The sequence below is a fragment of the Sagittula sp. genome, from assembly GCF_052825245.1.
On the sequence record NZ_JBRBWD010000032.1, the window covers coordinates 1 to 54,105 of the forward strand.

The window sequence follows — 54,105 nt, forward strand, 5'->3', positions numbered from 1 at the left end:
ACGCCCCCGTAGGGTGGGGCTTTGCGCCACCCTACCCCAGGGCCGTCTGGAACGCCGGGCGGTCGCGCAGGCGGTCGAGGTAGTCGGCGAAGGCCTGCGGCGGATCGGGAAAATTCGCCGACCGTGCCCAGCCGCCGCAATGGCCGAGGATGAAATCCGGCACCGTCATCTCCTCCCCCATCAGGAAGGGGCCCTCGACCTCGTCGAAGAGCCGCGCGATGGCGACGGCGTAATCGGCGCGGCAGGCCGGCTTGATCTCGGGCACCCTGGCCTCTTCCGGCAGAACGAAGCTGTGCCGGGCGGCGCACCACAGCGGCGCTTCGATCTCGTCGAGGATGCGGAAGGTGAAGGCGTCCTGCCGCGCTCGGTCGAGGCTGCCTGCGGGACAGGTGAAGCGGCGATGGCTGTCCGCGAGATAGGTCAGGATCGCCGAGCTGTCGCTCAGGCATGTGCCGTCGACGTCCAGCACCGGGATCTTGCCCGAGGGTGTCAGCGCCCGCACCTCGTCCGACTGCGGCTGCATGGGGATGTGCAGGTAGGTCACGTCGAGTTCCTCGAGCATCCACAGAACGCGGAACGTCCGGCTGCGCACCGCGCCGTAAACAGTGAATGTCATGGCTGCTCCCTCTGACGTCGCGGTCAGGATGCTTGTCCCGTTAACCAACCGCAAGGCACCAGAAAGTGCATGGGCAGCAAATCGCTCAACCCATGCGTGTCAGGAGCGTTGCAAGGAGCCGCTGCCAATCGCCTACCGGCGGGCGAGGTAAGCCAGACGGACGAACGCGCGTTCGACCAGCGCGAAGGCCGGGGCCTTCTGGCCCGCGCTGCGAAGGGTCAGGTCGGTGTCCAGGAGAAGCTCCAGCGCCGCTTCCAGCCGGTCGAGACGCCAGCCCTGCGCCTGGCGCAGGATGCGGTCGCGCCGAGGGCCGAAGACCGGCGGGCGCAGGCGTCCGATGCCCTGCACCGGGCCGCCCGGTGCCGACACCAGCGTGTAGAGCATGCGGAAATGGCGGGTGCCCATGATCAGCAGCGTGACCGGCGTGACCCCCTGCCCCGACAGGCGTTGCATGACCGGTGCGATCTCGTCGGTGCGGCCCTCGGCGAGGATGTTGAACACGTCGTCCACGTCGGACTCGAAGGAAGCGGGGGCATTCAGCTCCACCTCCGCAACCGACAGCGGCGAGCTGTCGTTCAGCTTGTAGAGCGCGATCTTCTCGAGCGTCATGCGGAAGTCGCCGGGCGTCAGGTCGCGGCCCAGCACCTCGAGCGCCCCCATGGCATCGCGGCCGACCTCGGCGATGCCGGCGCGTTTCAGCTCTGCCTCGATCTCCGAGCGGGTTAGCGGATTGTTGTAGAGCGCTGCGGCAAAGGCGCGTTTCGACCCTTCGAACAGCTTGCGCAGGGCAGATTTGGCGGCGAGCGATCCGCCGGTTGCGACGATGGTGGCGTCGCCTTCCCGCCAGTCGTCCAGCGCGGCCTTCAGCGCGTCGGTCGCGCCGTCACCGGCCTCTTCCACCACAACGGCACGGGCGCCGGGGAAGAAGCCCGTGGCCTTCACCGCGTCCAGCAGCGCCGCCGGATCGCGGCGCAGGTCGGCGCCGTTCAGGCGGGTGATGCGCATCTCCTCGTCGGCGGCCGGTCCGGTGAGATTGGCGACGACCTCCTGCCGCTTCATCGCGACGCGCATCGTGTCCTCGCCGTAGATCAGCAGGCCCGCCGCCTTGGGATCGGGCTTGCGGAAGAAGGCGTCTGCGTCGCGCGGCGTCAGCTTCATGCGGGCGACGCGGGGTCCGGGAAGTCGGCGGCGCGCAGCAACAGGTCGTCGATCATCTGGTCGGCAAGAATGACCATCAGGCGCTCTTCCGCGTCGCGTTCCGCAGCGCTGGTCGCCACGGTCGAGCCGGTGGTCGAATAGCCGGTGAAGGCGTTGGTCCGGCCGTCGTGCAGGACCGCGCCGGTGCCGGCATCGGTGAGGGTGTAGAACACCCGCCCGATCAGCCGGTAGCGCGTGATGTTGCCGGTCGAGGTCACGCCGATGTCCTGCTCCGTCACCTGGATCCGCACCGTCAGCGCGTAGGGCGCACCGCTTGCGGGACGGCCAAGGCGCTCTTCGAAGCGGCGGTTGAAGACGTAGCGGCGGTCGTCATCGGGGGCCTGGAGCGACACGGCGTTCAAAAGCCGCGACCCGCCGCCGCCCGGCGCATAGACCGGCGTGAAGCCGCAGGCCGCCAGCGACAGTGCACCGAGGCCCGCCAGCGCCGCGCGGCGGTTCAGGTTTCCCGTTTTCGTCTCAGACGACCACATTCACGATCCGCCCCGGCACCACGATCAGCTTCTTCGGCTGGCCCCCGTCGAGGGCCTTCACCACAGCTTCGTGTGCCAGGACCAGCTTTTCAACCTCTTCCTTCGCCAGGTCCTTCGGCACGTCGATCTCGCCCCGGCGCTTGCCGTTGACCTGGATCGGCAGCGTCACCGTATCCTCGACCAGCATCTTCGGGTCGGCCTTGGGCCATGCGGCATCGGCGATCAGCCCCTCGCCGCCCAGCGTCTGCCAGATCTCCTCCGCGAGGTGCGGGGTCATCGGCGACATGAGCTGCGCCAGCGTCTTCGCCGCGAAGCGCTTCGTCTCGGTCCCGGCGCGGGACTTCGACAGCGTGTTGGTGAAGGCGTAGAGCTTGGCGATGGCGGCGTTGAAGCCGAAGCTTTCGACACCCATCGTCACGTCGTGGATCGCCTTGTGCGTCTCCTTCAGGAGCGCGGCATCCTCCTGCGTCGGCGGCACCTCGGCGCCCGCGATCTCGGAGGCGATGCGGTAGACGCGCGCCAGGTGTTTCGAGGCGGCCTCTGCCCCGGCGGCGGTCCATTCCACGTCCCGTTCCGGGGGCGAGTCGGACAGCACGAACCAGCGCGCGGTGTCTGCACCGTAGGTGGCGATGATGTTCATCGGGTCCACCACGTTGTTCTTCGACTTCGACATTTTGGCCGACGGGATGATCTCGACCGCCGTGCCGTCCTTCAGGAAGCCGCCGCCATCGCGCAGTTCGACATCCTCGGGGTAGTGGTAGACGGGCCGTCCGTCCGCCCCCTTCGTCTGGTAGATCGCGTGCGTGACCATGCCCTGCGTGAAGAGCGCGTTGAACGGCTCGGCGGATTTTTCCGGCAGGTGGCCGGTGCGGATCATCGCACGGGCGAAGAAGCGGGAATAGAGCAGGTGCAGGATCGCGTGCTCGATGCCGCCGATGTACTGGTCGACGTTCATCCAGTAGGCAGCGTCCTCCAGGTCGGTCGGCGTCTCGGCGCGCGGCGCGGTGAAGCGGGCGAAGTACCACGAGGAGTCCACGAAGGTGTCCATTGTGTCGGTCTCGCGCTTCGCGGGCTTGCCACAGGTCGGACAGGCGCATTCGCGCCACGTCGGGTGCCGGTCGAGCGGGTTGCCCGGCACGTCGAAGGTCACGTCGTCGGGCAGCCTGACGGGCAGGTTTTCCTTCTTCTCCGGCACCACGCCGCAGTCGTCGCAATGCACGACCGGAATCGGGCAGCCCCAGTAGCGCTGGCGGGACAGGCCCCAGTCGCGCAGGCGGAATTTCTCGACGCCCTGGCCCAGACCCTTCGCCTCCATCCAGTCGATGGTGGTGTCGACGGCTTCCTGCCCGGTCGCCACGTCGAGACCGGCGAAGTGATTGACCCACTTCACCTTCTCCGTCTTCGGCGGGATGAAGGCGGTGTCGGTCACCGGCTCCGGGTTGTCGAGCGACAGGAAGGTGTCGATCACCGGCAGATCGTACTTGCGGCAGAAGTCGAGGTCGCGCTGGTCGTGCGCCGGAGAGCCGAAGATCGCGCCCGTGCCGTAGTCCATCAGGATGAAGTTGGCGATCCAGACCGGCACTTCCCACGAGGGGTCGAGCGGGTGCTTCACCTTCAGTCCGGTGTCGAAGCCCAGCTTCTCCGCCTTTTCCAGCGCCTCTTCGGTGGTGCCGCCCTTGCGCATCGCCGCAACGGCGCTGGCCAGCTCGGGGTTGTCCTGCTCAAGCGCCTTGGTCAGCGGATGATCCGGGGACAGCCCGAGGAAGGACGCGCCCAGAAGCGTGTCGGGGCGGGTGGTGTAGACGTCGATGGCCTCGAAGCCGTGCGACGGCTCCGTCAGCGACCAGGCGAACTGCAGCCCGCGCGACCGGCCGATCCAGTTGGCCTGCATCAGCTTCACCTTCGCGGGCCAGTCGTCCAGCCCGTCGATGGCATCGAGAAGCTCGCCCGCCATGTCGGAGATCTTGAAGAACCACTGCGTCAGTTCGCGGCGCTCGACTTCGGCGCCGGAGCGCCAGCCCTTGCCGTCGATCACCTGCTCGTTCGCCAGAACGGTCATGTCGACCGGGTCCCAGTTCACCACGGCATTCTTGCGGTAGACCAGCCCCTCGGACAGCATGTCGATGAACAGCGCCTGCTGCTGGCCGTAGTATTCGGGATCGCAGGTGGCGAACATCCGCGACCAGTCGAGGCCGAAGCCCAGCGGCTTCATCTGGCCGACCATCGTGTCGATGTTGCCGTAGGTCCAGTCCTTCGGGTGCCCGCCGGACGCCATGGCCGCGTTCTCGGCCGGCATCCCGAAGGCGTCGAAGCCCATCGGGTGCAGCACGTTGAAGCCGTTCTGTTTCTTGTACCGCGCGATCACGTCGCCCATCGTGTAGTTGCGGACGTGACCGATGTGGATGCGGCCCGACGGATAGGGGAACATCTCCAGCACGTAGTACTTGGGCTTGTCACCCTCGCGGGTGGCCTTGAAGGTCAGGGCGTCTTCCCAGGCCTTCTGCCACTTCGGCTCGATGCTGGCGGGGTCATAGCGCGACATGTATTCCTCCGGGGACGGATCGGCAGGCGGGTATCCGGTGGCGTGATAAGGTCCGGGAGGTCAAAGGTCCAGTGGCCGTTTGCCGGCGTCGGGGCGGGACGGTCCCTGAGCCTCGGTTCATCAGCCATGCATGAGCGCTGTGGCGGGTATGCTGCATCCGCACTGGAAGATCGCCGCACTGCGGCATAACTTGTTGTCACGGAGGGGCAACCCAACCGAAGAGGCAAGAAAATGGCACATATCACACACGAGAGCGCACCGCGCCGCAACGTCCTGGCGGACATGTTCAACGGCATGATGGAGGGCCTCGCCCGCATCGCCGAGAGCAGCCACCGCATGAAGGAAATCGAGCGTCTGCACGCAATGTCCGATGCGGACCTGGCAAAGCGCGGCCTGAAGCGCGATGAAATCGCACGTCACGTTTTCCGCGACGTGTTCTACGTCTGAATTCAGGGGCCACGCGTCCCTTTGATTTCAAACCGCCGCGCGCCATGAATGCCGCGGCGGTTTTGTTTTGTCCGGAGCCCATCGCAGGGTGACGGCGCCCCTGCGTCCGCCCTGCCCCGCGTGGCCCTTTGCCGGCGTGCCACGGTCAGGGCGCCGAACCTCACGCCACCCGACCGTCCGCAGGGCAGCACGGTGCTGGGCCCCGGAAACGCGAAAGGGCCGCCCCGAAGGACGGCCCCGAACACATGCCGGCAAAGCCGGGGTACGCTTAGTTCTGTGCGTAGTATTCGATGACCAGGTTCGGTTCCATGATCACCGGGTACGGCACGTCCGAGAGGCCCGGGGTGCGCACGAAGGTCGCGGTCAGCTTGTTGTGGTCGACTTCGACGTAGTCGGGAACGTCACGCTCCGGCAGCTGGGTCGCTTCGAGGATGGCGGCCATCTGCTTGGACTTCTCGCGGACCTCGATCACGTCGCCTTCCTTCACGCGGTAGGACGGGATGTTCACGCGCTGGCCGTTCACGGTCACGTGGCCGTGGTTCACGAACTGGCGGGCGGCGAAGACGGTCGGCACGAACTTGGCGCGGTAGACGACGGCGTCGAGGCGGCGCTCGAGCAGGCCGATCAGCAGCTCGCCGGTGTCACCCTTCGCACGTTCCGCGTCCGAGAAGATGCGGCGGAATTGCTTTTCGGTCAGGTCGCCGTAGTAGCCCTTCAGCTTCTGCTTGGCGCGCAGCTGAAGGCCGAAGTCGGACATCTTCTGCTTGCGGCGCTGGCCGTGCTGGCCGGGGCCGTACTCGCGGCGGTTGACCGGGGACTTCGGGCGGCCCCAGATGTTTTCGCCCATGCGGCGGTCAATCTTGTACTTGGCAGTCGTGCGTTTGGTCACGGCTGATCTCCTTCTTTGTGTTTCGAAGGGCGTTGTCCTCTCCCCGGACGGGTTGCCCCGCGCCCCGGAGTGACAGGCATCCCCTTGCGGGGGCCACCAACACCAATGGAGCGGCCCAAATACACTGCCCCGGTGGAGAGTCAAGCCTCTGCCCCGCCGGCGGGTCCAATTCGACGCAAAGGCGCGCTTTAAACCGGACTTAACCCCGCGCCTTTCAAATGCCGCCACACCTACTCCCCCGGCGAACACGGAGCGCCCCCCCCATGCCGAAGATCACCACCGGCCCGCGCAATGCCCTCGAACACGCGGTCGACGCGCGCGACGCGGGCGTCATGGACATGGTGCGCCGTGCGATCCAGCATCGTCAGGTCATCCTCGCCTTCCAGCCGGTCGTGCAGGCGGCGCAACCGGACCGGGCCGCCTTCCAGGAGGGGCTGATTCGCGTCCTCGACGACACCGGGCGGGTGATTCCCGCCGGAGAGTTCATCGATACCGTCGAAGACACCGAGTACGGGCGGCTTCTGGACTGCATCGCATTGGAAAAGGGCCTGAGCGAGCTGCGCCGCGTGCCGAGCTTGCGGCTGTCGGTCAACATGTCGGCGCGGTCCATCGGCTACAAGAAGTGGATGCGCACGCTGCATCGGGGCATCTCCGACGACCCCACCGTGGCCGAACGGCTGATTCTCGAGATCACGGAACACTCCGCCATGCTGGTGCCCGAACTGGTCACCACCTTCATGGACGACTTGCGCAAGAAGGGAATCACCTTCGCCATCGACGATTTCGGCTCCGGCTACACCGCTCTGCGGCATTTCAAGGACTTCAGCTTCGACATCCTGAAGATCGACGGGGAATTCTGTCGCGGCATTGCCAAGGATCCCGACAACCAGGTCCTTGTCGGCGCCATGGTCAGCATTTCCGAACACTTCGACATGTTCACTGTCGCCGAATGCGTCGAGACGCAGGCAGATGCCGACTGCCTCGCCCGCCTGGGCGTCGATTGCCTTCAGGGTTATCTCTACGCGGCACCCACGGTCACACCCGCATGGCGGGCAGAGAAGACCCGCCGACAGGCCTGACGCAACGTCGCTCTGAGACACCCTGCCTCTTTTGGAGGGTGGAAAAATCGTTTAGTCCATTCCCTCGACAGGCGAGACAGAAGCGGTCCGCGCCCCGCGGGCTCGCGTTTACATTTACGCTTGGCCAGGAGGACACCACATGACCAATGTCGTTATCGCAAGCGCTGCCCGCACCGGCGTCGGCAGCTTTGGCGGCTCGTTCGCCAACACCCCGGCGCACGATCTGGGTGCTGCCGTGCTGGAGGCGCTGGTCGCCCGTGCAGGCATCTCGAAGGACGAGGTTTCGGAAACCATTCTCGGCCAGGTTCTGACCGCCGCTCAGGGCCAGAACCCTGCCCGTCAGGCGCACATCAATGCGGGGCTGCCGAAGGAATCGGCCGCATGGGGCATCAACCAGGTCTGCGGCTCGGGCCTGCGCGCCGTGGCACTGGGTGCGCAGCACATCATGCTGGGCGACGCCGCCATCGTCTGCGCCGGCGGCCAGGAAAACATGTCCATGAGCCCCCACGCGCAGAACCTGCGTCAGGCGCACAAGATGGGCGACGTCAAATACATCGACACGATGATCAAGGACGGCCTCTGGGACGCGTTCAACGGCTACCACATGGGCCAGACCGCCGAGAACGTGGCCGACCAGTGGCAGATCACCCGCGAGATGCAGGACGAATTCGCCGTCGCATCCCAGAACAAGGCCGAGGCCGCGCAGAAGGCCGGCAAGTTCGACGACGAGGTGATCCCCTTCACCATCAAGACCCGCAAGGGCGACATCGTCATGGACAAGGATGAGTACATCCGCCACGGCGCCACGATGGACGCCATGCAGAAACTGCGTCCGGCCTTCACCAAGGACGGCTCCGTGACCGCGGCAAACGCCTCCGGCATCAACGACGGCGCCGCCGGTGTCCTGCTGATGTCCGCCGACGACGCCGAGAAGCGCGGGATCGAGCCGCTGGCCCGCATCGCGTCCTACGCGACCGCCGGTCTCGATCCGTCGATCATGGGCGTCGGCCCGATCCACGCATCGCGCAAGGCGCTGGAAAAGGCCGGCTGGTCGGTGAGCGACCTCGACCTCGTGGAAGCCAACGAGGCCTTCGCCGCACAGGCCTGTGCCGTGAACAAGGACATGGGCTGGGATCCGGCCATCGTGAACGTGAACGGCGGCGCCATCGCCATCGGCCACCCGATCGGTGCTTCGGGCTGCCGTGTCCTGAACACCCTGCTGTTCGAGATGAAGCGCCGCGACGCCAAGAAGGGCCTCGCCACGCTCTGCATCGGTGGCGGCATGGGCGTCGCGCTCTGCGTCGAGCGTCCGTAAGACGGAACAGAGGCGGGCCCTTCGGGGCCCGTTTCCCTTCATGACAAGACTTCCCGAAGACCCCGCCCAGATCGTCTTTTCCGGTGGTGGGCTGCGCTGCTTCTGGCAGGGCGGCTTCCTGACCCGGCTCGCGCAGGACATGTCCTTCGCGCCCGAACGTGTGACCGGCGTCAGCGGCGGTGCGCTGGCGGGGGCTGCGTGGATCGCGGGCATCGAACGCCGCCTGCTGGACACGATGTGCGACGCCTTCGAACGGCGCGACACGAACATCGACCTGTTCGAGGCGGACGAGAACGGCATCACCCCGCATCAGGAACTGTATTGCGACGTGGTCAACCGCGTGCTGGACGATGAGGCGACGCGCAAGGTGGCGGAGGGTCCCGCCTTCCAGATCCAGATCGCGCATCCGCCGGAGACGGGCCTGGCGACGCTGACAGGCACCGCGCTGGCGGCCACCTACGAGGCGGAACTGCACATCGTCGGATCGCCGCATTTCAACTGGGCGGAGAAGATGGGCCTGACGTCGAACCTGATCGACGCAAATGCCGCGGCGCGCGACGGGCGGCTCGCCGACCTCGTGAGCGCGGCCGCAGTCATCCCCCCGGTGTTCGAGCCTCCCCTGTGGGAAGGACGGCGGGTGGTCGACGGCGGCATGGCCGACCAGGCGCCGATGCCCGTGCCCGACAAGGGCGAGACGCTGGTGCTGCTGACCCGCGAGTACAAGAAGCTGCCCGATGTGGCGGGCCGAACCTACGTCTGGCCGGGCAGGGAGACGCCCGCCGACAAGATAGATTTCACCGACCCGCAGAAGCTGCGGGACACCTGGGCCCTGGGGGAACGCGATGCAGAGCGTTACCTTGGAGGGGTCTGAGGCCGGAAACTGTATAAAAACCGCAGAAGCGGAGAAAATTAAAGCAACTTTGTTGCGCAAGTTAAAACAGGAAGGTAACAAAGTTACCAACGATTAAGCCACTGACTGGAGGAGTTCCCATGGCAAGAGTTGCACTCGTCACCGGCGGCAGCCGCGGCATCGGTGAGGCCATCTCGAAGGCGCTGAAGGCGGAGGGCTACACTGTCGCCGCCACCTATGCAGGCAACGACGAGAAGGCCGCCGCGTTCACCCAAGAGACCGGCATCAAGACCTACAAGTGGAACGTCGCGGACTACGAATCGTCCAAGGCGGGTATCGCGCAGGTCGAAGCGGACCTGGGTCCCATCGACGTGGTCGTCGCCAACGCGGGCATCACCCGTGACGCGCCGTTCCACAAGATGACCCCCGAACAATGGAAAGAGGTGATCGACACCAACCTGACCGGCGTGTTCAACACCGTGCACCCGGTCTGGCCGGGCATGCGCGAGCGCAAGTTCGGGCGGGTCATCGTGATCTCGTCGATCAACGGCCAGAAGGGACAGTTCGCGCAGGTGAACTATGCCGCAACCAAGGCGGGCGACCTCGGCATCGTGAAGTCGCTGGCGCAGGAAGGCGCCCGCGCCGGCATCACCGCGAACGCGATCTGCCCGGGCTACATCGCGACCGAGATGGTCATGGCGGTGCCGGAAAAGGTACGCGAGTCGATCATCGCCCAGATCCCGGCGGGCCGCCTTGGCGAGCCGGAGGAAATCGCGCGCTGTGTCGTGTTCCTCGCCTCCGACGACGCGGGTTTCATCAACGGCTCCACGATCTCTGCGAACGGCGCACAGTTCTTCGTCTGAGCGGACGCTCCGCCGGATCGATCAAACCTGAGGGTCCCGACTGCACGGTCGGGGCCTTTTCTTTTTATATGTGTGCATTTTCGCACCGATCGGGCGCGGACGCTTGGACTACCTTGTTGGACCGCAGCCGCTATATCCTTGCCATGAAGGAGAACCCAGCCATGCTGACCCAGATCAACGGACTGCACCACGTGACCTCGCTCGCCTCAGGCGCGCAGGAGAACAACGATTTCTTCACCAAGGTTCTTGGCCTGCGACGGGTCAAGAAGACGGTGAACTTCGACGCCCCGGACGTCTATCACCTGTACTACGGCGACGAGATCGGCACGCCCGGCACGGTGATGACCTATTTCCCCTTCCCGAACGCCAGCCCTGGCCGTCCCGGCACCGGCGAGGTCGGCACGACCGTGTTCAGCGTGCCGAAGGACGCCCTGCCCTTCTGGGAAACCCGGCTGGCCGAGCACAAGGTCGACGGGCTGATCCGCACGGACCGGCTTGGCGAGCAGCGGCTGATGTTCAAGGGCCCGGACGGTGACGGCTTTGCGCTTGTCGCGACCGAGGATGACCGCGCCCCCTGGGTTGCCGATGTCCCTGCCGACGTGGCGATCCGCGGCTTCCACTCCGCCGATCTGCGGCTGTCGCAACGGGATGCGCAGGCCAGTGCGGAACTGCTGCGCTTCATGGGCTACGAGAAGGACGATGCGGAGAACAACGTCACCCGTTTCCGCGTGCCCAACGGCAACGAGGCGCAGGTGATGGACATCACTGAGGTCGATGCAGGCCGCGCCGACCAGGGTGCCGGCAGCGTGCACCACATCGCCTTCTCGGTGGACAACCGCGAGAAGCAGCTGGAGGTGCGCAAGGCGCTGATGGACACCGGCTACCAGGTGACGCCGGTGATCGACCGGGATTACTTCTGGGCGATCTATTTCCGGACTCCCGGCGGCGTGCTGTTCGAGGTCGCGACCAATGAACCCGGGTTCGACCGGGACGAGGACACCGCGCACTTGGGCGAGGCGCTGCGCCTGCCGACGCAGCACGAACACCTGCGCCCGCAACTGGAAAAGCGGCTCGAGCCGATCGATGACTGACCACGTCTTTTCGGAAACCGGGGGCGCGCCGGGCGCGCCCCTCGTCTTCACGTTCCACGGCACGGGTGGCGACGAACACCAGTTCCACGACTTCCCCCGGCAGGTGCTGGAGGGCGCGCATGTGATCTCGCCGCGCGGCGACGTCTCCGAACACGGGGCACTGAGGTATTTCCGGCGCAAGGCGGAGGGCGTCTACGACATGGACGACCTCTGGACACGCGCGGCCGCTATGGCGGAGTTCGTCGAGGCGGCGAAGGCGCGTGTCGGTGCAACGCGGGTCGTCGGGCTGGGCTATTCTAATGGCGCGAACATCCTTGCCGCCGTCGCGATGCGTGCGCCACACCTGTTCACCGACCTCGCGCTCCTGCATCCGCTGATCCCCTGGGACCCGGACACACAGCCGGGCCTCGACGGCGCCCGCGTGCTCGTCACCGCAGGGGAGCGCGACCCGATCTGCCCGGCCCCTCTGACACGGTCGTTCGTCGGCTGGCTTTCGGCGCAGGGCGCAAAGGTGGACACCCTCTGGCACCCCGGCGGTCACGAGATCGCGCAGCCAGAGGTGCAGGCGCTTGCAGGCTTCCTTGCGGACACGCCAAAACCCGCCTGACCACCCCCGGGCGGTGTGCTTTCAGCGATGTCCGGAAAACAAGGCGTTGCCCGGTGCGTCGGGCAAGGCGTTGGCTTCCACCAAGTCGGCGAACCTGTCCTGAGCGGTTGTCTCAGGACAGGCCGCTCCGCCGTGCGTCAGGCGACGGCGGACGAAAGGCGCGTAATCTCCTCCTTGATCCTCAATTTCTGCTTTTTCAGGTGCGCGATTTGCAGGTCGTCGGTACTGGGCGCGCGTTGCGCCTGCTCCACGGCCTCGGACAGGGCATGGTGCTTCTTCTTCAGTTCCTGCAGATGCGAACTCAAGCTCATGGGATCCTCCTTTCGCTGGTTGGTACGAACAGTGCACCACAGCTTCATCAATCTGTCACGCGGCGCGTGCAAAATGGGTTGTCGAAACCTTCAAAAATTGCGGAAATCAGCCGAAATCCGGTTCGAAAGTTAACGGCGCACCCTCCGTCATGACGGAAAAGAAGCATTCCGAGTAATTCTTTTGCCCGTTTCCCATGACACCCTCAGGGTGAATCACCTTCGGCGGATGGAACCTGAAGGGGGTGCGCGCCTCTTTCCGCCCGCGCAGCAGAACGAGTCGCGGCGGACGGCCCGGACGGGGCAGCAGCGGCAGCAGTTCCAGACCGCCCAGCACGGCCTGCATGGCGGCCATCAGCTCGGGCAGGCGTTCCACCCGCTGGATGAAGGTGGCGTGTCCCCTAGGCTTCAGGCGGCGCGCGGCGGTGTCGACCCAGACCGATAGCGGCACATCGCCCGTGCGGCCCTTGCCGCGTCCGCCGTCCTGCGCAGACAGCCCCTTGCCCGCTTCGAAGTAGGGCGGGTTGGCGATCACGTGGTCGAAACTGCGGGCCTTCAGCGCCGCCGGGGGCGCGGCCACGTCGCCCTCGTGGATCTCTCCGTTCAGCCCGTTGCCGTCGAGGTTCCGGCGGGCGAGATCGGCGTAGCCCGGCTGTATCTCCAGCCCCGACAGTGCGAGCCCCGGCACACGCCAGCCAAGGCAGCACAGCGCGGCCCCGCCGCCGCAGCCCAGTTCCAGCACGGCCTCTCCGGCCCGCGCCTGCACCGACGCGGCAAGGATCACCGGATCGGTGCCCGCCCGGTAGCCGTCGCGCGGCTGGAGCACCATGACACGCCCGCCCAGCATGGCGTCGCGCGTCAGGTCCGGGAGGTCGAACGGGTCAACGCGCAATGTCCACTCCGGCCTCCTGCATGAGGCGGCGGGCGCGGTCCAGATCGCTGGACAGGACCATCAGCCGGCGCGGCAAAATGCCGAGGGATCCTTCGAGGACGCTCATGTTTACGTCCAGCTCAAAGCTGGCTATACCCTCAGCGTCCAGAAGGGTCTTGGCCAACGGGATCACGGTGATGTCGGTGGTGCGTAGAAGCTCTTCCATGACAGGGATTTAAGGACAGGGCCCGGCAATTGTCGAGCCTTGGACAGGAGCGCGATGTTGGATCAGCCACGCATGAAACCGCACGAACGCCTCGCCGCTGATCTGGCGACCGAAATGGCGGCCGTGAACGACCTGATCCGGGAACGGATGGCCTCCCGGCATGCCCCCCGGATCCCGGAGGTGACGGCGCACCTCGTGGAGGCCGGCGGCAAACGGTTGCGGCCCATGCTGACCCTCGCCTCGGCCAAGCTCTGCGGTTACGACGGCCCCTATCACGTGCACCTCGCCGCGACGGTGGAGTTCATCCACACAGCGACACTGCTGCACGACGACGTGGTGGACGAAAGCGAACGGCGCCGGGGCCGGCCCACGGCGAACCTTTTGTGGGACAACAAGTCGTCGGTTCTGGTGGGCGACTACCTCTTTGCGCGCTCCTTCCAGTTGATGACGGAGACGGGCAACCTGCGTGTCCTGCGCATCCTGTCGGACGCGGCGGCGACCATCGCAGAGGGCGAGGTCCTGCAGCTGACCGCCGCGCAGGACCTGTCGACCACCGAACACATCTACCTGCAGGTGGTGCGCGGCAAGACGGCGGCGCTGTTCTCCGCCGCGACCGAGGTGGGCGGCGTGATCGCCGGACGGCCCGAAGAGGACGTGCGAGCGTTGTTCGACTACGGCGATGCGCTGGGGATCGCCTTCCAGATCGTCGACGACCTGCTGGACTACTGGGGCGGCGACGCGACCGGCAAGAACGTCGGCGACGACTTCCGCGAACGCAAGCTGACGCTGCCGCTGATCAAGGCCTTCGCCAGGGCGGACGACACGGAAAAGGCGTTCTGGAAGCGGGTCATCGAGAAGGGCGACCAGCGCGACGGCGATCTGGAGGAGGCCCTGCGCCTGCTCGACCGCCATGGCGCGCTCGAGGAGACCCGGCAGGAGGCCCTCGCCTGGGCCGAGCGGGCGAAGACCGCGATGCAGACCCTGCCCGCCAGCGACCTGCGCGACCTGCTGATCGACCTCAGCGACTACGTGGTGTCGCGGGTCAGCTGAGGTGTCCCTGCGCGTGACGCCGGGCCGGGTCCGGTGATGTTCGACCGAGTGATGATGGTCGACTGGTCCGGCGGCAACGACCGCGGCCCCCGCCCCACACGTGACGCGATCTGGATCGGCGAGACCGGCCGCGCGCCGGTCTATTGCCGCAACCGCCAGACCGCCGAGGACCTGCTGTCAAAGCGGATTACCGATGCGCTAGCCGCAGGCGCACGGCTCATGGTCGGGTTCGACTTCCCCTTCGGCTATCCGGTCGGCATGGCGCAGGCCATCTGCGGTGGCGGCGTTCTCGACCTCTGGGACTGGCTGGAAGCGCGGATCGAGGACACGCCACGCGCCAACAACCGCTTCGACCTGGCCGGAGGGATCAACCTGTCGCTTGGCACCCCCGGTCCGTTCTGGGGCAACGGGCTGAAGCGCGACGTGCCGGGACTGGCGCGGACCAAAGCCGGCTATGCAAATCCGTTCGACGACAGGCGGGTTTGCGAAACCCGGTCGCGCGGCACCTTCACCGTCTGGCAACTGGCTGGCGCGGGTTCGGTCGGATCGCAGGTGCTGATGGGCCTCCCGGTCCTCGCACGGCTGAGGCAGCGCTTTCCGGTCTCCGTCTGGCCGTTCGAGCCGGTGGACGCCCCCGTCGTCTTCACCGAAGTCTGGCCCGGGCTGATCGAGCCGGTGGTGCGGACGACAGAGGGCATCCGCGACGCGGTGCAGGTCGATCTGCTGGCGCACGGCATTGGCCGGTTGAACCCCGACAGGCTGGAGGCGATGCTGGCCGTAGAGGTGCCGGACGCCCGGACCGAGGAAGGCTGGATCCTCGGGCTTGGCTTCGAAGAGGAGTTGCAGGACATATGCCGCTGAAACCGCCCCCCTTGCGCAACGACTGCTTCGCCCTGCCCCCGGGCGTGGACTGGACCCCGGTGGACGCGGCGCTGAGCATGCTGCGGCAAAGGCTGTCGCCGGTCGTCGCGCGAGAGGACGTTCCGCTTGGGGATGGCGCGGGCCGGGTGCTGGCAGAGGACATCGTGGCGCGCCGGTCCAACCCGCCAGAGGCCAACACCGCCGTCGATGGTTACGGTTTTTCTGCTGGCGCGGTCGGCGAGGGCGACGTGGTCCTGCCGCTGGTGGAGGGACGCTCTGCCGCCGGGGCGCCTTTTACGGGCCGCGTGCCCGGAGGTGCCGCCGTGCGCGTCCTGACCGGCGCGGCACTGCCGGAGGGCGTGGACACCGTGGTGCTGGACGAGGATTGCGCTGTCGGAGAGGGTGAGATCGCCTTCCGCGGACCGGTGAAGCGCGGCGCAAACACCCGCAAGGCAGGCGAGGACGTGGCCGAAGGTGTCACCGCCCTGTCGGCAGGCCGCGTCCTGACGCCCGCCGATCTGGCACTGACTGCCGCCGTGGGCCACGGTGCGCTGCCGGTCTTCTCGCGCCTGCGGGTCGGCGTGCTGTCGACCGGCGACGAGGTCGTGGAGCCGGGCAGGACGGCCGCGCCGGGCCAGATTTTCGACGCCAACCGCCCGATGCTGCTGAGCATGGCGGCGCGCTTCGGGTACGAGGCCATCGACCTCGGCCACGTGCGCGACGACCGCAACGCCCTGCGCGCGCGGCTTGACGGGGCGGTGGGCGCGGTGGACGCCATCCTGACCTCCGGCGGTGCATCGGCGGGCGACGAGGATCATGTCTCTGCCCTCCTGCGCGAGACGGGCGCCCTGGCGGAGTGGCGCATCGCTCTGAAACCCGGGCGGCCGCTGGCGCTTGGCATGTGGCAGGGGGTGCCGGTGTTCGGCCTTCCGGGCAACCCTGTTGCGGCCTTCGTCTGCACGCTGGTCTTCGCACGTCCCGCCATGGGGCTCTTGGCCGGGGCGGGCTGGCAGGCGCCGGTGGGGTTCGACGTGCCCGCCGCCTTCACGAAACGCAAGAAACCGGGCCGCCGTGAATACCTGCGCGCCCGCGTCCGCGAGGGCCGGGCAGAGGTTTTCGCCTCGGAAGGATCGGGGCGTGTGTCGGGCCTGAGCTGGGCAGAGGGTCTGGTGGAGTTGGAGGACGGCGCCCGGGATATCGAACCGGGCGACCTCGTGCGGTTCATCCCTTTCGGCAGTTTCGGGCTGTAGCGCGGCCCGCCCCTTAGGATCAGTCGAAGGTCCCGGCGACCCGTCCCAGCAGCATGAAGGCGCGCGATGTCCGCGTCGAGGCGAAGGCCGAGATATCCTCGTCCGAGAAGCCCGGTTCGACATTGGCGAACATCTGGTCGTAGCGCCGCAGGAAGTGATGCGCCGCGTCGCGGAAGATCGTGTCCTCACGCATCCGCGCAGCCGTAAGTGCCAGCGAAGAGCGGTCGTGCACGCCGCCCAGCGGGGCGATGGTGCGGCCCCGGTCACCGCGGGCAAAGGCGCGCCAGACCTCGGGGCGCGCCATGTCCGGGCGCAGATCGTCCATGTAAATGCCGTCCTGGCTCATCAGGGTCAGCACGTCTTGAGCGGCCTGGATCAGCTTGGCCGCGGACCGGTCGCGCAGGGCACGGCGCAGCGCGGCAAAGCCCGCCTCGTCCTCGGCGGTCTCGGGAAAATGCAGCGCGCGGATCAGGTCCTCGTTCGACAGCGGCGGCTGCATCGCCTCGGCGGGCGTGCCCAGCGAGAGCGTCGGCTGGTTGTCCTCTGCCTGATCGGACGGCGACTGCAGCGCCATGGGATCGGCCTGCCGGATACCGCCCAGCATGGCCAGCGTGGTTTCCAGATTGCGCACGCCGCCACCCAATTCGTCGAGCCGCTTCAGCACCGCCGGGTGCGGCTGCTGGCCCTTCCCGGCCTGCGACTGCGCGACATAGGCCTGACGCAGCGCATCGATGGCCGCCTGAAGCCGGGCGCTTTCCGTGCGCATGACCTTGGCGGCGCGGATCGCCATCGCCGCCACCCAGATCATCGCCACGGGCAGCACGATCGCCATCAGGACCTGCAGGAACCGCAGGCCCTCGGCGCCGGTGTCGCCGCCGGTCAGGAAATAGGACGAGGCCACGATCAGCCAGATCACCGACAGCACAAGCGCCGTGATCTCGACCGCGGTGATGCCCGCCGCCTCGCCCCGGCTGTAGAGGCCGGGCAGCGTCGGACGGGCTTCCTTTGGTTCCGCCATCTGGCCCGCTTACTTGTAGGAGACCGAAAGGATCTCGTAAGACTTTTCGCCCCCGGGCGTGCGCACTTCGACGCTGTCGCCTTCTTCCTTGCCGATCAGGGCACGGGCGATGGGCGATTTGACGTTCAAAAGACCCTTCTCGATCGAGGCCTCGTGTTCGCCCACGATCTGCCATGTCTTCTCTTCGTCGGTGTCCTCATCGACCACGGTCACGGTGGCGCCGAACTTGATGGAGCCGGAAAGCGAGGCCGGGTCGATGACCTCGGCCAGACCGATCACGCTCTCGAGTTCCTTGATCCGGCCCTCGATGAATCCCTGCTTTTCGCGCGCGGAATGGTACTCGGCATTCTCCTTGAGGTCGCCGAGTTCGCGCGCCTCCGAGATAGCCTGAATGATGGCCGGGCGCTCCACGGACTTGAGCTGTTTCAATTCTGTTTCGAGCGCGGTGAAGCCCGCGCGGGTGATCAGGATCTTGTCCATTTAAGATCTTCTTTGCTGAGAGAAGCGTCGGGTGCGAGTGTTGTCGCCGTCGGCCACGATGTAAAGTGTCCGGGCCGCGGTTGCCAGCATGTTTTCGCGGAACGGCGGGGCTGCGCGTGCTGTCCAGCCCTGACGGGCACCGCTGTGGCGGTATCGATTCGGCAGGCGCACGCCCCGAGGTTGGGCGGGTTTCTGCTTCGATTATCAGGATTGACGAAACAAACTTCTGGACTCGGGCAGTTTGTTGGCCCTCTTGTGGCCAGCGCAAAAATCCTGAACGTAAATCCACCATAGAGGGTAAATTCCAACGGTGATACCCGGCTTGGCGGTCCGGACGTTCAACAGGAACCAGGACGCTTTTTCAATACTGCGAGGGACTACGGATGCCGACAAACGGCGACGACAATCTGAATGGGACAATTCTGGGCGATGTCATCGCTCTTCTCGAGGGCAACGACACCTTTCACGGTCTAGACGGCAACGACACGATCGACGGCGAAGCCGGTGACGACGTGCTGTGGGGCGACCTCGGCGACGACTGGCTCAAGGGCGAAGAGGGCCGCGACCTGCTGCTTGGCGGTGAAGGCAACGACACGCTCGAAGGCGGCCTCGACAACGACACCATGGACGGCGAATCCGGCGACGACCTCATGCTTGGCGGCGAGGGCGACGACTGGATGACAGGCGAGGACGGCAACGACACCATGGACGGAGAGTCCGGGAACGATACCGTCGAGGGCGGTCTCGGCAACGACTGGATCAAGGGCGAAGAAGGCCGCGACCTGCTGCTCGGCGGTGAGGGCAACGACACGCTCGAAGGCGGTCTCGACAACGACACCATGGATGGAGAATCCGGCGACGACCTGATGCTTGGCGGCGAGGGCGACGACTGGATGAAGGGCGAGGACGGCAACGACACCATGGACGGGGAGACCGGGAACGACACCGTGGAAGGCGGTCTCGGCGATGACTGGATGAAGGGTGAACAGGGCAGCGACCTGCTGCTGGGTGGTGAAGGTAGCGACACGCTCGAAGGCGGTCTCGACAACGACACCATGGACGGCGAATCCGGCAACGACCTCATCCTTGGCGGCGAGGGCGACGACTGGATGAAGGGCGAGGACGGCAACGACACGATGGATGGCGAAGCCGGGCACGATCTGATCGAAGGCGGGGCCGGGGGTGACTGGATCAAGGGCGAAGGCGGCAACGACACCCTGTTCGGCGGCTACGGCGATGATACGCTGGTCGGTGGAGAGGGCGCGGATGTCTTTGTCTTTGCTCAGGAAAGCGGCTTCGACATCGTCGAGGACTTCCAGGATGGCGTCGACAAGATCAACCTGACCGACCTCTGGGGCAGTGCGATCTATATCACCGACACGGCGGACGGGGCATTGGTCAATGTCGAGGGCTACGACATGGCGCTGTTCAAGGGCGTTTCGGCGTCCGAGCTCGGCTTCGACGACCTCGTCTTCTGATCTTCCGGGGGCCACTGGCCAGGGTCGTGGCCCCCTGCACTCTCATTCCCTTGGATATCGCTTGTCGCGGGCCAGCCGGCCCGCTGCCTGCATCGCAGGAACGACATGGCTGCGGCCTCGTGACGCTGCGCGCGCATTGACGGATGCCGCAACGCCGCGCTAGGAATTTTGGAATTTTATTACCCGGCCGCCTCGTGCGTGTCGTCGGGACGTCTCTGGAGGGAGCGACATGAGCGAGATCGAGCGCGAAGCGATGGAATACGACGTGGTGATTGTTGGAGGTGGCCCCGCGGGCCTGTCCGCCGCGATCCGCCTCAAGCAGCTCGACCCGGAGCTGTCGGTCGTCCTGCTGGAGAAGGGCTCAGAGGTTGGCGCACACATCCTGTCGGGTGCGGTTCTGGACACCTGCGGGCTCGATGCGCTGATCCCCGACTGGAAGGACAAGGGCGCGCCGATCACCGTGCCGGTGAAGAAGGACAACTTCTACATCCTGGGCGAAGAGGGCAAGGTCCGCATCCCCAACTGGCCGATGCCCTCGCTGATGGACAACCACGGCAAGTACATCGTGTCGATGGGCAACGTTTGCCGCTGGATGGCGGAGCAGGCCGAGGAACTGGGCGTCGAGATATTCCCGGGCATGGCGTGCTCGGAACTCGTCTACGGGGACAACGGCGAGGTGAAGGGTGTCGTCGCCGGGGTCTTCGGGCTGGAGGCGGACGGCTCCTACGGGCCGAACACCGAACCGGGGATGGAGCTGCACGGCAAGTACGTCTTTTTGGCCGAGGGCGTGCGCGGCTCGCTCTCGAAAGAGGTGATTGCGAAGTACGACCTCTCGAAGGGCAAGGAGCCGCAGAAGTTCGGCCTTGGCATGAAGGAAATCTGGGAGATCGACCCGGCCAAGCACCGCGAGGGCACCGTCACCCACACGATGGGCTGGCCGCTCGGGTCGAACGCCGGGGGCGGTTCGTTCATCTACCACCTCGACAACAACCAAGTCTATGTCGGCTTCGTGGTGCACCTGAACTACAAGAACCCGCACCTGTATCCCTACATGGAATTCCAGCGGTTCAAGCATCACCCGATGGTGGCCGAGCTGCTGGCAGGCGGCAAGCGCGTGGCCTACGGCGCGCGGGCGATCTCCGAAGGCGGCTACCAGTCGATGCCCAAGATGGTCGCGCCCGGCGTGGCGCTGCTGGGCTGCTCTGTCGGCATGGTCAACGTGCCGCGCATCAAGGGCAACCACAACGCCATGCTTTCGGGCAAGGCCGCGGCCGAGGCAGCCTATGCCGCGATCAAGGCCGACCGCGCGGGCGACGAGCTGACCGACTACGAGACGGAGGTCCGCGACGGCGCCATCGGCAAGGATCTGAAGCCGGTGCGCAACGTAAAGCCGATGTGGTCGAAGTGGGGCCTGACCCCGTCGCTGGCGCTTGGCGGGCTCGACATGTGGACCAACAGCCTGTTCGGCTTCTCGTTCTTCGGCACGCTGGGCCACGGCAAGTCCGACGCGGAAGCGACCGGCAAGGCTGCCGACTACACGCCGATCGAGTATCCCAAGCCCGACGGAAAGCTGTCCTTCGACCGGCTGACCAACGTCTCCTTCTCGTTCACCAACCACGAGGAGAGCCAGCCCGCGCACCTGAAGCTGAAGGACCCGTCCGTGCCGCTGAAAAACCTCGAGACCTACGCGGGGCCGTCGCAGCGGTATTGCCCGGCGGGCGTCTACGAGTTCGTCGAGAAGGACGGCGAGAAGCAGTTCGTCATCAACTTCCAGAACTGCGTGCACTGCAAGACCTGCGACATCAAGGACCCCGCCCAGAACATCAACTGGACGGTGCCGCAGGGTGGCGACGGGCCGAATTACCCGAACATGTGAGCCTTGGGCCGTCGCGGCTTAACCTCGTGTAAATCCCGATTTGCCACTGTCCCCGAAATGCCAATCGGGGACAGTGCGATGATAAGGAAACGTGCAGACCGCTGGCCGAGTGCCTGGGGCTTCGAGTTGTGTACCGATGACGGCGACTTTGCCGCCACCATCGTCAACGTGTCCGAAACCGGCGCCTTCGCGGAGGGGCGGCTGCCCCTTGCCGTGGGCTCCCGGGTCCGGCTGATGGCGATGCGCCAGCCGGTGCCGGCCCGCGTCGTGCGCGTGGGACCACGGGGTGTCGCCCTTTCCTTCGACCACCCGCTGGATGCCGCCCAGCTGCAGAACTTGCGCCAGTACCGCGATCTGAGCCTGCTTTAGGCGAAGCCCCACGGCAGCAGGGCCTCTCGCCGCTTCGTGAGCGGTGTTCTCATTGCCTTGCCCGCCCCGTCGCTCTAGGCTCTCGGGAACGAAAATGAAGGGGAGACCGGCACCTTGGACCTTTGGGCAAAGCGCATCCGTGCAGGCATTATGGCACTGGCCGCAACGGCAACGGCGGCCAGCGCAAACGGCATCGCCGGGGATTACCTCGCCGCACGTCAGGCCAGCTTCCTCGGCGACTTCGCCTCGGCCGCACACTACTACGAACGCGCGCTGGCCTTCGATCCCGGGCGCGCGGAACTGATGGAACGCGCCATCCTGGCGGAGATGTCGCTGGGCAACTTCGGCAAGGCGGCGCTGCTGGCGGAACGCATGGCGGAGGGCGGGCACGAAAGCCAGATCGCCCAGATGGCCGCCCTGACCACCGCCGTGGACAGCGAAACCTTCGCCAACGTCATCCAGTCCATCGACGACAAGCGCGGCATCGGCCCCTTGGCAGACGGTCTCGTGAAGGCCTGGGCACAGCTTGGCGCCGGCGACATGAGCGCGGCCCTCGTCGAATTCGACAACGTCGCCAAGATGCCCGGCCTCGGCCCCTTCGCGTCCTATCACAAGGCGCTGGCCCTCGCCTCGGTGGGCGATTTCGAAAGCGCCGCCGCGATCTTCGACGAGGAAGAGGCGAACGGCATGGCTTCGACCCGCCGCGGCGTCATGGCCCGGGCAGAGGTGATGTCCCAGCTTGGCCGCTCGGAAGCCGCGGTTGCCATGCTGGACGAGAACTTCGGCGCCGACCTGGACCCCGCGCTGCAGCAGATGCGCGACGCGCTGGCGACCGGCGAAAAGCTTCCCTTCACGCATGTCCTCACCCCGAAGGAGGGGATCGCGGAGGTGTTCTATACCCTAGCCGGCGCCCTCTCCAACGAAGGCAGCGACGAGCTGACGCTGCTTTATGTGCGCATGGCCGAATACCTGCGCCCCGATCATGTCGACGCAATCCTGCTTGCCGGCGAACTGCTGTCCGGCATGGGCCAATACGAACTGGCGGAGCAGGTGTTCGAGGAGGTCCCGACGGACGATCCCTCGCGCCACGCCGCCGTGCTGGGCGAGGCAGAGGCGCTGCGCGATCAGGACAAGACCGATCAGGCGATTTCCGTCCTTGAGACACTGGCCGAACAGAAGCCGGACCTGCCCGTGGTGCACACCACGCTCGGCGACATCTTCCGGCAGGAACAGCGCTACGAAGATGCCGTCGCCGCCTACACGAAAGCGCTGTCGCTGTACGAGGAGGAATCCGAACGGCTGTGGTTCCTCTACTACGCCCGCGCGATCAGCTACGAGCGTCAGGAAAAGTGGGAGGAGGCAGAGGCCGATTTCCGCAAGGCGCTGGACCTGAACCCGGAGCAGCCGCAGGTGCTCAACTACCTCGGCTATTCGCTGGTGGAACAGCAACGCAAGCTGGACGAGGCGCTGAACATGATCGAGCGCGCCGTCGCGGCCCGCCCGAACTCCGGTTACATCGTCGACAGCCTCGGCTGGGTGCTCTACCGCCTTGGCCGCTACGACGAAGCCGTGCCGCACATGGAACGCGCCGCCGAACTGATGCCCATCGACCCGGTGGTCAACGATCACCTGGGCGACGTCTACTGGGCCGTCGGGCGCGAACGTGAGGCCGAATTCATGTGGAAGCGCGCCCTGTCCTTCGTCGACTGGGAAGACGCCGCCGCAGAGGCCGATCCGGAGCGCATCAAGCGCAAGCTGGCAGTCGGTCTGGATCAGGTCCTTGCCGAAGAAGGCGCGCCGCCGCTGGAGCGCGCCGAGGTGTCGGACTGAACCTTCCGTAGCGCAGCGGGCTATTCCGATGAACGGACGTCAGGTCGCCGCCTTCGCTCCGGCGAAGATCAACCTCGCGCTGCACGTGACAGGGCAGCGGGATGACGGCTACCACCTGCTCGACAGCCTCGTGATGTTCGCCGATGTGGGCGACACGCTGCGCCTGTCCGACGCGCCCGAGATGTCGCTGGAGGTCACCGGGCCGCGCGCGCCAGGGGTGCCCACCGACCCGCGGAACCTGTGCTGGAAGGCGGCGGAAGCCTTTGGTTGCGCCGTCGCGATCACGCTCGACAAGCACCTGCCGGCGGCAGCAGGGATCGGCGGCGGATCGTCGGACGCGGCGGCGGTGCTGCGGGCGATGGAGGAGCTTTACGGCCGCCCTGCCCCGGTCGATCCGGTGGCGCTCGGCGCGGATGTGCCGGTCTGCATGGTGGGACATGCCGCCCGGATGAACGGGATCGGCGACCACGTGCTGCCGCTCTTCATGGCGCCGATGTATGCCGTCCTCGTCAATCCGGGGGTGGAGGTCCCAACTCCGGCCGTTTTCAAGGCCCTGTCGCGCAAAGACAACCCACCCATGTCGGAGATGCCGGAGGGCGGCGGCCAAGCCGCCGCGCTCGACTGGCTCCGCGCACAGCGCAACGACCTGCAGGATCCCGCCATCGCGCTGCAGCCGGTGATCGGCGACGTGCTGGCGGCGCTGGCCGCGCTAGCCGGCGCTCGGCTGGCGCGCATGTCCGGCTCCGGCGCGACCTGCTTTGCGTTGTTCGACGACCGGCCCGCAGCAGATGCCGCGGCGGCGCAGATGCTACAGGCACACCCGCACTGGTGGACCGCCGCCTGCACCCTGCGCTGAAAGACTAGTCCAGCCCGACTTCACCCAGAATGAAATCCGCGATGCGGATTGTGTCGTCGAGGTTGAAGACAGGAACGTGCAGCGACATGGAGGTGTCCGAGGCAACGGCGCGGATGGTGTCGTCCTCCGACACGATCAGGCCCTTGCCCGTCTCGACCCGGTGGCATTCCAGCTTTGGATGCCGCGCGCGCTTGTAACCCTCCACCAGAACCAGGTCGACGGGCCTCAGCCGCGCCAGCAGATCGTCCAGGTCTGGCTCGGGCGCGCCGCGCAGTTCCGTCATCTGGGCCACGCGCTTGCGCGACGCGAGGATGACTTCGGAGGCGCCCGCCTCCCGGTGGCGATAGGAATCGCGACCGGGATGGTCCACGTCGAAACTGTGGTGCGCGTGCTTGATCGTGCTGACCGAATAGCCGCGCCCGGCGATCTCGGCCACGAGGCGTTCGACCAGTCCTGTCTTGCCGGAATTCTTCCAGCCCGTGATCCCGTACAGCTTCACAGCATCGCCTCCGCCTGCGCCAGGTCTTCCGGCGTGTTCACATTGAAGAAGGCGCGTTCGTCCGGGAAGACAGCTTCGCGCCCGCCGTGCCTTTCGGTCCAGAGCACGACCTTCTTCAGCCCGCCCTCAAGGGCGGCACGCAGGTCGTCGCGCAGCGCCACGGGCCAGAGGCCGAAGGTCGGGTGACGGATCAGCCGCCCCTTGGCCGAACGCGTTTCCGTATCGCCCTCGGTCGCGGCCAGTACCAGCGGGCGGTCCTGCCCCTCGGCGGTCAGCAACAGGCGCGGGACAAGGTCGCAGGGCAGGAACGGCGTGTCGGCCGCGACGCTGACAAGCGTGTCGGACCCCTGCGCGGCGGCCCAATCGAGCCCGGCCAGCACACCGGCGAGCGGCCCCGGGAAACCCGGCAGGCTGTCGGCGACGACCGGCAGGCCGTAGGCACCGAAACGGGCGGCATCGCCATTGGCGTTGAGGCACAGGTCCGCCACCTGCGGCGCGATCCGTTCGACCACATGGGCCAGAAGCGTCCGGTCGCCAAGCGTCAGCAAACCCTTGTCGCCGCCGCCCATCCGCGTCGCCTGACCGCCCGCCAGGATCACCCCTACAGGTGCCTTCATGCCCAATCCTTCCAAGATGCCTGTTCCCGTGGTGCCTGCGACCAAGCCGGGTCGCAAGGCCCTTCGTCCTGACCGTTCAGGCCTCCGCGCTCTTGCGGCGGTGCTTGCGATCCTCATCGTCGATACTGTCCGGGTCTGCGTCCCGTGTCAGCCGCTCTTCGCCGGACAGGCACAGGAACCGCCGCCCGCGCAGCCGTCCGATGCAGGTGAGGCCGGTCTCCCGCGCGATCTCCACGCCCCACGCGGTGAAGCCCGAGCGCGAGGCCAGCACGGGTATGCCCATCAACGCGCACTTGATGACCATTTCCGAGGTCAGCCGCCCCGTGGTGTAAAGGATCTTGTCCGCGCCGGAGACGCGCTCGGACAGCATCCAGCCCGCGATCTTGTCGACCGCGTTGTGGCGCCCGACGTCTTCCATGTAGACCAGCGGGCGGTCCTGCTGGCACAGCACCGTGCCATGGATCGCGCCGGATTCGAGGTAAAGCGACGGCGTGGTGTTGATCTTCTTGGACAACGCGTAGAGCCACGAGGTCCTGACCTCGGCCGCGGGCAGGGTCAGCCCCTGCAGTCCCTCCATCATGTCGCCGAAGACGGTGCCCACGGCGCAGCCGGAGGTCCGGGTCTTCTTCTTCACCTTCTCCTCGTAGGTCGTCTGGGAGGCGGTGCGCACCACCACGACCTCAAGCTCCTCGTCGTAATCGACACGTGTGACCGTCTCTTCGGTCCCCAGCATGCCCTGATTGCGCAGGAACCCCAGCGCCAGGTATTCCGGGTAGTCGCCGATGGTCATGGCGGTGACGATCTCCTGCCCGTTGAGGTAGATCGTCAGGGGCCGCTCCTCGACCACGCGCGCTTCGACCGGCTGGCCGGTGTGATCGACGCCCGTGACGGCGCGTGTCAGCCGCGCGTCGCCCGGGTTCGGGGCAATCAGGTATTCGCCGTCATCGGATTGCATCTGCCCTGTCTCCCCGCTACCGCTGTGCCTGTTTCGAGAGGTTCAGACCATGGCTGACGCCCCCCCGATGTCAAGCTTCTGGCGCGGATTCCGCGACGGACTGCCGTTCCTGTTCGTGGTCGGCCCCTTCGGCATGCTGTTCGGCGTTCTGGCGACGGAGGCCGGGCTGAACGTGTTCGAAACGCTCAGCTTTTCGGTCGTGGTCATCGCTGGGGCCGCACAGTTCACCGCGCTGCAACTGATGACGGAGAACGCACCGACGGTGGTGGTGCTGGCCTCTGCGCTGGCGGTGAACCTGCGGATGGCGATGTACTCCGCCTCCATCACGCCGCACCTCGGCGCGCTGCCGCTGGGCAAGCGGATCGTGGCGGCCTATTTCCTCGTGGACCAGACCTACACCGCGGCGGCGATCGAATACGAGAAGCGCCCCGATCAGACGCTGGCCCAGAAGTTCGCGTATTTCATGGGTGTGGCCATGCCGATCTGCCCGCCCTGGTACGCATTCACCCTTCTGGGCGCATGGATCGGCGCGGCGGTGCCGCCGGAACTGGGGCTGGATTTCGCGCTGCCCATCGCCTTCATCGCCATGCTTGGCCCCGCCATGCGCACCGGGGCGCACCGCATCGCGGCGCTGGTCGGCGGAACCGGGGCGCTGCTCTTTGCCTTCATGCCCTGGAACCTGGGCCTGATCTGCGGGGCTGTGCTGGGCATGATGGCCGGGGCGGAGGTCGAACGCCGCCAGTCCCTGCGCGCGCGGGAGGAAACGACCGAAGACGCGATGACCACGGGAGAGACGCGATGACCGCCGGAGAGATCGACCGCACCACGCTCTGGATCGTGATCGTGCTGCTTGGCCTCGGGTCGTTCGGGCTGCGATTCGTGTTCCTGGGACTGATCGGGGATCGCGAGCTGCCGGAATGGCTGCTGCGGCACCTGCGCTATACCGCCGTGGCGGTGATCCCCGCGCTTGTCGCCCCGCTGGTCGTCTGGCCCGCCGCGACGGGAGGCCAGACAGATCCTCTCAGGCTGACCGCCGCCGTGCTGGCGCTGCTGGTCGGGGGATGGACGCGCAACCTGTATGCTGCGCTGTTCACCGGGGCCGCCGTGATGGTCGGCGGCTCCTACCTGCCCGGGCTGGTCTGACGACCTTACGGGTTCTTAGTCTGCTGCCAGTCCAGCTCGATCCGCTTCACGGCAAGGTCCTTGTCGTCCTCGTCGTCCTCGCGAAGCTCGCGCGTGGTGACGCCCGGCAGTTCCGCGAAGGCTTCCATCAGCTTGGTCGGGAACAGGACGGAGGGAAGCGTCTCGAACCCCGGCAACTGGCGCAGGATGCCCGAAGTGGCCGACGTGCAGGCCGCGGCCGAAACCGGCCCGTTCGCCTGCACCAGCCGCAGGGCGCGCTCCGCCACTTCAGGCGGAACCTGCTTCTGCTGGATCTTAACGCGGTAGGTCGACCGTGCGTGCGCGCTTTCATAGGCCTGTTCGACGTCGGGCGTGATACCGTACAACACGTCGTCGATTTCCGGCACGGACTGGAAGCGGACAGAGCCCGCGGGGTCGAAGACGACGCGCTGGCTGGGCGCATTGATCATGATCGAGGTGTGCGCCCCGCCGTTCGTCCGGTTGTTGATCATCGTATAAAGCGTAATCGACGGCGGCAGCGGCGAGCGGTAGGCGGCTGCTGCCGCCTCTTCCGGCGTTGCGTTCGGGCCGGACATCTGCCCGGCGCCGCAGGCCGCCACGGTCAGGAGCGCCACCAGCGCGAGGCAGGCGCGGAATCCCCGCCCGGTCAGTTCCGTCATCTTCATCAGCATACCACCCGATCTGTTCGCGCACGTTCTGACGCACGAATGCACGAGGCCCAACTCACATTCAAGTGACGTCAAGCGCTTGAAATACCGACGTTGCGTGGAGGTATCAGGTCCGGAAGATCGCGAGGAAGATCACGATCGCGAGGATCACGTACAGCGTGCGGACGGTGAACTTCACGAAGCCGTTGAAGGTTTCTTCCTGCGTGGTGATGTCCATGCTGCCGTGCTTGTGCTCTGCCATTTGTCCTGTCCTTGGGGTGTTCACGTTTCGAAGCAGGGGAATAGCGGATATTTTCGCCCCTGTCACCGCGCCAATAAGGCGCAAATGTCGCGCCCTCGCTCAGGTGTCGAGATCGCGCACGAGGCGGAAACCGATCCGTCGCGGCGCCGCGCGTTTCTCGGCCTTGGGAAGCGCCCTGAGCGCCACGTTCAGCTGCGTGACGTGCTGGATAAGCTGCATGCGCCCGCCTGCCGGGTCGCTGCCGTAGAAGGTCACCACATCCGGGTCGAAGTATCCCATGCCCTCGATCCGCAGCACGCCCGCATCGCCGCCGGTGAAGCCCATGGCCACTTCCTGCTCCGAATCGAGCCGCTCCTCGAAGGCCTTGATGTAGAGGATCAGCCGCTCATAGGCCCAGCGGGCCGGGCTTTTCTGTTCGACCGGCGTGTTGCGCACCGCCTCCGGCAGTTCGTTGGCATTCTCAGGGGTCTCTTCCTCGGTGTGCACCTCGCGCCGCTGCGGCATGGCCGCGTTTTCGTGCGCTTCGGCCGCGGTCGCGATCCGGTCGTCCATGGGTCCTCCTCGGGGCCGCATCGCGGCCCGCACTCCTTCAGTCGTCCGGTTGAGGATAGCTTGGGGGGTCCGGGGGGCAAAGCCCCCTGCCACGGCCGAAAGCGGGTCGTCGCGCGTCAGTTCGGCGAAACCCTCCGGAACAGCCAGCGCCCGTCCTCTGTCACCTCGCGCGTGGCGCGCCCGGTGTGCCAGAGGTGCAGGCAATGCGCCATCGCCTCCACCAGCGCCAGCCCGTATTCGCCCGCACCGATCCGGCGCATGAAGAGCGGCTGGAAACAGCCCGCGGCGGTGGCGGGCTCCGACAGGAAATCCTCCAGCCTTTCCAGCGCCCCGTGGTGGTTCGAGATCAGTTGCCCCATCCGCGCCGGCAGACCGTGAAACGGCAGCTTGTGCCCGCCGAGGACAAGGTGATCCTCGCGCGCCAGCACCGACAGGCGTTCGCAGGCGTCGAGCCAGTCGGCCACCGGATCCGCCTCGGGCTCTGTGGCGTAGACCCCGAGGTTGGGCGAGATCGACGGCAGGATCTGGTCCCCGGCGATGACCAGAGATCCGCCCGTTTCCCAGAGCGTGACATGCTCCGGCGCATGACCGCCGCCGGTATGGACTGCCCAGTCCCGTCCGCCCGCGCGCAGCGTGTCGCCCTGTTTCAGCCGCTGGACCCCGAAGGGCAACGGCCAGACGGTGCGGCGGAACATGTAGGGCGGCTCGTCCATTCGGGACGCGATGATCTCGTCGCCCATCCCCGCGGCGCGCCAGTAGGCCACCACCTCGGGCGGCGGCGTGTCGTTAGGGTCGAGTTGCAGCATCCGGGCCAGCAGCCATGCGGTGCGCGAGGTCAGAAGCTCTGCCCCCTGCTCCTGGAACCATCCGGCCAGCCCGATGTGGTCGGGGTGGTGGTGGGTGACCAGCACCCGGCCCACAGGCTTTCCCGCCAGGGGCCCGGCCAGCAGGCTCTCCCAGATGCCGCGCGTCTTCGAGGAGTTCATGCCGGTGTCGACGATCGTCCACGACGCGTCGTCGTCCAGCGCGTAGACGTTGACGTGGTCCAGCTTCATCGGCAGCGGCAGACGCATCCACAGCACGCCCTCGGCCACCTCGATGGCCTCGCCCGCGGCGGGCGGGGTGTCGAAGGGAAAACGGATGTGTCCCGGGCTGCCGTCCATCATGCCGCGAAGTCCTCTGCCGGGACCAGGGCACCCGCCCGCGCCTGCGCGCAGAGCGACGCGTGCTCGGGCAGCATGCGCAGGATGTAGAACCGGGCCAGCCGTTCGGTGGCGCTGTCGCGCTCCGCACAGGCGGCGCGCAGGTGGGCGGTGGCGCCCAGCACCCGCGCAAACGCCCTGAGGTAGGGCACGGCACCGGCGAATCGGTCCGTCATGTCCATTGCCAGCAGCGCCTCCGTCGCGTCGCGCAGATTCTCCGACGCCTGCCACGCGGCTTCGGCCAGTTCGGGGATGTCGCTCTTCACGCCCTCGATGTAGCTCTGCATGGAATCGATAAGGGCAAAGACCGCCTCTCCGCCGTCCATCAGCTTGCGGCCCACGAGGTCCATCGCCTGGATGCCGTTGGTGCCTTCGTAGATTGCCGTCACGCGCACGTCGCGCAGGTACTGGGCGGCGCCGGTTTCCTCGATGTAACCCATGCCGCCGTGCACCTGCACACCCTTCGACGCGACCTCAATCCCGACGTCAGTGCCGAAGGCCTTGGCGATGGGCGTCAGCACGCCCGCGCGCGCGGCCCAGCCCTTGTCCCCGGTGGCCCGCGCCATGTCGAGCGCCACGGCCAGCATCAGCCCGATGGACCGGGCGGCGAAGATGTCGGCCTTCATCTCGGCCAGCATGCGGCGCACGTCGGCGTGGCCGAGGATGGTCCCGGTCTCCGACCGGCCCTGCTTGCGCTCTTCGGCATAGGCCACCGCGTGCTGGTAGGCGCCTTCGGCCACACCGATGCCCTGCACGCCCACGCCGAGCCGCGCGTTGTTCATCATGGTGAACATGGCGCGCATGCCGTCGTTTTCCTCACCGACAAGCCAGCCGGTTGCCCCCTCGTAGGACATCACGCAGGTCGGAGAGCCGTGCAGCCCCATCTTGTGCTCCAGCGAAACCACCCGCAGGTCGTTGCGCGCGCCCGGTTCGCCGTTCTCGTCCGGCAGGAACTTCGGAACGAGGAACAGCGAAATGCCCTTGGTCCCCGGCACCGCGTCCGGCAACCGCCCCAACACGAGGTGGCAGACGTTTCCGGTGAAGTCGTTGTCGCCCCACGAGATATAGATCTTCTGGCCGGTGATGGCGTAGGTCCCGTCGCCGTTCGGCACAGCCTTCGTCGACAGCGCCCCCACGTCGGACCCGGCCTGCGGCTCCGTCAGGTTCATGGTGCCCGCCCACTCGCCGGTGACCAGCTTCGGCAGGTAGAGCGCCTTCAGCTCGTCCGAGGCGTGGTTCTCAAGCGCCTCGATCTGGCCCTGGGTCATCAGCGGGTTCAGTTGCAGCGCAAGGCAGGCGCCCGACATCATGTCGTTGACGCAGGTGGTGACCGTCAGCGGCAGCCCCATCCCGCCCGACGCTTCTTCGGCCGAGGCCGCGATCCAGCCGCCTTCGGCTATGGCCCGGTACCCTTCGGCAAAGCCCTCCGACGTACGCACCACGCCGTTCTCCAGCCGCGCCGGATCGAGGTCGCCGTTGCGTTGCAGCGGCGCCATGACCTCTTCGCACATCTTCGCCGCTTCCGAGAGCACCGCTTCGACGGTTTCAAGCGAGGCGTCGGCGAACCGTTCCGTGGCCGAGACCCGTTCATAGCCGACCACATGTTTCAGAATGCGAGAAAAATCGCCCAATGGCGCGCGATACGTCATCTAATTGCCCCTCCGGCTTGGCAAGCCCACATCTCTCTAGTAGCAAGCGGACCCGTATAACAAGCGTATGACCGCTGAGAGTGGCGGCAACAGAAACGCCACGTCAAAACCGGGCCGCATGACAGAGCGACTTCTCCCCGACCCCACCGGCCTCGCCCGCGCAGCCTCCCTGCTGCGTGACGGACGGCTCGTGGCCTTCCCGACCGAGACCGTCTACGGGCTCGGTGCGGACGCCCGCGACGATCATGCCGTGGCCGCGATCTATGCTGCCAAGGGACGTCCCAGCTTCAACCCGCTGATCGTCCATTTCGCCGACCTCGACGCGCTGAAGGCGATGGTGGAGTGGTCCGAAGAGGCGGAGGCCATTGCCCAGAGCTTCTGGCCCGGCCCGCTGACGCTCGTCCTGCCGCTCCGCGAAGGCGCACGGGTGTCGAAGCTGGTGACCGCCGGGCTCGACACCATCGCGGTGCGCATGCCTGCGGCGCCCGTGGCACGCGACCTCTTGCGCGCGGCGGGGGTGCCGGTGGCGGCGCCGTCGGCCAACGTCTCCGGCCAGATCAGTCCCACGCGGGCCGAGCATGTCGCGGCCAGCCTCGGCGACCGGGTGGATGCGATCCTCGACGGCGGGCCGTGCAAGGTCGGGCTGGAATCGACGATCCTCGGGCTGGCGGGCCGTCCGACGCTGCTCCGGCCCGGCGGAATCACACGCGAGGCGCTTGGCCATGTTCTGGGACGCCGGATCGCGGAACGGCACGGCTCGGACACAATATCCGCTCCCGGCCAGACCAAGTCGCATTACGCGCCACGCGCCGCCGTGCGGCTGAACGCCATCGAATTCGAACCGGGCGAGGCCAGCCTCGGGTTCGGAGATGTGGAGGCGGACCTGAACCTTTCGCCGTCCGGCGACCTGACGGAGGCGGCGGCAAACCTCTTCGAATACCTGCACCAGCTCGACGCCAAGGCGCCGAAGGTCATCGCCATCTCGCCGATCCCGCATCTGGGTCTGGGCGTGGCGATCAACGACCGCCTCAGCCGAGCCGCCGCCGACCGCTGATCCGGCGCGGCGCGAAGCAACTGTCGGCTGCGCTGGGTAGGGCGGGGTTTCACGCCGCCCCTGCCAGTATTCAGTAAATCCTTGGCCTGAGGTCGGCCTCCGGCACCCCCGGCACCTCCCAGAACGCCGCGGCGCCCTCTGGCAGGCGTTGCAACACCCTTGCGAAGTCCGCCGGATTCACGTGTGGACGGATGGCGCGCGCGACGGCCTCGATGGCATTGTCGGGGGTCAGGTTGTGATGGCGCCGCACCGCCTGTGCCTCACGGACAAGCCCGGCCCGGGGTCCAAAGGGCGGAGGCGTCTCCTCCACCTGCCAGCCCGCCACGAACACCGCCCGCACCACGCAGGGCAGGACAGAGGCGAAATCCAGCCCCTGCTGGGCTGTCAGGCGGCGGCGGAACACCTGCAGCACACCATCCAGCGCGGTGTAGGCCATGTTGTCGGACTCAAGGCCCATGTGCTCTTTCAGATCGTCGAGGATGGCCCGCCATTCCTTTTCGGCGTGGCGATAGGTCCATGGCATCGGCATCGCCGCCTCCCGGTCCTTCAGGCCCGCCCGCCCTCGCTCGACAGCAGGAGCGGCGAGACGCCGATGCTTTCCAGCGCCGCCTCCCACTTCTGCCCGTCGGTCAGGTCGAAGATCAGATCGGCGGACGACGGGCCGACCAGCCAGGCGTTCTCGGCGATCTCGTTCTCCAGCTGGCCCGGCCCCCAGCCGGCATAGCCCAGCATCATAAGCCACCGCTCCGGCCCCTGGCCCTGGCCCAGGTCCTCGAGCACGTCGAGCGTCGCGGTCATCTTCAGATCCGGCGTCACGTCCAGCGTCGTCACCACCGAGGTGTAGTCGGGCGAATGCAGCACGAAGCCGCGGCCCATCTCCACCGGCCCGCCATAGCGCACCTTGGTGCCGTCCAGCCCCGCCGGATTCTCGATCGACAGCTGGGACAACAGGGCCGACATGTCGATGTCCGGCGTAGGCTTGTTGACGATCAGGCCCATCGCGCCCTCGTCGGAATGGTCGCAAATGAAGACCACGCTCAGATCGAACCTCGGATCGGCCATGCCCGGCATCGCGATCAGCAGATGCCCCGTCAGGTTCGTCGTCGCAATGTCACTGTTTTCCGCCATGCCCACCTTCAAGTCCTGCAGCCGACGTTCTGGCGCGGTCGGCTTTCTCCCCACCATGCGACAGGCCCGGGCCATGCGCAAGAACGTGGCCTCGCCGCCACCCCTCTCGGGGCTCTCACTTCAAGGTGACTTCCCTTTTGGCGACGTCCATAGCATCCCTGTCCGCATGAAGAAAATTCTGCGCGCCTTTCTGGCCCCGGTTCTGGCCGCTTCGCTGATCCTGCCCGCGCCTGCCCGGGCAGAGCGCTACGACGGCATGCTCGACGCCACGATCCTTCCCGGCTGGCGCCTGCCCAATGGCGACCATATCGCGGCGCTGCACCTGCGGCTGGCCCCCGGGTGGAAGACCTACTGGCGCAGCCCCGGCGATGCGGGCATCCCGCCCAGCTTCGACTGGCAGGGCGCTCAGAACACCCGTGCCGTGACCGTATCGTGGCCCAGCCCGCAGGTGTTCTGGCAGTCTGGGATGCGCTCCGTCGGCTATCATGACGAGGTCGTGTTGCCGCTGCGCGTCTCGCTCCGCAATGCCGGCAAGGACGCGCAGCTCAACGGCACCATCGAGATCGGCATCTGCAAGGACGTCTGCCTGCCCCAGCGGCTGAAGGTTTCGGCCACTCTGCCCGCCGGTTCCCGCAAGCCCGATCCGCGGATCGCCGCTGCGATGGCCGACGTGCCCTTCGGTCGCGGCGATGCGGGCGTGACCTCCGTCACCTGCACGGTCTCGGCCACGCCCAAGGGCATCGGGCTGAACGTCGCCCTCACCCTGCCCGGCGCCACCGGCAACGAGGAAACGGTGATCGAATTCGCCGATCCGGAACTGTGGGTGGCAGAGCCGCAGACATCGCTGCGCGGCGGCCAACTGGTGGCAGAGACGCGCGTGACCCACCTGTCCCGCGCCGCCTTTGCGCTGGACCGCTCCGAGATGGTGCTGACCGTGCTGGGCGGCCGGATGCCGGTCGAAGTCCGCGGCTGCGACTGACGCGGCCGTTCAGTCCACACCCAAGACGCAAGGCCAGCCCGGCGGCATTCCATGATGCCGCCGTTGTTGCTTGTAGCGACCCGATGTAGGGCGGGGCTATGCGCCGCCTGCCTTCACCGGCCCGCGCCGCATCAGGACCGCCAGCGCCGCCGCCAGCCAGAGGGCCAGCACCAGCACCGCCGCTCCGATCAGGAAGACCGCGAGCGCCGTCCCCTTCGACGCCGGGTCGCCGAACGGTGCCAGTGCCGCGGGCATGCCGCCGGCAAAGGCCACCATGCCCAGCGTCAGCCCCAGCCAGGCCACCACCGCCAGCGTCCCGCCGACCAGCAGTCCGCGTACCGGCCCGCTGCGGAAGCGCCAGCCGCGCTTCAGCGCCGACCAGGCGACCGACACGTCGTGCTGTACGGCCACCAGCGAGGGTACGACCAGCAGCACCAGCACCATGCCGAAGCCCAGCCCGTAGACCAGCGTGATCACCGTGGGCTTCAGGAACTGCGCATCGGCCGAGCGTTCGTAGAGCAGCGGCGCCAGGCCCAGCACCGTCGTGGCCGAAGTCAGGAAGACTGCGCGCAGACGGTCCGCTGCGCCGTCGATGATCGCCGGGATCAGGCCACGGTCGCGGGCGTATTCGTCGATCTGCGTCACCAGCACGATGGAATCGTTGATGATGATCCCGGTCATGCCCAAGAGGCCCACCACCGTGAACATGCTCAGCGGCACGTCCCACAGCCAGTGGCCATAGACCGCCCCAACCAGTCCGAAGGGGATGATCGCCATGACCACCAAGGGACGCGTCCAGCTGGCAAAGACCCAGGACAGCACGAGGTAGATGCCCAGCAACACCATCGCCAGCCCCAGCTCCGCATCGGCGAGGAACTCGTCCTCCTGCTCTGACAGCCCGGAGATGTCGTAATCCACCTGCCGGGTGTTGGCGATGCGCGGCAGGATGACCTCTTCCAGCGCGGTCATGATCTCCGTCGCGCGGGCTGGATCGTCCTCGGAAATGTCGCCGTTGACGGAAATCTGCCGGATGCCGTTCTCGCGCCGCACGGTCGAAAAGCCCGTCCGCCGCTCCACCCGCACGATGTCGGCCAGCGGCACGTAGGCACCTTCGGGCGTGCGCAGCATCATCCGTTCGAGGAAGTCCGCCGTCAGCTCGCCCTCCGGCAGTTCCACGCGGATTTCGGCAGAGCGCGGTCCCACCGGGTAGCTTGCCGCCTCTATCCCGCCCAGCCGGTTGCGCAGCACGCGGCCCAGCCCGTCGATGTCGAAGCCAAGCGCCTGGCCCTGCGGCGTCAGGTCGAGGATCAGCTCCTCCTTGTCGTAGGCGAGGTTGTCCTCCACCGCCGACACTTCGGGGAAGGCGGCGACGGCGGCCTTCAGATCCTCGGCGGCGGCTTTCAGCGTCTCGGAATCGGAGCCGATGAACTTCACGTCGAGCGCATCGCCGCCGGGGCCGGAGCGCCAGCCGCGGAACGAGATTTCCTCGACCAGCGGATGCTTCTCGACCCGTTCCTGCAACTCTCCGACAAAGGCGAAGGAGGAATAGGGCCGCGCGTCCGCCTCGATCAGCTCGATGGAAATGCCGCCAAGCTGGTCGGCGTCCTTGGTGTCCGCGCTCGACAACCCGCGTCCGGAGCCGCCGCCGATCTCTGCCATGACATAGTCCAGCGGGTTGCGGCCGTAGCGTTCCTCGTATTCGCGGCCAAGCTCCTCCGTCGTCTTCTGCAACAGCCGCATTTGCGCCAGCGTATCCTCGCGCGTGGCGCCCGGCGCCATGGCGAAGTTGCCGCTGATCGATCCGCGTTCCGGCGAGTTGAAGAAGCGCCACTGCACGTCGCCGCTGATGAACAGCACCGCCTGCGTTGCCAGCACCAGCGTCGCGGTTGCAAGCACCACGTAGCGCGCCCGGATGACCACCGCCATCAAGGGGCGGAAGCCGCGTTCCCGGACCTGCCGGAAGCCCCGGTTGACCACACGGCTGGCGCTGTCGATGCCCATGTCCGACAGATCGTTCAGTGCTGCCCGGCGCCGTGCCCCGTCCATCCGGATCAGCCGGAGCCCCAGCGCCGCGGCGACCAGCGCAACCAGAAGCGCGCCGATCCACAGCGGCCGGCCAAGGATCGTGCCGCGCAACGCGACGGCGCTTTCATGCAGGCCGGCGATCCAACCCGGCGTCTCGCCCATGGTGCCCCAAACACCGTTGGCGGCGCCCGGCAGCGACAGGATCGCCAGCAGGATCAGCCCGACCGCCAGCGTGCCGACGATCACCTCTCCGACGAAACCCGCCGCCGCGCGCCACGCGCGGAACCCGGTCGCGACGCGGGGCTTCAACGCGTGGGCCATGTGGTTCGGCAGGATCAGGAAACACTCCACCAACGAGGCCAGCAACACCGTGATGACGGTAAAGGGGATGTCGGCGATCATCTCTCCGAACGTGCCGCCGATGGCCGTCAGCCCGAAGAAGGCGATGACCGTGGTCAGCGTCGCGGAGAACACCGGCAGCGCCATGCGGGAGGCCGACCGTTCCGCCGCCTCGTAGGGGCCGAAGCCCTGCCGGGACAAATGATCGGCGTGTTCCCCCACCACGATGGCATCGTCGACCACGATGCCCAGGGTGATGATCAGCGCGAAGAGCGAGATCATGTTGATCGTCAGCCCGCCCACGTACATCAGCGCAATTGCCGCCAGCAGCGACGTGGGGATCCCCGCCGCTACCCAGAAGGCCGTGCGCGTGTTCAGGAACAGGAACAGCAGCGCCACCACCAGCAGGAGCCCCATGGAGGCGTTGTCCATCAGGATGTTGAGCCGCCCGGTGATCGCCTCTGACCGGGTGCGGATCAGTTCGATGGTCACGCCTTCGGGCAGCGTGGACTGGTAGGCCGCGGCGACCTCCTCGACCTGCTCCTGGATGCCGATGGCGTCGCCCCGGTCGGACCGGTCGACCCGCACCGTGATCGCCGGGTTGGGGCCGACGAAATAGCTGCGCTGACGGTCTACGCCTTCCTCGCGCAGCTGCGCCACGTCGCCGATGGTCAGCTTGGACCCGTTCGGGTTGGAGCGCAGGGCAATGGCGGCGATGTCGTCGGCAGAGCGTTTCTCGATCCCGGTGCGGACACGTGCGCCCGCCCCCGCCACGTCGCCTGCCGGATCGGCGTCCACCTCCGCCGCGATAGCCTCGGCGATCTCCTGCATGGTGACGTCATGCGCGATGAGGCTGGTCGAGGGCACTTCCACCAGGATCTGCGGCGCGGCGACGCCCTGGATCGTCGTGCGCGTCACGCCTTCGGCGAACAGGCGCACGGTGAATTCGTCCGCGAACCGGGCAAGCTGGTCGACACCCACCGGCCCGGTGATCACCACGTCGGTCACGCGGTCGCGCCAGCCGCCACGGCTGACGCTCGGTTCGTCGGCGTCGTCGGGCAGTCCTGTGATCCCGTCCACCGCCTGCTGCACATCGTCCGCGGCCCGGGCGATGTCCCAGCCCGGCTCGAACTCCAGCTCGATGCTGGCGCGGCCCTCGCGCGAGTTGGAGCGGGAGGATTCGACCCCCTCGACCGCCAGCAGCGCCGGTTCCAGAAGCTGCACGATGGCGGCGTCGATGTCCTCGGCGCCGGCGCCGTCCCAGGACACCGACACGTCGATCTCGTCCACGATCACGTCCGGAAAGAACTGCGCCCGCATGTTCGGCACGGCCAGAAGGCCCGAGGCCAGCAGGATCACCAGCAGCAGGTTCGCCAGCGTGGGATGCCGGGTGAAATAGCCGAAGATACCCCCGGCGGATTTTGGCAGTTCACGTACCATGCGCCCCCTCCGGAACGGGTGTTTGCAACGTCATCGCGGCGCGTCAGCCGCCCATGCGCTCTTCGATCCTCTGTACCATGTCGGCGGGGACCTGGTTTTCCTGCAGCTGCGCAAGGATCCGGGTCTTGGCCTCTTCCGGCATCCGGTTGTTGCCCTCGACGAAGGCCACCAGCCGCGCGCGCCTCTCTGCCGTCAGTTCCAGCATCTCGGGCATCTGCGCCTCTTCCGTGGCACCGGGCCTGAGCGGCTGGACCTTGATCCCGGCGCCAAGAAGCGGTGTGCGCTGCGCCACGACCTCGCGCCCTTCAAGGGCGTCCGCGCGGATCAGGATGTCGTCGCCCTGGCGGCGCATCAGGGTGACGGGCACCACCTCCAGCCGCCCCTCCGGGTCGAGCGCCAGCACCGCACCATCCGCGCCAAGCGCCGTTGCGGGCAGGCGGGCGACGTTCGGCAGTTCCGGCTCCTCGACCTCGACCGTCACGAAGTCCCCGGGCTTGAAGCCGCGGGCCCCGTCGAGCGTCGCGAACAGAAGCCGCCCGGTCTGACCTTCGCCGACGGAGGCACCGGCACGGGACAGGCGGCCCGTCGTGGCGATCTCTGTCCCCAGGACATCGAGCCGCACGGAGACAGCGGATTTCTTCAACCGGCCCGTATCGTCCAGCAAGCGCACGTATTGCGGCGTCGAAACGCGAAACGCCACTTCCAGCGCTTCCGGGTCGACAAGCTGCGCCAGCTGTTCGTTGGCCGAGACCAAGCGCCCCGCGACAACCGTCACCTCGGTCAGCGTGCCCGCGAACTGCGCCCGGATTTCCGTGTCCTGAAGCCCGCGTTCGGCCTCTGCCGCTGCGATCTCCGCCCGCCGCTGCGCCGTCTTCGCCTGGTCGATGCGGGCCTCTGCGGTGGCCACGGCCTGCCGCTGGTTCAACACCGACTGGCGTGCAGATGACAGGGCCAGTTCCGCCGTCTCCACCGCCGCCTCGGTGCCCACCCGTCGCTCCAGCAGATCGCGGGACCGTTGCAGCGCCTGCTCGCGCAGCCGTACCTGTTCGCTCGCCGCGACCAATTCGTCGCGGGCGATGCCGATGGCGCGCTCCGCCTCGCGCAGCTCCGCCTGCGCATCCAGAAGATCGCTTTCCGCCCGTTCCACCGCCGCCTCGGCATTGGCCGGGTCGATCCGCGCCAGAAGCTGCCCGGCATCCACCTGCCCGCCTTCGACAAATTCGGGGTCGAGGTCGACCAAGGTTCCTGAGGCTGCCGCGCGCAGTTCCAGCGTCCGCACGCTCTGCACCTCGCCGAAGGCCGACAGGACGGGGCGTTCCGTGCCGAAGGACACGTCAACCACGTTCACAGCGAATACCCGTTCCTGCGCCGGCCGGCGGCCCGGCTCCTCGTTCATCCGGGCGACGACCGCATCGCGCACCATCAGTCCCGCCCAGGCCAAAAGGCCCAGCGTCAGCGCAAACAGGAAGAGCCCCGTCAGGCTCTTGCGTAGAAATCGCATCCGGACCGTCTCCCGTTGAGGTGCAGCATCGCGTCACGTCGCACGTATAGAATGACCTCCCGAAAACAAGCGCCGCGAAAGGACTTACGTCATTATACGCACGGTCGGATCACTTTCGTCGCCTGTGTTCGTCGAGGCGCGGAAAAATTTCGACGAAGTTGCAGGGGCGGTGACGGTAATCGAGCTGCCACTTCAGGATCTCGTCCCAGGCGTCCTTGCAGGCGCCCGTGCTGCCCGGCAACGCGAATAGATACGTGCCCCCGGCAACCCCGCCAGTGGCCCTGCTCTGCACCGCGCTTGTCCCGATTTTCTGCATGGAAACAATGGTGAAGACCGTTCCGAAGGCGTCGATTTCCTTCTCGTAGACGTCGCGGTGCGCCTCCACCGTGACATCGCGCCCGGTCAGCCCCGTGCCACCGGTCGAGATCACCACATCCACCTCCGGGTCCGCGATCCAGGTGCGCAGCCGGTCGGCGATGACCGCGCGCTCGTCCTTCACGATGTCGCGATCCGCAAGGACATGCCCCGCTTCGGTCAGCCGCGCAACCAGCGTGTCGCCCGAGCGGTCCTCAGACAGCGACCGGGTGTCGCTGACCGTCAGCACCGCGATGCGCACCGGGATGAATTCCTTGGACTCGTCGATACGGGACATGGGGCAGGCCTTTTCACAGACAGGGAAGCGTGACCGGCAATCTCGGCACGGAGAGCGCCATGTCAAGCACCGGGTCCATCGCTTCGGAGGCCAGCGCCGCGGCAAATCCCTGCATCCCCTCGCCCGGCTCCGGGCATCCCAGCCGCGCCACTTCCCGCCCGTAGGCCTCCCGCGCGGCGTCCAGCATGGCGGGCACCTCCTCGGGCGGCAGGCGGGGCTCGCCATTTTCCGCCACGAAGGTCGCGATCCGGTTCAGCCGCTGCTCGAAGGTCTGCGCGGCCTCTGGCGGCGGCGCCCAGGGGCAGAAACGCCCGGCGGCATCGAGTTCGAAATAGATGCGGTAGAGGCAGCCGACCGCGCCCAGCCCGCTGCGGTCTATGCCTTCGTAGGTGACGGTCCCGTCTTCCGCCGTCAGGCGCCGAAGCTCGATCCCGTTCTCCATCTGCAGCGTCTCGACAGCAGCGCCGTTTTCCGTCCCGGCCTCCGTCACGCGGGCCGCCTCGCGCGCGAAGATCGCCGCGTAGTCGATGCCCTGGGCCTGCGCAGCGCCGGCAAGGCTCATCGCCAGCATGAGAAGACACCGTCCGATCACGGTCAGAGCGCCAGCCGTACCGCAAGCCCGCCGAAAAGCGTCGCGCAGGCGTAGCGCAAACCGCGCTCCGTTCCCGTGCCGCCCTGCAGATGGCGGCGCAGGCGCCCGGCGAACTGCCCGACAAGCCCGTTCACCAGGAGGCCGCCCGCCCCCATCATCGTGCCGAAGATCAGGAACTGCGGCAGGACCGGGCGCGCGGGATCGACGAACTGCGGCACGAAGGCCAGCACGAACAGGATGAACTTCGGGTTGGTCATGTTCACGACAAAGCCCTGCCGCGCCGCACGCGCCGGTGCCAGCGGCGGCGCGTCCACACCAGCCAGAGGCGTCCGCCAGGTCTTCCACGCGATGTAGACGAGGTAGGCCGCACCCGCCCAGCGGATCGCGTCGAAGGCGCCCGGCACCGCGGCGACCAGCGCACCCAGCCCCAGCCCCGCCAGCAGCACGTGCACCATGCCGCCCGCGGCAACACCTGCGGAAGCTGCCCAGCCGCACCGCGGACCGCCGCGCAGGCCCTGCGCCATGCAGAACAGCATGTCCGGCCCCGGCGTGACGTTCAGCGCCAGCCCCGCAGGCAAAAAAGCCAGCAACATCACCGGATCGACGATCGTCCACGCCATCACCCGAGGCTCCTCAACTTGACCTTCAACTCCAGCATGTCGTTCCACGCCTCGCGTTTGAAACCCGGATTGCGCAGCAGGTAGGCGGGATGCACCATGGGCAGCGCCGGGCGGCCCTCCGCCTCCTGCCAGGTGCCGCGCAGCCGGGTGATACCCCGCCGACCCAGAAGCGCCTGCGCGGAAATATTGCCCACGATCACCAGCAAATCGGGATCTACCAGCGCGATGTGCTTTTTCAGGAAAGGCAGCATCATCGCGATCTCGTCCGGCTTCGGGTCGCGGTTCTGCGGCGGGCGCCAGGGCAGCACGTTGGTGATATAGACCGACTCCGCGCGCGACAGTCCCACCGCCGCCAGCATCCGGTCCAGCAACTGCCCCGCCCGGCCGACAAACGGCTTGCCCTGCAGGTCCTCGTCCCGGCCCGGCGCCTCGCCCACGAACATCACCCGCGCCGCCGCCACCCCGTCCGAGAACACCAGCGACCGCGCGCCGCGCTTCAGCTCGCAGTGGTCGTAGCCAGCCAGCGCCGCCTCCAGCGAAGGCAGGTCGACAGCCGTCGCCGCCGCCGCTTCGGCCTCGGCCACGGGATCGGCCTCTGGTTCCGCCACCGGCGCGGCCACGGCGCCGCCGCGGCGGGGCGCAAGACGCTCCGCCTTCGCCGCATCCTCCAGGGCAAAACGGTCCACGGGCGCTTCGCAAAGCGCCTCGGAGACACCCATCTCCAGTTGCCAGTCGAGGGCGGCACGCGCGGCGTGCCAGTCCAGTGCCGATTCCATGGAGGCCACATTACGCCCAAGCCGGGCAAAGGAAAATCCGCCCGGCTTCTCTGCTTCACAAATACTCGAATCCGCCGCCCGCCACCTGCCCCTTGCCCCCGGGGGACGCGCTTCGTAAGACAGGTGCGACTTCGACAGGGGTGACCATGCGCTTCGACCACCGCCATCTTCTGGGGATCGAACCCCTGCGTCCGGACGAGATCACGACCCTGCTCGACCTCGCCGATCAGTACGCCGCCCTCAACCGCCGCCGCGACAAGCACGCGCAGGCGCTGGCGGGTCTCACCCAGATCAACATGTTCTTCGAGAATTCGACCCGCACGCAGGCCAGTTTCGAACTGGCGGGCAAGCGTCTGGGCGCGGACGTGATGAACATGTCGATGCAGGCGTCCTCCATCAAGAAGGGCGAGACGCTGATCGACACGGCCCTGACGCTGAACGCGATGCACCCGGACCTGCTGGTGGTCCGCCACCCGCATTCCGGCGCGGTCGACCTTCTGGCGCAGAAGGTGAACTGCGCCGTGCTGAACGCCGGCGACGGGCGGCACGAACATCCCACGCAGGCGCTGCTCGACGCGCTGACGATCCGCCGGGCCAAGGGCCGCCTGCACCGCCTGACCATCGCGATCTGCGGCGATGTCGCCCACAGCCGCGTCGCGCGGTCCAACCTGCTGCTGCTGCACAAGATGGAGAACCGCATCCGCCTTGTCGGCCCCGCCACGCTGATGCCCGCCGGGATCGAAGACTTCGGCGCAGAGGTCTACCAGGACATGCGCGAGGGGCTGAAGGACGCCGACGTGGTGATGATGCTCCGCCTGCAGAAGGAACGCATGGACGGCGGCTTCATCCCGTCCGAGCGCGAGTATTACCACCGCTACGGCCTCGACGCCGAAAAACTGTCCTACGCTAAGGACGACGCCATCGTGATGCACCCCGGCCCGATGAACCGCGGGGTGGAGATCGACGGCACAATCGCCGACGACATCAACCGTTCGGTCATTCAGGACCAGGTGGAGATGGGTGTCGCCGTGCGCATGGCGGCGATGGACCTCTTGGCGCGCAATCTCCGCGCCCGTCCGACCGAAGTCATGGTATGAATTATTTCGGCAACGAAACACCACCCCTGCTGCGTTGATAAGTATCCCCTCCGCGCTTCCATGAGGCCCAATGTGACACAGATCGAGATCAACGGCTCCGACGCTTCGACCGTCCACCTGTTCCGGCTCGATCTGCCGCCGGAGGCCGTCGAACGCTTCACCGCCATGGCCGGCACCGGGGAATGGCCCCTGAAGTACGGGCTGGGTGCAACCAAACTGCGCCCCGGCTTCGTCGAGACGGTCGACCTGCGCGATCTGGGTCCCATGCCGCTTTCGCAATACCTGTCGGAGGCCTACGACCTGCCCACAAAGGCGCTGGGGACGGACAGGGCGCGCATCGACGCGCTGACGGGGCATGTGGTGATCCTGCCGCCACAGGCCTTCGATTCGACATCCCAGACGCTGAACGTCAACACGCCGCTCAGCCACGTCGGAAGCTGGTCGGCAGCCCCGGCGAAGGCGCGTTCGGCCAGCCTGCGCAGCACCTCTGCCGAGGGCAGCCTTTCCGGCGGCGGAGAGTCTTCGATGGTCGGGCTGTCCCGCGCCATCCTGATCACCGCTCTGGCCCTCGCCGCGCTTGTGGTCTTGGTTCTCGTCCTCGTTCTGTAAGGCGCGACGACAGTCCTCTGTACAGGCTTTTGCGCCGGTCGCACCCCCTCGACATGCGGGTTCCGCAGGGCCGTCACAGGCGGGTTCCCCCGCCCCGGGATTTGCCGTAGAGGGAAGGAAACCGACCAAGTGATGCCCGCATGTCCCAGACCCTCTTCACCAACGCCCGCCTGATCGACCCCGACGCAGGCACCGACACCATGGGCGCCTTGCTCGTCGAAGATGGGCGCATCAAGGAAATTTCGACCCAGGCTTCTGAAAATGCAGGGTTTTCGTTCACATCTGTGATCCCTGACACGGTGGTCCGGGTGGACTGCAAGGGCAAGTGCCTTGCGCCGGGGATCGTGGACATCGGCGTGAAGGTCGGCGAGCCGGGCGAACGGCACAAGGAATCCTACGGCACTGCCGGTCAGGCGGCAGCGGCGGGCGGCGTGACGACCATCGTCACCCGGCCCGACACGCATCCGCCGATCGACACGCCGGAACAGCTCGACTTCATCCGCCGCCGCGCGGCCGAGGAATGCCGGGTGAACGTCCTGCCCATGGCCGCCCTGACCAAGGGCCGCGTAGGTCGGGAAATGACCGAGATCGGCTTTCTCATGGACGCGGGCGCCGTGGCCTTCACCGACTGCGACCACGTCGTGACGGACACCAAGGTTTTGTCGCGGGCCATGACCTATGCCCGGTCTCTGGGCGCGCTCATCATCGGCCATCCGCAGGACCCCGGCCTGTCGAAGGGCGCCTCTGCCACCTCGGGCAAGTTCGCCTCCCTGCGCGGCCTGCCCTCCGTCAGCCCGATGGCCGAGCGCATGGGCCTCGACCGCGACATCGGCATGGTCGAGATGACGGGCGCGCGCTACCACGCCGACCAGATCACCGCCGCCCGCGCACTGCCGACGCTGGAACGCGCGAAGGCCAACGGCTTCGACGTCACGGCGGGCACCTCCATGCACCATCTCACGCTGAACGAGATGGACGTGGCCGACTACCGCACGTTCTTCAAGGTCAAGCCGCCGCTCAGGGCCGAGGACGACCGCAAGGCCATCGTCGAAGCGGTGCGCTCCGGCCTGATCGACATCATCGGGTCGTTCCACACCCCGCAGGACGAGGAATCGAAGCGCCTGCCCTTCGAGGAGGCGGCTTCCGGCGCCGTTGGGCTGGAGACGATGCTGACCGTGCTCCTACGTCTTTACCACGCCGAGGAAATGACCCTGCCGACGCTTTTCCGCGCGCTGGCGCTGAACCCGGCAAAGCGGCTGGGTCTGGACTGCGGACGGCTGACCGCCGGGGCACCTGCCGACCTCGTGCTGTTCGATCCGGACAAGCCCGTGATCCTCGACCGCTTCAAGCTGCGCTCGAAGTCCAAGAACACGCCCTTCGACGGCGCCCGCCTGCAGGGCAAGGTGCTGGGCACATGGGTTGCGGGCGACCGCGTCTACGAAGCCTGAGAAGGACCCGCGCATGACCCTCCTGATCTGGACCGTCCTTGGCTATCTGCTGGGCTCCGTCCCGTTTGGCATCGTCATGACCCGTGCAATGGGTCTGGGCGACCTCCGCCAGATCGGATCCGGCAACATCGGCGCCACCAACGTGCTGCGTACCGGCAGCAAGCCGGCGGCGCTCGCGACACTGATCCTCGACAGCGGCAAGGGCGCCATCGCCGTTTTGCTGGCGCGCTGGCTTTCCGGGGATGACAGCGCGGCCCAGCTTGCAGGCCTTGCGGCCATGCTGGGCCACTGCTTTCCGGTCTGGCTGGGCTTTCGGGGCGGCAAGGGCATGGCGACCTTTCTGGGCACGATGCTGGCACTGGCATGGCCCGTGGGCCTCCTGTGCTGTGCAACCTGGGCCGTGGCCTTCGCGATCAGCCGCATCTCCTCGGTCGGGGCACTGGCGTCGGTGGCCTCCGTCGCGCCGTGGACGCTTGTCATGGGGCGAACCGACCTGACGATCACCAGCCTGATCCTGACCTTTGTCGTGCTGTATCGCCACAAGGACAACATTACCCGTCTGCGCGCAGGGACCGAACCGAAGGTCGGCAAGAAGTCCTGAAGCCCGCCTGGCGCCGCGCGGGTTCAGCGTGGCGTGACGGCGCTGCGGGCTTTCGCCTCCACCATGGTCACGCAGATTTGCCGCGCCACATCGTCGGCGTGGGTCATGACCAGCATGTGCCCGGCGCCCGGAATGACAGCCTCCCGGCCATGCGGCAGACGGCTCAGAAGACCGTGATGGATTTCTGCGATGATCGGGACGGAATCGCCGCCACGCACAAGGGACACCGGCATCGAAAGGCGCGCCATCCTGTCGGGGTGGAGCATGCCGTGCATGTCCCGCCAGAGGCTCGGTTCGGTGCCGATCACGAAGGGCATCTGCGACGCCATGAGCTGGCGGGCCCTTTCGGGAAAGCTCTCCCAAGGGGCACCGCCGCCCCAGACACTGTTGAAGCCTTGCGCCGTTCCCATCAGGTCGCCGCGCTCGAACCCCGAGAAATGTGCGGCCTCCCGTTCGTAATGCGCCGACTTGACCGGACCGTCAGCCGCAGCGGCGAAGAAGACCGGCTCGATCAGCGCCAGCGACAGGACGTGCGCGGGGGTGTCCTGTGCGAGCCGCAGGGCGACGGTGGCGCCGAAGCTGTGGCCCACGAGGTGCATCGGCCTGTCCAAGAGGGGGCGCACCGCATCGCAGGCAGCATCGTGCACGTCCACGCCATCGGGAAACGGGCCGCTGCGCCCGTGGCCCGGCAGATCCGGTGCCGTGACGGTCGTGTCGCCGAGGCCGGCGGCGACGTCTTTCCACATACCCGACGTCCCCAGCCCGCAGTGTAGGGCCAGGACGGGTTCCGCCCCTGCGCCGAACTCCCGGACGGACAGCGCCGCCGCGTCCTTCACCCCGCGCCTCCGAGGTGCGCGTCGAGGTCGTCCAACCGGTCGCGGCCCCAGAACAGGGCGCCGTCGTCGACCACCCAGAAGGGCGACCCGAAGACACCGCGTTCCACTGCTTCTTCGAGGTTGGCAGAGTAGGTCTCGGCCCCGGCGAGCATCCCGGTGAAGGTCAGCCCCCGGTCGAATCCTGCCGCCTCCAGCCGGTCGCCGATCACGGCGTCGTCGGCGATGTCCTTCTGTTCCGCCCAGCAGTCGGCCAGCAGCCCGTGCACAAGTCCGGCCAGATCGCCACCGCCCGCCTTCTGCGCCGCGATCACGGCGTAAGAGGCAGGCGCCGCGTTGGCGGGGAAGAACATCGGCTTCTCGTGGTAGGGCAGACCGGATTTCTGCGAACTGCGGGCAAGCTCCTGCAGGCGGTAGGCCTGACGCGAGGGGTGGCGCTGCGGCAGGGGCGTGCCGCCCGTTCGCGCGAAAAGCTGCATGATGTCGAGCGGCTTGTAGACCAGCTCGGCCCCGTGCCTGGCCGCGATCTCTGCCGGGCGGGTGCCGCAGAAATACGTGAACGGTGAAATCATGGACAGATAGTAGTCGATCCGGGCCATATGCCGCGTCTCCCTTTCCCGTGCTGGAACCGACCCTAGGGCCGTGTTAACGGGACCGCAACGTCACGAATCCGTCATTCTCCCTGCACGGACCTACCCCGGAGCTGCCCATGCCCACCGTCGTTGAACCCAAGCTTATCGCAGGCAACGCTAACCGTCCCCTCGCCGAGGCCATCGCCCGCCGCATGTCGCTGTACCGCGGCATGTCCGTGGGGCTGGTGCAGGCCCGGGTGGAACGGTTCAACGACCAGGAGATCTTTGTCGAGGTCTACGAGAACGTGCGCGGCGAGGACATGTTCATCATCCAGCCGACCTCCAACCCGGCGAACGACAACCTGATGGAACTGCTCATCATGGCGGATGCGCTGCGCCGGTCCTCGGCATCGCGCATCACCGCGGTGATCCCCTACTTCGGCTACGCCCGGCAGGACCGCCGCACCAAGGCGCGCACGCCGATCACCGCCAAGCTGGTGGCCAACATGATGGTCGAGTCCGGGATCGAGCGCATCCTGACGATGGACCTGCACGCGGCGCAGATCCAAGGGTTCTTCGACATCCCGGTGGACAACCTCTATGCCTCGCCGATCTTCGCCATCGACATCAAGAACCAGTTCGCCGACCTGTCAGACGTGATGGTGATCTCGCCGGACGTGGGCGGCGTGGCACGCGCGCGCGAGCTGGCCAAGCGGATCAACGCGCCGCTCTCCATCGTCGACAAGCGCCGGGAGAAGCCGGGCGAGATCGCCGAGATGACGGTCATCGGTGACGTGACCGGCAAGCGCTGCATCATCGTCGACGACATGTGCGACACCGCCGGGACGCTCTGCAAGGCGGCCGAGGTCATCATGGACCACGGCGCGACCGAGGTGCATGCCTACATCAGTCACGGCGTCATGTCCGGCCCCGCGGTGGAGCGCGTGTCGAAGTCGGTCCTGAAGACGCTTGTCCTGACCGACACCATCCAGCCGACCGGCCCGGTCAGTTCCGCTTCGAACATCCGCGTGCTGCCGACCGCGCCGCTCTTTGCGCAGTCCATCCTGAACATCTGGAACGGCACATCCGTGTCGTCGCTGTTCGAGACCGACACCCTCGGCCCGATCTACGAAGGCATCCTGTAAGCAGCATTGGAGCGGGCGGCGCACGACGCCGCCCTTCCCTGCCCCATGGGATCAGTAAAGATCCCAGTCGTCGGGGCTCGACGCTTCGCCGAAGGCAATCCAGCTCATCCGTACCCGCGCCACACGCGTGTCGGCCCATGTCCGGAAGACCATCTCAAATCCCGCAGGTGTCACTTTCTCCGCGCTGATGTCGGCGCGGACGTTGGACTGGGAATCCATGTCCCACAGCGTCAGAGCGACCTGCACCACCGGAGCCGAGCGGAAGGGTTCCGAGAAGGTCACGGCCTTGCGCCGTTCGCGCGGGCCATGCCCCGTCCACATCTCGCCACCGTCCTCGAAGTCGGTAAAGACCTCTTCGGTGCCTTGATCGACGCCAAGGGCGGCGCCGGGAAACTTGCGCATGTCCCGCCTCGTCTTTTATTACCGCAGGTTGTCTGCTTTCGGGCAGGTCTTACAGGCAATCGGCGCGCGGTGTCACTCGGAAATCGACAAACCGCCGGGCGCGCTTTCCACCTGCATCACGCCGACCGCATCCAGACCGCCCAGCACGGCATCGACCGCCACAGTGGCGAGGATGATCCCCATGACGCGGCTGACGACGCTGGCGCCGGTCGAGCCGAGTATCCGCTTGAGCTGCGACCCGAGGAGCAACAGCAGCAGCGTCAGGATCAGGACGATCGTCAGCAGACCTGCCGTCATCAACTGATCCGGCACGGAATGCGCGTGGTTGTCTGTCAGCACAACGATGGCCAGCATCGCGCCAGGCGAGGCGATGGAGGGCATCGCCAGCGGGAAGACGGCGCCGGAGAGGTGCTCACGCGTCGCCTCCTCGATCTCGTGCTCCGGTTTCGATTCGCCGAAGATCATCGTGAGGGCGAACAGGAAGAGGATGATCCCGCCTGCGATCTGGAACGACCCGAAGCGCAGACCCAGCCCCTCAAGCAGCCATTGTCCGCCGACAAGGAACGCCATCAACACCACCCATGCCACCAGCACGGCGCGCAGAGCGAATTTCCAGTGCAGGGCATGCGGCACGCGGGCGGTGGCGAAGTAGAACACCGGCAACGTCCCGATCGGATCGACGACGACGAAGAGAGTGATGAACTCGCGCAGAATGGAGCTCCAGTCGAAGATCATGGCGACAGGCTTTCGGCAGAAGGTGAGGGTATGCGCCGCTTTTGTCTCAGAGCCGGGCCAAGGGCAAGCGTGCGATCACGCTGTGGCGGTGGCTTGCCTGCGCATCGGCCAGAATATGGCGCCGCTGATGACCAGAAGGGCAGCGGTCATGAGAAAGGGCGCCCCGGGCAGGTACAGCGGCGCGTGGGGCGCGGCGAAGAACCTGAACAGCGGCGTCACGATCAGCGGTGCGGTGATCGCGGCAACGGCACCAAGCGATCCGATGACCCCCTGCAACAGGCCCAGCCGGTCGTCGGCCACGAGGTTCGTGGCGATCCCGGTCGCGTTGGGCGGAGCCATGTCCGACAGGCATGCGAAGGGCAGGAAGACCCAGACCACCCATGCGGCGGAAGCCACGCCATAGGCCAGGGAGGCGACGATCCCGGCCACCACGGCCAGCATCAGTGTGTGCCACGTCCCGATGCGCGGGATCAGCAGCCGCATCAGGGCGCCCTGCGTGAGCGCCACGCCGATGCCATAGCAGGCCAGCGAGCCACCGATCAGCACGGACGACCAGCCGAAGGCCTCGCGCAGCCAGAAGGCCCAGAGCACCGGGTAGACCATGTTGGAGAACTCGAACACGAAGAGCCCGGCCAGCGGCAGGCCTAGCCCCGGCAGGCGGGCGGCGGCGAGGATGCTGCCGAACGGGTTGAGGTCGCGCCTGTCGAAGCGGCGGCGTTTCTCCGGGGCGAGGCTTTCGGGCAGGACGAACAGGCCGAAGACGAAGTTGGCCGCCGCCAGCGCGCCCGCCGCCCAGAACGGTGCTGTGACGTGGATGCCCGCCAGCAGCCCCCCAAGCGCCGGGCCGATCACGAAACCGACGCCGAAGGCCGCGCCGATCAGGCCGAAGTTCGCGGCCCTGTCCTCGGGCTTCGAGATATCGGCGAGGTACGCGGTGGCCGTGATGTAGGTGGCCCCCGCGACACCGGCCAGAACCCGGCCCACCAGCAGGACCCAGAACCCGGTCGCCAGCGCCATGATGAGATAGTCGACCGCCAGAGCGGCCAGCGTCACCAGCAGCACCGGCTTGCGGCCGAGTGCGTCGGAGATTCCGCCGATTGCCGGTCCACAGAGGAACTGTGCGCCTGCGTAGGCCGCCATCAGCACCCCGCCCCAGAAGGCCCCCGTCGCCGTGTCCCCGGCACCCACGCGCTCCATCAGGTCGGGCATGATTGGGAAGATCAGCCCGATGCCTATGGCATCGAGAAGGAGTGTCGCGAGGATGAACCACAGGGCTCCGCGATTGGTCTGCATTACGAGGCCCGGCAGGAAACGATACGCGGCAGAGGGTAGGCGGAGAAAGCACCGGGTTCAATCCGCATGGCGGGGGTTTCAGCGGCTTGTGGAACGACCGGCAAAGTGGCGCCCTGCCCCGCGCGCCGCCCCTTTTGGCCAACCCTACCCGGCACCGGCGTGAGGCGGGAAAGGAAAAACCCCGCCTAAGCAGGCGGGGTTCTCCGAATGTCGTGCGTACCTTGGAAGGTCGGCGTCAGAGCGACGGCTGCATCGGGTCGAGCCCGATGTGACCGCCAACGGCCACCATGTCCTGCAGCAGCTTTGCTGCCTCGTCGACCGGGCCCGGCTCGTTCTTGTAGGCTTCCTTGGTCTGCTGGTAGGCCTCGTGGGCCTCCTTCACCAGCGCCTCGTAGGTCGCCTGATCCATGTCGGCCTTCGGCAGAGCCTTCTCCGCCAGAACCGACACGCTTTCACCGATCTCGGCGAAACCGCCGGTCACGACGAAGACTTCAGTGCCGCCGGTGGTTTCCACCGTCAGGAGGCCCGGACGCAGCGTCGTGATGGTCGGCGCGTGGTTCGGCATGGCGGTCATGTCGCCGTCCGCACCCGGGATCTGCACCGAGGTGACCTCTGCCGACAGGAGCTTGCGCTCCGGCGACACCAGGTCGAATTGCATCGTGTCTGCCATGTGAAACTCCTTGTCTCATCAGGGGGCCAGCAGCGGCCCCCCGACAGGGTCCGATTTAGGCAGCCTCTGCGGCCAGCTTCTCGGCTTTCGCCTTCACTTCGTCGATGCCGCCCACCATGTAGAACGCCGATTCCGGCAGGTGGTCGTATTCGCCGGCGACAACCGCCTTGAAGGACGAGATGGTGTCTTCCAGCGGAACCTGCACACCGTCGGAGCCGGTGAAGACCTTCGCCACGTCGAACGGCTGGGAGAGGAAGCGCTGGATCTTCCGGGCGCGGGCCACGGTCAGCTTGTCCTCTTCCGACAGTTCGTCCATCCCGAGGATGGCGATGATGTCCTGGAGCGACTTGTAGCGCTGCAGGATACCCTGAACGTCACGGGCGACCTGGTAGTGCTCTTCACCCACGATGCCCGGGTCCATCAGACGCGAGGTGGAGTCGAGCGGGTCCACGGCCGGGTAGATGCCCAGCTCGGAGATCGCGCGCGACAGAACCGTGGTTGCGTCGAGGTGGGCGAAGGTGGTTGCCGGAGCCGGGTCGGTAAGGTCGTCTGCGGGCACGTAGACGGCCTGGATCGAGGTGATCGAGCCGGCCTTGGTCGAGGTGATGCGTTCCTGCATCTGGCCCATGTCGGTGGCCAGCGTCGGCTGGTAACCCACGGCAGAGGGGATACGTCCCAGAAGTGCGGACACCTCGGAACCGGCCTGCGTGAAGCGGAAGATGTTGTCCACGAAGAACAGAACGTCGGTCCCGGACTGGTCGCGGAACTGCTCGGCCAGGGTCAGGCCGGTCAGGGCGACACGGGCACGCGCACCCGGAGGCTCGTTCATCTGGCCGTACACAAGCGCCACTTGGCTTTCCGCAAGGTTGTCCGGCTTGATGACGTTGGATTCGATCATCTCGTGGTAGAGGTCGTTGCCCTCACGGGTCCGCTCGCCAACACCGGCGAACACGGAGAAGCCCGAGTGCACCTTTGCGATGTTGTTGATGAGTTCCATGATGAGAACGGTCTTGCCCACGCCGGCGCCGCCGAAGAGGCCGATCTTGCCGCCCTTGGAGTAGGGTGCCAGCAGGTCGATGACCTTGATCCCGGTCACGAGGATTTCCGATTCAGTCGACTGCTCGGAGAAGGCCGGGGCTGCGGCGTGGATCGGGCGGTATTCGTCCGCTTCGATCGGTGCGCCTTCGTCCACCGGCTCGCCGACGACGTTGAGGATACGGCCCAGCGTCGCGTTGCCAACCGGCACGGAGATCGGTGCGCCGGTGTCGGACACTTCCTGACCGCGGACCAGACCTTCGGTCGCGTCCATGGCGATGGTGCGGACGGTGTTTTCGCCGAGGTGCTGAGCCACTTCGAGGACCAGCTTCTTGCCGTTGTTCTCGGTGTTCAGCGCGTTCAGAATTGCCGGCAGGTGGTCTTCGAACTGGACGTCGACCACGGCGCCAATCACCTGGGTGATCTTGCCTTGTGCTGTCATTGGTTTCTCTCCGGGTTCCTCAGAGCGCCTCGGCGCCCGAAATAATTTCGATAAGCTCGTTGGTGATGACGGCCTGACGCGAGCGGTTGTACTCGATCGTCAGCTTGTCGATCATCTCGCCCGCGTTGCGG

Annotated in this window: 58 protein-coding genes (1 of these 58 only partly in view); 24 read left to right on the forward strand and 34 right to left on the reverse strand. The window is 66.9% G+C overall.

The annotated features are described in order from the left end of the window. Positions 1-31: 31 nt before the first annotated feature. The 4 genes from ACU0DV_RS10995 to leuS form a co-directional block, all read right to left on the reverse strand. On the reverse strand, positions 32-616 hold the full coding sequence (locus tag ACU0DV_RS10995) for a glutathione S-transferase family protein (protein WP_446242741.1): 585 nt from the start codon (positions 614-616) through the stop codon (positions 32-34). Between the two features lie 132 nt (positions 617-748). Next, positions 749-1,774, reverse strand: a complete 1,026-nt coding sequence (gene holA / locus ACU0DV_RS11000; RefSeq protein ID WP_446242740.1) for a DNA polymerase III subunit delta — start codon at positions 1,772-1,774, stop codon at positions 749-751. Continuing rightward, positions 1,771-2,304, reverse strand: a complete 534-nt coding sequence (gene lptE, locus ACU0DV_RS11005; protein WP_446242739.1) for an LPS assembly lipoprotein LptE — start codon at positions 2,302-2,304, stop codon at positions 1,771-1,773. Before lptE ends, holA begins: the two co-directional genes overlap by 4 nt. Next, positions 2,291-4,846, reverse strand: a complete 2,556-nt coding sequence (gene leuS / locus ACU0DV_RS11010; RefSeq protein ID WP_446242738.1) for a leucine--tRNA ligase — start codon at positions 4,844-4,846, stop codon at positions 2,291-2,293. The genes lptE and leuS overlap by 14 nt, the downstream gene beginning before the upstream one ends. 231 nt (positions 4,847-5,077) lie before the next feature. On the opposite strand from leuS, the gene ACU0DV_RS11015 reads away from it, so the two are divergent. Further along, positions 5,078-5,293, forward strand: a complete 216-nt coding sequence (locus ACU0DV_RS11015) for a DUF1127 domain-containing protein (RefSeq protein ID WP_100929190.1) — start codon at positions 5,078-5,080, stop codon at positions 5,291-5,293. 268 nt (positions 5,294-5,561) lie between these two features. Here ACU0DV_RS11015 and rpsD read toward each other — a convergent pair whose 3' ends face one another. Continuing rightward, complete coding sequence (gene rpsD / locus ACU0DV_RS11020; protein ID WP_100929189.1) at positions 5,562-6,182, reverse strand: 30S ribosomal protein S4; 621 nt, start codon at positions 6,180-6,182, stop codon at positions 5,562-5,564. A gap of 263 nt (positions 6,183-6,445) precedes the next feature. On the opposite strand from rpsD, the gene ACU0DV_RS11025 reads away from it, so the two are divergent. From ACU0DV_RS11025 to ACU0DV_RS11050, 6 genes are all read left to right on the forward strand, one after another. Continuing rightward, complete coding sequence (locus ACU0DV_RS11025; protein WP_446242737.1) at positions 6,446-7,261, forward strand: EAL domain-containing protein; 816 nt, start codon at positions 6,446-6,448, stop codon at positions 7,259-7,261. Positions 7,262-7,400: 139 nt separating this feature from the next. Next, entirely contained in the window at positions 7,401-8,576 is a 1,176-nt protein-coding gene (locus tag ACU0DV_RS11030) for an acetyl-CoA C-acetyltransferase (RefSeq protein WP_100929187.1), read from the forward strand. Positions 8,577-8,616: 40 nt separating this feature from the next. Then, complete coding sequence (locus ACU0DV_RS11035; RefSeq protein WP_370312999.1) at positions 8,617-9,447, forward strand: patatin-like phospholipase family protein; 831 nt, start codon at positions 8,617-8,619, stop codon at positions 9,445-9,447. 119 nt (positions 9,448-9,566) lie between these two features. Then, positions 9,567-10,289: an acetoacetyl-CoA reductase gene (gene phbB / locus ACU0DV_RS11040; RefSeq protein ID WP_100929185.1), complete on the forward strand. Its 723-nt coding sequence runs from the start codon at positions 9,567-9,569 to the stop codon at positions 10,287-10,289. Positions 10,290-10,450: 161 nt separating this feature from the next. Next, entirely contained in the window at positions 10,451-11,380 is a 930-nt protein-coding gene (locus tag ACU0DV_RS11045; RefSeq protein ID WP_446242736.1) for a VOC family protein, read from the forward strand. Then, the gene (locus ACU0DV_RS11050; protein WP_446242735.1) at positions 11,373-11,987 is read left to right on the forward strand and encodes an alpha/beta hydrolase; all 615 of its coding nucleotides are present in this window, start codon (positions 11,373-11,375) and stop codon (positions 11,985-11,987) included. Before ACU0DV_RS11045 ends, ACU0DV_RS11050 begins: the two co-directional genes overlap by 8 nt. 137 nt (positions 11,988-12,124) lie before the next feature. Here ACU0DV_RS11050 and ACU0DV_RS11055 read toward each other — a convergent pair whose 3' ends face one another. The 3 genes from ACU0DV_RS11055 to ACU0DV_RS11065 form a co-directional block, all read right to left on the reverse strand. After that, complete coding sequence (locus ACU0DV_RS11055; protein ID WP_100929183.1) at positions 12,125-12,298, reverse strand: YdcH family protein; 174 nt, start codon at positions 12,296-12,298, stop codon at positions 12,125-12,127. Between the two features lie 106 nt (positions 12,299-12,404). After that, positions 12,405-13,142 carry a tRNA1(Val) (adenine(37)-N6)-methyltransferase gene (locus ACU0DV_RS11060; RefSeq protein WP_283983531.1) on the reverse strand — a complete coding sequence of 246 codons (738 nt, stop codon included), beginning with the start codon at positions 13,140-13,142 and terminating at the stop codon, positions 12,405-12,407. A 34-nt stretch (positions 13,143-13,176) separates the two neighbouring features. Then, positions 13,177-13,392, reverse strand: a complete 216-nt coding sequence (locus ACU0DV_RS11065; RefSeq protein WP_100929182.1) for a putative signal transducing protein — start codon at positions 13,390-13,392, stop codon at positions 13,177-13,179. 54 nt (positions 13,393-13,446) lie between these two features. On the opposite strand from ACU0DV_RS11065, the gene ACU0DV_RS11070 reads away from it, so the two are divergent. From ACU0DV_RS11070 to ACU0DV_RS11080, 3 genes are read left to right on the forward strand one after another with little or no spacing between them, the layout of a single operon-like run. After that, complete coding sequence (locus tag ACU0DV_RS11070) at positions 13,447-14,442, forward strand: polyprenyl synthetase family protein (RefSeq protein ID WP_446242734.1); 996 nt, start codon at positions 13,447-13,449, stop codon at positions 14,440-14,442. A gap of 36 nt (positions 14,443-14,478) precedes the next feature. Beyond that, on the forward strand, positions 14,479-15,303 hold the full coding sequence (locus ACU0DV_RS11075; protein WP_446242733.1) for a molybdopterin guanine dinucleotide synthesis: 825 nt from the start codon (positions 14,479-14,481) through the stop codon (positions 15,301-15,303). After that, positions 15,294-16,553, forward strand: a complete 1,260-nt coding sequence (locus ACU0DV_RS11080; protein ID WP_446242732.1) for a molybdopterin-binding protein — start codon at positions 15,294-15,296, stop codon at positions 16,551-16,553. Before ACU0DV_RS11075 ends, ACU0DV_RS11080 begins: the two co-directional genes overlap by 10 nt. Before the next feature lie 19 nt (positions 16,554-16,572). On the opposite strand, the gene ACU0DV_RS11085 is transcribed toward ACU0DV_RS11080, so the two are convergent. Together ACU0DV_RS11085 and greA are read right to left on the reverse strand one after the other, a co-directional pair. Then, positions 16,573-17,571, reverse strand: coding sequence for a hypothetical protein (locus ACU0DV_RS11085; RefSeq protein WP_446242731.1), 999 nt, complete (start codon positions 17,569-17,571; stop codon positions 16,573-16,575). Positions 17,572-17,580: 9 nt separating this feature from the next. Further along, on the reverse strand, positions 17,581-18,051 hold the full coding sequence (greA, locus tag ACU0DV_RS11090) for a transcription elongation factor GreA (protein WP_100929178.1): 471 nt from the start codon (positions 18,049-18,051) through the stop codon (positions 17,581-17,583). Between the two features lie 383 nt (positions 18,052-18,434). Here greA and ACU0DV_RS11095 point away from each other — a divergent pair, with 383 nt between their 5' ends. From ACU0DV_RS11095 to ACU0DV_RS11115, 5 genes are all read left to right on the forward strand, one after another. After that, positions 18,435-19,529, forward strand: a complete 1,095-nt coding sequence (locus ACU0DV_RS11095) for a calcium-binding protein (RefSeq protein WP_446242730.1) — start codon at positions 18,435-18,437, stop codon at positions 19,527-19,529. A gap of 229 nt (positions 19,530-19,758) precedes the next feature. Beyond that, entirely contained in the window at positions 19,759-21,405 is a 1,647-nt protein-coding gene (locus ACU0DV_RS11100) for an electron transfer flavoprotein-ubiquinone oxidoreductase (RefSeq protein ID WP_100929176.1), read from the forward strand. Positions 21,406-21,483: 78 nt separating this feature from the next. Continuing rightward, complete coding sequence (locus tag ACU0DV_RS11105; RefSeq protein WP_157814987.1) at positions 21,484-21,774, forward strand: PilZ domain-containing protein; 291 nt, start codon at positions 21,484-21,486, stop codon at positions 21,772-21,774. Between the two features lie 150 nt (positions 21,775-21,924). Continuing rightward, positions 21,925-23,604 (forward strand): tetratricopeptide repeat protein, encoded by a 1,680-nt coding sequence (locus ACU0DV_RS11110; protein WP_446242729.1) that lies wholly within the window; start codon positions 21,925-21,927, stop codon positions 23,602-23,604. A 28-nt stretch (positions 23,605-23,632) separates the two neighbouring features. Next, positions 23,633-24,460 carry a 4-(cytidine 5'-diphospho)-2-C-methyl-D-erythritol kinase gene (locus ACU0DV_RS11115; protein WP_446242728.1) on the forward strand — a complete coding sequence of 276 codons (828 nt, stop codon included), beginning with the start codon at positions 23,633-23,635 and terminating at the stop codon, positions 24,458-24,460. 4 nt (positions 24,461-24,464) lie between these two features. On the opposite strand, the gene mobB is transcribed toward ACU0DV_RS11115, so the two are convergent. From mobB to ACU0DV_RS11130, 3 genes are all read right to left on the reverse strand, one after another. Beyond that, complete coding sequence (mobB, locus tag ACU0DV_RS11120; protein ID WP_446242727.1) at positions 24,465-24,959, reverse strand: molybdopterin-guanine dinucleotide biosynthesis protein B; 495 nt, start codon at positions 24,957-24,959, stop codon at positions 24,465-24,467. Continuing rightward, positions 24,956-25,576 carry a molybdenum cofactor guanylyltransferase MobA gene (gene mobA, locus ACU0DV_RS11125; RefSeq protein WP_446242726.1) on the reverse strand — a complete coding sequence of 207 codons (621 nt, stop codon included), beginning with the start codon at positions 25,574-25,576 and terminating at the stop codon, positions 24,956-24,958. The genes mobB and mobA overlap by 4 nt, the downstream gene beginning before the upstream one ends. A gap of 76 nt (positions 25,577-25,652) precedes the next feature. Continuing rightward, entirely contained in the window at positions 25,653-26,531 is an 879-nt protein-coding gene (locus ACU0DV_RS11130; protein ID WP_446242725.1) for a formate dehydrogenase accessory sulfurtransferase FdhD, read from the reverse strand. A 49-nt stretch (positions 26,532-26,580) separates the two neighbouring features. Here ACU0DV_RS11130 and ACU0DV_RS11135 point away from each other — a divergent pair, with 49 nt between their 5' ends. Beyond that, entirely contained in the window at positions 26,581-27,333 is a 753-nt protein-coding gene (locus tag ACU0DV_RS11135; RefSeq protein ID WP_283981259.1) for an AzlC family ABC transporter permease, read from the forward strand. Next, positions 27,330-27,674: an AzlD domain-containing protein gene (locus tag ACU0DV_RS11140; RefSeq protein ID WP_100929168.1), complete on the forward strand. Its 345-nt coding sequence runs from the start codon at positions 27,330-27,332 to the stop codon at positions 27,672-27,674. The genes ACU0DV_RS11135 and ACU0DV_RS11140 overlap by 4 nt, the downstream gene beginning before the upstream one ends. A 5-nt stretch (positions 27,675-27,679) precedes the next feature. On the opposite strand, the gene ACU0DV_RS11145 is transcribed toward ACU0DV_RS11140, so the two are convergent. From ACU0DV_RS11145 to ACU0DV_RS11165, 5 genes are all read right to left on the reverse strand, one after another. Continuing rightward, entirely contained in the window at positions 27,680-28,339 is a 660-nt protein-coding gene (locus tag ACU0DV_RS11145; RefSeq protein ID WP_100930955.1) for a hypothetical protein, read from the reverse strand. 109 nt (positions 28,340-28,448) lie between these two features. Then, the gene (locus ACU0DV_RS11150) at positions 28,449-28,583 is read right to left on the reverse strand and encodes an aa3-type cytochrome c oxidase subunit IV (protein ID WP_100929167.1); all 135 of its coding nucleotides are present in this window, start codon (positions 28,581-28,583) and stop codon (positions 28,449-28,451) included. Positions 28,584-28,682: 99 nt separating this feature from the next. Next, positions 28,683-29,135: a hypothetical protein gene (locus ACU0DV_RS11155; protein WP_446242724.1), complete on the reverse strand. Its 453-nt coding sequence runs from the start codon at positions 29,133-29,135 to the stop codon at positions 28,683-28,685. 116 nt (positions 29,136-29,251) lie between these two features. Next, complete coding sequence (locus tag ACU0DV_RS11160; protein WP_446242723.1) at positions 29,252-30,301, reverse strand: MBL fold metallo-hydrolase; 1,050 nt, start codon at positions 30,299-30,301, stop codon at positions 29,252-29,254. After that, complete coding sequence (locus ACU0DV_RS11165; RefSeq protein ID WP_446242722.1) at positions 30,298-31,986, reverse strand: acyl-CoA dehydrogenase; 1,689 nt, start codon at positions 31,984-31,986, stop codon at positions 30,298-30,300. The genes ACU0DV_RS11160 and ACU0DV_RS11165 overlap by 4 nt, the downstream gene beginning before the upstream one ends. Before the next feature lie 118 nt (positions 31,987-32,104). Here ACU0DV_RS11165 and ACU0DV_RS11170 point away from each other — a divergent pair, with 118 nt between their 5' ends. Next, positions 32,105-33,040: an L-threonylcarbamoyladenylate synthase gene (locus tag ACU0DV_RS11170; RefSeq protein ID WP_283981263.1), complete on the forward strand. Its 936-nt coding sequence runs from the start codon at positions 32,105-32,107 to the stop codon at positions 33,038-33,040. 70 nt (positions 33,041-33,110) lie between these two features. Here the strand turns inward: ACU0DV_RS11170 and ACU0DV_RS11175 are convergent, their stop codons facing one another. Further along, complete coding sequence (locus tag ACU0DV_RS11175) at positions 33,111-33,569, reverse strand: DUF2267 domain-containing protein (protein WP_446242721.1); 459 nt, start codon at positions 33,567-33,569, stop codon at positions 33,111-33,113. Positions 33,570-33,586: 17 nt separating this feature from the next. Then, positions 33,587-34,168 (reverse strand): YqgE/AlgH family protein, encoded by a 582-nt coding sequence (locus ACU0DV_RS11180; RefSeq protein ID WP_283981265.1) that lies wholly within the window; start codon positions 34,166-34,168, stop codon positions 33,587-33,589. Between the two features lie 166 nt (positions 34,169-34,334). Here ACU0DV_RS11180 and ACU0DV_RS11185 point away from each other — a divergent pair, with 166 nt between their 5' ends. Next, positions 34,335-35,147, forward strand: coding sequence for a protein-disulfide reductase DsbD domain-containing protein (locus ACU0DV_RS11185; RefSeq protein WP_100930954.1), 813 nt, complete (start codon positions 34,335-34,337; stop codon positions 35,145-35,147). Positions 35,148-35,243: 96 nt separating this feature from the next. On the opposite strand, the gene ACU0DV_RS11190 is transcribed toward ACU0DV_RS11185, so the two are convergent. From ACU0DV_RS11190 to ACU0DV_RS11215, 6 genes are all read right to left on the reverse strand, one after another. Beyond that, positions 35,244-38,951 (reverse strand): efflux RND transporter permease subunit, encoded by a 3,708-nt coding sequence (locus tag ACU0DV_RS11190; RefSeq protein ID WP_446242720.1) that lies wholly within the window; start codon positions 38,949-38,951, stop codon positions 35,244-35,246. A gap of 43 nt (positions 38,952-38,994) precedes the next feature. Then, a complete protein-coding gene (locus ACU0DV_RS11195) occupies positions 38,995-40,452 on the reverse strand; it encodes an efflux RND transporter periplasmic adaptor subunit (RefSeq protein WP_446242719.1) in 1,458 nt (485 codons plus the stop codon). A gap of 109 nt (positions 40,453-40,561) precedes the next feature. Further along, complete coding sequence (gene moaB, locus ACU0DV_RS11200; RefSeq protein ID WP_446242718.1) at positions 40,562-41,104, reverse strand: molybdenum cofactor biosynthesis protein B; 543 nt, start codon at positions 41,102-41,104, stop codon at positions 40,562-40,564. Between the two features lie 13 nt (positions 41,105-41,117). Continuing rightward, positions 41,118-41,675, reverse strand: coding sequence for a hypothetical protein (locus ACU0DV_RS11205; RefSeq protein ID WP_446242717.1), 558 nt, complete (start codon positions 41,673-41,675; stop codon positions 41,118-41,120). Between the two features lie 23 nt (positions 41,676-41,698). Further along, the gene (locus ACU0DV_RS11210) at positions 41,699-42,316 is read right to left on the reverse strand and encodes a LysE family translocator (protein WP_254698110.1); all 618 of its coding nucleotides are present in this window, start codon (positions 42,314-42,316) and stop codon (positions 41,699-41,701) included. After that, entirely contained in the window at positions 42,316-43,092 is a 777-nt protein-coding gene (locus ACU0DV_RS11215) for a uracil-DNA glycosylase (protein ID WP_446242716.1), read from the reverse strand. Before ACU0DV_RS11215 ends, ACU0DV_RS11210 begins: the two co-directional genes overlap by 1 nt. A gap of 146 nt (positions 43,093-43,238) precedes the next feature. Here ACU0DV_RS11215 and ACU0DV_RS11220 point away from each other — a divergent pair, with 146 nt between their 5' ends. The 4 genes from ACU0DV_RS11220 to plsY all read left to right on the forward strand — a co-directional run bounded on the left by ACU0DV_RS11220 (position 43,239) and on the right by plsY (position 46,847). Then, on the forward strand, positions 43,239-44,189 hold the full coding sequence (locus ACU0DV_RS11220; RefSeq protein ID WP_370313023.1) for an aspartate carbamoyltransferase catalytic subunit: 951 nt from the start codon (positions 43,239-43,241) through the stop codon (positions 44,187-44,189). A 72-nt stretch (positions 44,190-44,261) separates the two neighbouring features. After that, entirely contained in the window at positions 44,262-44,798 is a 537-nt protein-coding gene (locus tag ACU0DV_RS11225; RefSeq protein WP_446242715.1) for an aspartate carbamoyltransferase catalytic subunit, read from the forward strand. 140 nt (positions 44,799-44,938) lie between these two features. After that, positions 44,939-46,246, forward strand: coding sequence for a dihydroorotase (gene pyrC, locus ACU0DV_RS11230; RefSeq protein ID WP_446242714.1), 1,308 nt, complete (start codon positions 44,939-44,941; stop codon positions 46,244-46,246). A 13-nt stretch (positions 46,247-46,259) separates the two neighbouring features. Continuing rightward, a complete protein-coding gene (plsY, locus tag ACU0DV_RS11235) occupies positions 46,260-46,847 on the forward strand; it encodes a glycerol-3-phosphate 1-O-acyltransferase PlsY (protein ID WP_283981274.1) in 588 nt (195 codons plus the stop codon). Between the two features lie 23 nt (positions 46,848-46,870). Here plsY and ACU0DV_RS11240 read toward each other — a convergent pair whose 3' ends face one another. Both ACU0DV_RS11240 and ACU0DV_RS11245 read right to left on the reverse strand, forming a co-directional pair. Then, positions 46,871-47,683, reverse strand: a complete 813-nt coding sequence (locus ACU0DV_RS11240; protein ID WP_446242713.1) for an alpha/beta fold hydrolase — start codon at positions 47,681-47,683, stop codon at positions 46,871-46,873. Continuing rightward, a complete protein-coding gene (locus tag ACU0DV_RS11245; protein WP_100929150.1) occupies positions 47,680-48,279 on the reverse strand; it encodes a 2-hydroxychromene-2-carboxylate isomerase in 600 nt (199 codons plus the stop codon). The genes ACU0DV_RS11240 and ACU0DV_RS11245 overlap by 4 nt, the downstream gene beginning before the upstream one ends. A gap of 110 nt (positions 48,280-48,389) precedes the next feature. Between ACU0DV_RS11245 and ACU0DV_RS11250 the strand changes: the two genes are divergently transcribed. Beyond that, a complete protein-coding gene (locus tag ACU0DV_RS11250; protein WP_100929149.1) occupies positions 48,390-49,397 on the forward strand; it encodes a ribose-phosphate pyrophosphokinase in 1,008 nt (335 codons plus the stop codon). A 51-nt stretch (positions 49,398-49,448) separates the two neighbouring features. Here ACU0DV_RS11250 and ACU0DV_RS11255 read toward each other — a convergent pair whose 3' ends face one another. From ACU0DV_RS11255 to ACU0DV_RS11280, 6 genes are all read right to left on the reverse strand, one after another. Beyond that, positions 49,449-49,799, reverse strand: coding sequence for an H-type lectin domain-containing protein (locus tag ACU0DV_RS11255; protein WP_283981277.1), 351 nt, complete (start codon positions 49,797-49,799; stop codon positions 49,449-49,451). Positions 49,800-49,871: 72 nt separating this feature from the next. Next, on the reverse strand, positions 49,872-50,534 hold the full coding sequence (locus tag ACU0DV_RS11260) for a MarC family protein (protein WP_283981278.1): 663 nt from the start codon (positions 50,532-50,534) through the stop codon (positions 49,872-49,874). Between the two features lie 75 nt (positions 50,535-50,609). Continuing rightward, entirely contained in the window at positions 50,610-51,827 is a 1,218-nt protein-coding gene (locus ACU0DV_RS11265) for an MFS transporter (protein WP_446242712.1), read from the reverse strand. 235 nt (positions 51,828-52,062) lie between these two features. Further along, the gene (locus ACU0DV_RS11270) at positions 52,063-52,497 is read right to left on the reverse strand and encodes a F0F1 ATP synthase subunit epsilon (protein ID WP_283981281.1); all 435 of its coding nucleotides are present in this window, start codon (positions 52,495-52,497) and stop codon (positions 52,063-52,065) included. Between the two features lie 55 nt (positions 52,498-52,552). Beyond that, on the reverse strand, positions 52,553-53,974 hold the full coding sequence (atpD, locus tag ACU0DV_RS11275; protein WP_100929145.1) for a F0F1 ATP synthase subunit beta: 1,422 nt from the start codon (positions 53,972-53,974) through the stop codon (positions 52,553-52,555). Positions 53,975-53,993: 19 nt separating this feature from the next. Beyond that, positions 53,994-54,105: the end of a F0F1 ATP synthase subunit gamma gene (locus tag ACU0DV_RS11280; protein ID WP_100929144.1), read on the reverse strand. The gene runs 770 nt beyond the window's last position; 112 of the gene's 882 nt are visible here — the last part of the coding sequence; the start codon falls outside the window, past its right edge; it ends in the stop codon at positions 53,994-53,996.

Coding starts and splice junctions, on each gene's coding strand:
- ACU0DV_RS11035 (WP_370312999.1), top strand. CDS start 8,617: ATGACAAGACTTCCCGAAGACCCCGCCCAGATCGTCTTTTCCGGTGGT.
- ACU0DV_RS11085 (WP_446242731.1), bottom strand. CDS start 17,571: ATGGCGGAACCAAAGGAAGCCCGTCCGACGCTGCCCGGCCTCTACAGC.
- ACU0DV_RS11025 (WP_446242737.1), top strand. CDS start 6,446: ATGCCGAAGATCACCACCGGCCCGCGCAATGCCCTCGAACACGCGGTC.
- ACU0DV_RS11185 (WP_100930954.1), top strand. CDS start 34,335: ATGAAGAAAATTCTGCGCGCCTTTCTGGCCCCGGTTCTGGCCGCTTCG.
- ACU0DV_RS11270 (WP_283981281.1), bottom strand. CDS start 52,497: ATGGCAGACACGATGCAATTCGACCTGGTGTCGCCGGAGCGCAAGCTC.
- ACU0DV_RS11130 (WP_446242725.1), bottom strand. CDS start 26,531: ATGCAATCCGATGACGGCGAATACCTGATTGCCCCGAACCCGGGCGAC.
- ACU0DV_RS10995 (WP_446242741.1), bottom strand. CDS start 616: ATGACATTCACTGTTTACGGCGCGGTGCGCAGCCGGACGTTCCGCGTT.
- ACU0DV_RS11055 (WP_100929183.1), bottom strand. CDS start 12,298: ATGAGCTTGAGTTCGCATCTGCAGGAACTGAAGAAGAAGCACCATGCC.
- ACU0DV_RS11075 (WP_446242733.1), top strand. CDS start 14,479: ATGTTCGACCGAGTGATGATGGTCGACTGGTCCGGCGGCAACGACCGC.
- ACU0DV_RS11190 (WP_446242720.1), bottom strand. CDS start 38,951: ATGGTACGTGAACTGCCAAAATCCGCCGGGGGTATCTTCGGCTATTTC.
- phbB (WP_100929185.1), top strand. CDS start 9,567: ATGGCAAGAGTTGCACTCGTCACCGGCGGCAGCCGCGGCATCGGTGAG.
- atpD (WP_100929145.1), bottom strand. CDS start 53,974: ATGACAGCACAAGGCAAGATCACCCAGGTGATTGGCGCCGTGGTCGAC.
- ACU0DV_RS11265 (WP_446242712.1), bottom strand. CDS start 51,827: ATGCAGACCAATCGCGGAGCCCTGTGGTTCATCCTCGCGACACTCCTT.
- ACU0DV_RS11145 (WP_100930955.1), bottom strand. CDS start 28,339: ATGAAGATGACGGAACTGACCGGGCGGGGATTCCGCGCCTGCCTCGCG.
- ACU0DV_RS11210 (WP_254698110.1), bottom strand. CDS start 42,316: ATGGCGTGGACGATCGTCGATCCGGTGATGTTGCTGGCTTTTTTGCCT.
- ACU0DV_RS11135 (WP_283981259.1), top strand. CDS start 26,581: ATGGCTGACGCCCCCCCGATGTCAAGCTTCTGGCGCGGATTCCGCGAC.
- ACU0DV_RS11015 (WP_100929190.1), top strand. CDS start 5,078: ATGGCACATATCACACACGAGAGCGCACCGCGCCGCAACGTCCTGGCG.
- ACU0DV_RS11165 (WP_446242722.1), bottom strand. CDS start 31,986: ATGACGTATCGCGCGCCATTGGGCGATTTTTCTCGCATTCTGAAACAT.
- ACU0DV_RS11050 (WP_446242735.1), top strand. CDS start 11,373: ATGACTGACCACGTCTTTTCGGAAACCGGGGGCGCGCCGGGCGCGCCC.
- ACU0DV_RS11115 (WP_446242728.1), top strand. CDS start 23,633: ATGAACGGACGTCAGGTCGCCGCCTTCGCTCCGGCGAAGATCAACCTC.
- ACU0DV_RS11160 (WP_446242723.1), bottom strand. CDS start 30,301: ATGATGGACGGCAGCCCGGGACACATCCGTTTTCCCTTCGACACCCCG.
- holA (WP_446242740.1), bottom strand. CDS start 1,774: ATGAAGCTGACGCCGCGCGACGCAGACGCCTTCTTCCGCAAGCCCGAT.
- ACU0DV_RS11180 (WP_283981265.1), bottom strand. CDS start 34,168: ATGGCGGAAAACAGTGACATTGCGACGACGAACCTGACGGGGCATCTG.
- moaB (WP_446242718.1), bottom strand. CDS start 41,104: ATGTCCCGTATCGACGAGTCCAAGGAATTCATCCCGGTGCGCATCGCG.
- ACU0DV_RS11045 (WP_446242736.1), top strand. CDS start 10,451: ATGCTGACCCAGATCAACGGACTGCACCACGTGACCTCGCTCGCCTCA.
- ACU0DV_RS11105 (WP_157814987.1), top strand. CDS start 21,484: ATGATAAGGAAACGTGCAGACCGCTGGCCGAGTGCCTGGGGCTTCGAG.
- ACU0DV_RS11205 (WP_446242717.1), bottom strand. CDS start 41,675: ATGCTGGCGATGAGCCTTGCCGGCGCTGCGCAGGCCCAGGGCATCGAC.
- ACU0DV_RS11215 (WP_446242716.1), bottom strand. CDS start 43,092: ATGGAATCGGCACTGGACTGGCACGCCGCGCGTGCCGCCCTCGACTGG.
- ACU0DV_RS11150 (WP_100929167.1), bottom strand. CDS start 28,583: ATGGCAGAGCACAAGCACGGCAGCATGGACATCACCACGCAGGAAGAA.
- ACU0DV_RS11175 (WP_446242721.1), bottom strand. CDS start 33,569: ATGCCGATGCCATGGACCTATCGCCACGCCGAAAAGGAATGGCGGGCC.
- ACU0DV_RS11030 (WP_100929187.1), top strand. CDS start 7,401: ATGACCAATGTCGTTATCGCAAGCGCTGCCCGCACCGGCGTCGGCAGC.
- ACU0DV_RS11195 (WP_446242719.1), bottom strand. CDS start 40,452: ATGCGATTTCTACGCAAGAGCCTGACGGGGCTCTTCCTGTTTGCGCTG.
- ACU0DV_RS11100 (WP_100929176.1), top strand. CDS start 19,759: ATGAGCGAGATCGAGCGCGAAGCGATGGAATACGACGTGGTGATTGTT.
- ACU0DV_RS11140 (WP_100929168.1), top strand. CDS start 27,330: ATGACCGCCGGAGAGATCGACCGCACCACGCTCTGGATCGTGATCGTG.
- mobA (WP_446242726.1), bottom strand. CDS start 25,576: ATGAAGGCACCTGTAGGGGTGATCCTGGCGGGCGGTCAGGCGACGCGG.
- ACU0DV_RS11095 (WP_446242730.1), top strand. CDS start 18,435: ATGCCGACAAACGGCGACGACAATCTGAATGGGACAATTCTGGGCGAT.
- pyrC (WP_446242714.1), top strand. CDS start 44,939: ATGTCCCAGACCCTCTTCACCAACGCCCGCCTGATCGACCCCGACGCA.
- ACU0DV_RS11080 (WP_446242732.1), top strand. CDS start 15,294: ATGCCGCTGAAACCGCCCCCCTTGCGCAACGACTGCTTCGCCCTGCCC.
- leuS (WP_446242738.1), bottom strand. CDS start 4,846: ATGTCGCGCTATGACCCCGCCAGCATCGAGCCGAAGTGGCAGAAGGCC.
- ACU0DV_RS11155 (WP_446242724.1), bottom strand. CDS start 29,135: ATGGACGACCGGATCGCGACCGCGGCCGAAGCGCACGAAAACGCGGCC.
- ACU0DV_RS11260 (WP_283981278.1), bottom strand. CDS start 50,534: ATGATCTTCGACTGGAGCTCCATTCTGCGCGAGTTCATCACTCTCTTC.
- ACU0DV_RS11255 (WP_283981277.1), bottom strand. CDS start 49,799: ATGCGCAAGTTTCCCGGCGCCGCCCTTGGCGTCGATCAAGGCACCGAA.
- lptE (WP_446242739.1), bottom strand. CDS start 2,304: ATGTGGTCGTCTGAGACGAAAACGGGAAACCTGAACCGCCGCGCGGCG.
- greA (WP_100929178.1), bottom strand. CDS start 18,051: ATGGACAAGATCCTGATCACCCGCGCGGGCTTCACCGCGCTCGAAACA.
- ACU0DV_RS11060 (WP_283983531.1), bottom strand. CDS start 13,142: ATGCTGGGCGGGCGTGTCATGGTGCTCCAGCCGCGCGACGGCTACCGG.
- ACU0DV_RS11170 (WP_283981263.1), top strand. CDS start 32,105: ATGACAGAGCGACTTCTCCCCGACCCCACCGGCCTCGCCCGCGCAGCC.
- ACU0DV_RS11250 (WP_100929149.1), top strand. CDS start 48,390: ATGCCCACCGTCGTTGAACCCAAGCTTATCGCAGGCAACGCTAACCGT.
- ACU0DV_RS11110 (WP_446242729.1), top strand. CDS start 21,925: ATGGCACTGGCCGCAACGGCAACGGCGGCCAGCGCAAACGGCATCGCC.
- ACU0DV_RS11065 (WP_100929182.1), bottom strand. CDS start 13,392: ATGGAAGAGCTTCTACGCACCACCGACATCACCGTGATCCCGTTGGCC.
- ACU0DV_RS11220 (WP_370313023.1), top strand. CDS start 43,239: ATGCGCTTCGACCACCGCCATCTTCTGGGGATCGAACCCCTGCGTCCG.
- ACU0DV_RS11070 (WP_446242734.1), top strand. CDS start 13,447: ATGTTGGATCAGCCACGCATGAAACCGCACGAACGCCTCGCCGCTGAT.
- plsY (WP_283981274.1), top strand. CDS start 46,260: ATGACCCTCCTGATCTGGACCGTCCTTGGCTATCTGCTGGGCTCCGTC.
- ACU0DV_RS11245 (WP_100929150.1), bottom strand. CDS start 48,279: ATGGCCCGGATCGACTACTATCTGTCCATGATTTCACCGTTCACGTAT.